At 41.9% G+C, this 57,671-nt stretch carries 49 protein-coding genes, 1 rRNA gene and 1 riboswitch (1 of these 51 running past the window's edge); of the genes, 17 read left to right on the top strand and 33 right to left on the bottom strand.

Annotation, left to right across the window (positions count from 1 at the left end; genetic code table 11):
• The 21 genes from BACPLE_RS04335 to BACPLE_RS04235 all read right to left on the bottom strand — a co-directional run.
• Positions 1-816, bottom strand: the 5' portion of a protein-coding gene (locus BACPLE_RS04335; RefSeq protein ID WP_007559290.1) for a glycosyltransferase family 4 protein. It extends 354 nt beyond the left edge of the window; 816 of the gene's 1,170 nt are visible here — the first part of the coding sequence; its start codon is at positions 814-816; the stop codon falls past the left edge of the window.
• Complete coding sequence (locus BACPLE_RS04330; protein ID WP_007559288.1) at positions 788-1,933, bottom strand: glycosyltransferase family 4 protein; 1,146 nt, start codon at positions 1,931-1,933, stop codon at positions 788-790. Before BACPLE_RS04330 ends, BACPLE_RS04335 begins: the two co-directional genes overlap by 29 nt.
• Positions 1,930-2,925: a glycosyltransferase family 2 protein gene (locus tag BACPLE_RS04325; RefSeq protein WP_007559285.1), complete on the bottom strand. Its 996-nt coding sequence runs from the start codon at positions 2,923-2,925 to the stop codon at positions 1,930-1,932. Before BACPLE_RS04325 ends, BACPLE_RS04330 begins: the two co-directional genes overlap by 4 nt.
• Positions 2,926-2,929: 4 nt before the next feature.
• Entirely contained in the window at positions 2,930-3,955 is a 1,026-nt protein-coding gene (locus BACPLE_RS04320) for a glycosyltransferase family 2 protein (protein ID WP_007559283.1), read from the bottom strand.
• Positions 3,956-3,958: 3 nt separating this feature from the next.
• On the bottom strand, positions 3,959-5,086 hold the full coding sequence (locus BACPLE_RS04315) for a glycosyltransferase (RefSeq protein WP_007559281.1): 1,128 nt from the start codon (positions 5,084-5,086) through the stop codon (positions 3,959-3,961).
• A complete protein-coding gene (locus BACPLE_RS04310) occupies positions 5,083-5,982 on the bottom strand; it encodes a glycosyltransferase family 2 protein (RefSeq protein ID WP_007559280.1) in 900 nt (299 codons plus the stop codon). Before BACPLE_RS04310 ends, BACPLE_RS04315 begins: the two co-directional genes overlap by 4 nt.
• Positions 5,983-5,998: 16 nt before the next feature.
• On the bottom strand, positions 5,999-7,072 hold the full coding sequence (locus BACPLE_RS04305) for an EpsG family protein (protein ID WP_007559279.1): 1,074 nt from the start codon (positions 7,070-7,072) through the stop codon (positions 5,999-6,001).
• Positions 7,073-7,083: 11 nt separating this feature from the next.
• Positions 7,084-7,776 carry a glycosyltransferase family 32 protein gene (locus tag BACPLE_RS04300; RefSeq protein WP_007559278.1) on the bottom strand — a complete coding sequence of 231 codons (693 nt, stop codon included), beginning with the start codon at positions 7,774-7,776 and terminating at the stop codon, positions 7,084-7,086.
• An 11-nt stretch (positions 7,777-7,787) separates the two neighbouring features.
• The gene (locus BACPLE_RS04295; protein WP_007559277.1) at positions 7,788-8,993 is read right to left on the bottom strand and encodes a glycosyltransferase; all 1,206 of its coding nucleotides are present in this window, start codon (positions 8,991-8,993) and stop codon (positions 7,788-7,790) included.
• Positions 8,994-8,999: 6 nt separating this feature from the next.
• Positions 9,000-10,055: a glycosyltransferase family 2 protein gene (locus BACPLE_RS04290; RefSeq protein ID WP_007559276.1), complete on the bottom strand. Its 1,056-nt coding sequence runs from the start codon at positions 10,053-10,055 to the stop codon at positions 9,000-9,002.
• Positions 10,056-10,065: 10 nt separating this feature from the next.
• Complete coding sequence (locus tag BACPLE_RS04285) at positions 10,066-11,223, bottom strand: polysaccharide pyruvyl transferase family protein (protein ID WP_007559275.1); 1,158 nt, start codon at positions 11,221-11,223, stop codon at positions 10,066-10,068.
• Positions 11,220-12,233, bottom strand: coding sequence for a glycosyltransferase family 2 protein (locus BACPLE_RS04280; RefSeq protein WP_007559274.1), 1,014 nt, complete (start codon positions 12,231-12,233; stop codon positions 11,220-11,222). Before BACPLE_RS04280 ends, BACPLE_RS04285 begins: the two co-directional genes overlap by 4 nt.
• Positions 12,230-13,207 carry a glycosyltransferase family 2 protein gene (locus BACPLE_RS04275; RefSeq protein ID WP_040312440.1) on the bottom strand — a complete coding sequence of 326 codons (978 nt, stop codon included), beginning with the start codon at positions 13,205-13,207 and terminating at the stop codon, positions 12,230-12,232. Before BACPLE_RS04275 ends, BACPLE_RS04280 begins: the two co-directional genes overlap by 4 nt.
• 234 nt (positions 13,208-13,441) lie before the next feature.
• The gene (locus BACPLE_RS04270; protein WP_007559269.1) at positions 13,442-14,977 is read right to left on the bottom strand and encodes a lipopolysaccharide biosynthesis protein; all 1,536 of its coding nucleotides are present in this window, start codon (positions 14,975-14,977) and stop codon (positions 13,442-13,444) included.
• Positions 14,978-15,004: 27 nt separating this feature from the next.
• Positions 15,005-16,915 (bottom strand): UDP-N-acetylglucosamine 4,6-dehydratase family protein, encoded by a 1,911-nt coding sequence (locus BACPLE_RS04265; RefSeq protein ID WP_007559268.1) that lies wholly within the window; start codon positions 16,913-16,915, stop codon positions 15,005-15,007.
• 27 nt (positions 16,916-16,942) lie between these two features.
• Positions 16,943-18,562, bottom strand: coding sequence for an ABC transporter ATP-binding protein (locus BACPLE_RS04260; RefSeq protein WP_007559267.1), 1,620 nt, complete (start codon positions 18,560-18,562; stop codon positions 16,943-16,945).
• Between the two features lie 7 nt (positions 18,563-18,569).
• Positions 18,570-19,682 (bottom strand): nucleotidyltransferase domain-containing protein, encoded by a 1,113-nt coding sequence (locus BACPLE_RS04255; RefSeq protein ID WP_081458099.1) that lies wholly within the window; start codon positions 19,680-19,682, stop codon positions 18,570-18,572.
• A 27-nt stretch (positions 19,683-19,709) separates the two neighbouring features.
• The gene (locus BACPLE_RS18535; RefSeq protein WP_007559265.1) at positions 19,710-20,177 is read right to left on the bottom strand and encodes a S24 family peptidase; all 468 of its coding nucleotides are present in this window, start codon (positions 20,175-20,177) and stop codon (positions 19,710-19,712) included.
• Between the two features lie 41 nt (positions 20,178-20,218).
• Complete coding sequence (locus BACPLE_RS04245) at positions 20,219-20,503, bottom strand: PqqD family protein (RefSeq protein WP_007559263.1); 285 nt, start codon at positions 20,501-20,503, stop codon at positions 20,219-20,221.
• A gap of 113 nt (positions 20,504-20,616) precedes the next feature.
• A complete protein-coding gene (locus tag BACPLE_RS04240; RefSeq protein WP_007559261.1) occupies positions 20,617-22,185 on the bottom strand; it encodes a hypothetical protein in 1,569 nt (522 codons plus the stop codon).
• A gap of 45 nt (positions 22,186-22,230) precedes the next feature.
• A complete protein-coding gene (locus tag BACPLE_RS04235; RefSeq protein ID WP_007559259.1) occupies positions 22,231-22,416 on the bottom strand; it encodes a hypothetical protein in 186 nt (61 codons plus the stop codon).
• Between the two features lie 832 nt (positions 22,417-23,248).
• A riboswitch (cobalamin riboswitch) is annotated at positions 23,249-23,450 on the top strand.
• A 56-nt stretch (positions 23,451-23,506) separates the two neighbouring features.
• Between BACPLE_RS04235 and BACPLE_RS04225 the strand changes: the two genes are divergently transcribed.
• The 5 genes from BACPLE_RS04225 to BACPLE_RS04205 are packed head-to-tail and all read left to right on the top strand — an operon-like array spanning position 23,507 to position 30,594.
• Complete coding sequence (locus tag BACPLE_RS04225) at positions 23,507-25,516, top strand: TonB-dependent receptor (RefSeq protein ID WP_007559254.1); 2,010 nt, start codon at positions 23,507-23,509, stop codon at positions 25,514-25,516.
• Between the two features lie 5 nt (positions 25,517-25,521).
• A complete protein-coding gene (locus BACPLE_RS04220) occupies positions 25,522-26,673 on the top strand; it encodes a YncE family protein (RefSeq protein ID WP_040312414.1) in 1,152 nt (383 codons plus the stop codon).
• Positions 26,674-26,716: 43 nt separating this feature from the next.
• Positions 26,717-27,763, top strand: a complete 1,047-nt coding sequence (locus tag BACPLE_RS04215; RefSeq protein WP_007559250.1) for a hypothetical protein — start codon at positions 26,717-26,719, stop codon at positions 27,761-27,763.
• 27 nt (positions 27,764-27,790) lie between these two features.
• Positions 27,791-29,266, top strand: a complete 1,476-nt coding sequence (locus BACPLE_RS04210; RefSeq protein WP_007559249.1) for a DUF5074 domain-containing protein — start codon at positions 27,791-27,793, stop codon at positions 29,264-29,266.
• Between the two features lie 20 nt (positions 29,267-29,286).
• Entirely contained in the window at positions 29,287-30,594 is a 1,308-nt protein-coding gene (locus tag BACPLE_RS04205) for a DUF5074 domain-containing protein (protein ID WP_007559248.1), read from the top strand.
• A gap of 74 nt (positions 30,595-30,668) precedes the next feature.
• Here the strand turns inward: BACPLE_RS04205 and BACPLE_RS04200 are convergent, their stop codons facing one another.
• Positions 30,669-31,613 (bottom strand): LysR substrate-binding domain-containing protein, encoded by a 945-nt coding sequence (locus BACPLE_RS04200; RefSeq protein ID WP_007559246.1) that lies wholly within the window; start codon positions 31,611-31,613, stop codon positions 30,669-30,671.
• A gap of 102 nt (positions 31,614-31,715) precedes the next feature.
• Between BACPLE_RS04200 and BACPLE_RS04195 the strand changes: the two genes are divergently transcribed.
• Both BACPLE_RS04195 and trxA read left to right on the top strand, forming a co-directional pair.
• On the top strand, positions 31,716-31,961 hold the full coding sequence (locus BACPLE_RS04195) for a hypothetical protein (protein ID WP_007559244.1): 246 nt from the start codon (positions 31,716-31,718) through the stop codon (positions 31,959-31,961).
• A gap of 20 nt (positions 31,962-31,981) precedes the next feature.
• Complete coding sequence (gene trxA / locus BACPLE_RS04190; protein ID WP_007559242.1) at positions 31,982-32,347, top strand: thioredoxin; 366 nt, start codon at positions 31,982-31,984, stop codon at positions 32,345-32,347.
• Positions 32,348-32,388: 41 nt separating this feature from the next.
• Here the strand turns inward: trxA and BACPLE_RS04185 are convergent, their stop codons facing one another.
• The 4 genes from BACPLE_RS04185 to priA are packed head-to-tail and all read right to left on the bottom strand — an operon-like array spanning position 32,389 to position 37,313.
• Positions 32,389-33,615: an anaerobic sulfatase-maturation protein gene (locus BACPLE_RS04185; protein ID WP_007559240.1), complete on the bottom strand. Its 1,227-nt coding sequence runs from the start codon at positions 33,613-33,615 to the stop codon at positions 32,389-32,391.
• A 28-nt stretch (positions 33,616-33,643) separates the two neighbouring features.
• Positions 33,644-34,126 (bottom strand): low molecular weight protein-tyrosine-phosphatase, encoded by a 483-nt coding sequence (locus tag BACPLE_RS04180; protein ID WP_007559238.1) that lies wholly within the window; start codon positions 34,124-34,126, stop codon positions 33,644-33,646.
• Entirely contained in the window at positions 34,123-34,839 is a 717-nt protein-coding gene (locus tag BACPLE_RS04175) for a phosphatase (RefSeq protein ID WP_007559236.1), read from the bottom strand. The genes BACPLE_RS04180 and BACPLE_RS04175 overlap by 4 nt, the downstream gene beginning before the upstream one ends.
• 11 nt (positions 34,840-34,850) lie before the next feature.
• Positions 34,851-37,313, bottom strand: coding sequence for a replication restart helicase PriA (priA, locus tag BACPLE_RS04170; RefSeq protein WP_007559234.1), 2,463 nt, complete (start codon positions 37,311-37,313; stop codon positions 34,851-34,853).
• 91 nt (positions 37,314-37,404) lie between these two features.
• Between priA and BACPLE_RS04165 the strand changes: the two genes are divergently transcribed.
• The gene (locus BACPLE_RS04165) at positions 37,405-38,388 is read left to right on the top strand and encodes a Gfo/Idh/MocA family protein (RefSeq protein ID WP_007559232.1); all 984 of its coding nucleotides are present in this window, start codon (positions 37,405-37,407) and stop codon (positions 38,386-38,388) included.
• 90 nt (positions 38,389-38,478) lie between these two features.
• On the opposite strand, the gene BACPLE_RS04160 is transcribed toward BACPLE_RS04165, so the two are convergent.
• Both BACPLE_RS04160 and BACPLE_RS04155 read right to left on the bottom strand, forming a co-directional pair.
• A complete protein-coding gene (locus tag BACPLE_RS04160; protein ID WP_007559230.1) occupies positions 38,479-39,072 on the bottom strand; it encodes a porin family protein in 594 nt (197 codons plus the stop codon).
• Between the two features lie 269 nt (positions 39,073-39,341).
• Positions 39,342-41,627, bottom strand: coding sequence for an outer membrane beta-barrel family protein (locus tag BACPLE_RS04155; protein WP_040312438.1), 2,286 nt, complete (start codon positions 41,625-41,627; stop codon positions 39,342-39,344).
• A 126-nt stretch (positions 41,628-41,753) separates the two neighbouring features.
• On the opposite strand from BACPLE_RS04155, the gene BACPLE_RS04150 reads away from it, so the two are divergent.
• Genes BACPLE_RS04150 through BACPLE_RS04140 form a run of 3 tightly spaced genes read left to right on the top strand, consistent with a single transcriptional unit; the run spans position 41,754 to position 44,917 of the window.
• Positions 41,754-43,151: a sensor histidine kinase gene (locus tag BACPLE_RS04150; RefSeq protein WP_007559227.1), complete on the top strand. Its 1,398-nt coding sequence runs from the start codon at positions 41,754-41,756 to the stop codon at positions 43,149-43,151.
• A 10-nt stretch (positions 43,152-43,161) separates the two neighbouring features.
• Positions 43,162-43,863, top strand: a complete 702-nt coding sequence (locus BACPLE_RS04145; protein WP_040312437.1) for a response regulator transcription factor — start codon at positions 43,162-43,164, stop codon at positions 43,861-43,863.
• A 19-nt stretch (positions 43,864-43,882) separates the two neighbouring features.
• A complete protein-coding gene (locus BACPLE_RS04140; protein ID WP_007559222.1) occupies positions 43,883-44,917 on the top strand; it encodes a threonine aldolase family protein in 1,035 nt (344 codons plus the stop codon).
• A 76-nt stretch (positions 44,918-44,993) separates the two neighbouring features.
• On the opposite strand, the gene BACPLE_RS04135 is transcribed toward BACPLE_RS04140, so the two are convergent.
• Complete coding sequence (locus BACPLE_RS04135; RefSeq protein ID WP_007559220.1) at positions 44,994-45,524, bottom strand: gamma carbonic anhydrase family protein; 531 nt, start codon at positions 45,522-45,524, stop codon at positions 44,994-44,996.
• 48 nt (positions 45,525-45,572) lie between these two features.
• Positions 45,573-46,463, bottom strand: a complete 891-nt coding sequence (locus tag BACPLE_RS04130; protein WP_007559218.1) for a hypothetical protein — start codon at positions 46,461-46,463, stop codon at positions 45,573-45,575.
• A 202-nt stretch (positions 46,464-46,665) separates the two neighbouring features.
• Here BACPLE_RS04130 and BACPLE_RS04125 point away from each other — a divergent pair, with 202 nt between their 5' ends.
• Genes BACPLE_RS04125 through BACPLE_RS04105 form a run of 5 tightly spaced genes read left to right on the top strand, consistent with a single transcriptional unit; the run spans position 46,666 to position 52,372 of the window.
• Positions 46,666-47,976, top strand: a complete 1,311-nt coding sequence (locus BACPLE_RS04125; RefSeq protein WP_007559216.1) for a DUF5690 family protein — start codon at positions 46,666-46,668, stop codon at positions 47,974-47,976.
• A gap of 1 nt (position 47,977) precedes the next feature.
• A complete protein-coding gene (locus BACPLE_RS04120; RefSeq protein WP_007559213.1) occupies positions 47,978-49,204 on the top strand; it encodes an NAD(P)/FAD-dependent oxidoreductase in 1,227 nt (408 codons plus the stop codon).
• 54 nt (positions 49,205-49,258) lie between these two features.
• Positions 49,259-50,041, top strand: a complete 783-nt coding sequence (locus BACPLE_RS04115; protein ID WP_007559211.1) for an electron transfer flavoprotein subunit beta/FixA family protein — start codon at positions 49,259-49,261, stop codon at positions 50,039-50,041.
• Positions 50,042-50,045: 4 nt separating this feature from the next.
• On the top strand, positions 50,046-51,245 hold the full coding sequence (locus BACPLE_RS04110) for an electron transfer flavoprotein subunit alpha/FixB family protein (protein ID WP_007559209.1): 1,200 nt from the start codon (positions 50,046-50,048) through the stop codon (positions 51,243-51,245).
• Positions 51,242-52,372: a porin gene (locus tag BACPLE_RS04105; protein ID WP_007559207.1), complete on the top strand. Its 1,131-nt coding sequence runs from the start codon at positions 51,242-51,244 to the stop codon at positions 52,370-52,372. The genes BACPLE_RS04110 and BACPLE_RS04105 overlap by 4 nt, the downstream gene beginning before the upstream one ends.
• Before the next feature lie 180 nt (positions 52,373-52,552).
• Here the strand turns inward: BACPLE_RS04105 and phnW are convergent, their stop codons facing one another.
• From phnW to BACPLE_RS04090, 3 genes are read right to left on the bottom strand one after another with little or no spacing between them, the layout of a single operon-like run.
• Positions 52,553-53,644, bottom strand: coding sequence for a 2-aminoethylphosphonate--pyruvate transaminase (phnW, locus tag BACPLE_RS04100; protein WP_007559206.1), 1,092 nt, complete (start codon positions 53,642-53,644; stop codon positions 52,553-52,555).
• Between the two features lie 33 nt (positions 53,645-53,677).
• Positions 53,678-54,472 carry a phosphonoacetaldehyde hydrolase gene (phnX, locus tag BACPLE_RS04095; RefSeq protein WP_007559204.1) on the bottom strand — a complete coding sequence of 265 codons (795 nt, stop codon included), beginning with the start codon at positions 54,470-54,472 and terminating at the stop codon, positions 53,678-53,680.
• Positions 54,469-55,836, bottom strand: a complete 1,368-nt coding sequence (locus tag BACPLE_RS04090; RefSeq protein WP_007559202.1) for a DUF5690 family protein — start codon at positions 55,834-55,836, stop codon at positions 54,469-54,471. Before BACPLE_RS04090 ends, phnX begins: the two co-directional genes overlap by 4 nt.
• Positions 55,837-56,939: 1,103 nt before the next feature.
• Here BACPLE_RS04090 and BACPLE_RS04080 point away from each other — a divergent pair.
• A 16S ribosomal RNA gene (locus tag BACPLE_RS04080) occupies positions 56,940-57,671 on the top strand; the annotation flags it as partial.

Here is a 57,671-nt window from a genome sequence, read left to right as displayed (position 1 = left end):
AAAGCGAATTGCCGGATGATGAAAAATCATATATTCTGCATCGGGAGTTATCGGATCAAGTTTTTGTTCGAAAGGACCTACTAAAAGTAGCTGAATATGAGGGTATTGTTGATATAAATGTTGAAAGGCATATATTAATTCATTGATACCTTTGTCGCGTACTATCCTTCCTATAAAGCAAAAAGTGAAGCACCCAGTTTGACGATATTTTTGGGCTTCCTGTAATATGTCTGGTGTTCGATTGTAGTAACTCATGTCAATGCCACTTACATTACCATTAGCAAGTATGTATAGAGGCTTGCGGGTAATATGATAATTTTGTAAATCTTGTTTTACACCTTCACCTTCTGGATTGATGTGGGTGGCACATGCGCAAGTGAGTTTATCCGTCAGTATTAATAATTTCTGCATTTTCCCACTTGCTGTAGGGAAGATGAGCCCGGTGAATGTATGCATACGTACAGGTATCCGAGTAATCCATGCAGCGAGCATGGAAAGCAAGCCTGCCTTGGGAGTAATGGAATGTACCATTTCAGGACGCTCACGTAGAAAAAGAATTATCAGTCTGATTAGAGAGAAAAGGTCTTTTAGTAAAGAAATACGTCGCTCCATGGGGATTGCAATCGTACGTACCCCTTCTCTTTGTCTGACTGTGTCTAAAGCTTTTCCTGGTGAAGATACTGCTATTACTTCATAATGTTCATTTAGCATCTTCAATTGTCCTTTTAGCAGACTTTCCAAGGAAATGGGAACAGTAGAGATGCGTATGATTTTCTTTTTTATCATGTTATTTTCTTCTTTTTTGTTGAGTTTCATTGTAAAATAGGGTCATCCATTTTTGGACAATTAATGAAATATCAAAATCATAGGTACGTTTTAATGCTGCTTGGCCCATACGATTACGCAGCTCTTCATTTTGGACTAGTTCTAGAATGCGAGCTGCTAGAGCCTGTTCGTCTTGATTAGGGACAAGGAATCCATTCTTGCCGTGGTCTATGATATCTTGTGGACCGTATGGGAAACGATAAGAGATGACTGGTAGTCCCATAGCCATTGCTTCTAAGATTACTAATGCAAAACCTTCATACAGTGAGGATATTATGCTGATAGAGGATTCTTTTAGTTCCTTATTAACTTCACTGGAAAAACCTTTTAGTGTAACAGAATCTTTTAAATGTAATTGATAAATTTCATTCTGTAACTTTTCTCTCTCTGGGCCTTCACCTACGATGTTTAAATGCCAATCTGGGATTTGTGTGGCAATTAAGGCCCATGCCCGGATGAGAGATGTAAAGTTCTTTTGGGGAGATAGTCTGCCTACTGCAATGACATTTTTATTCTGTCTCTTTTCATAATGTTCCAGTCTCCCTGTTGTTAAAGGATTATGTATGGCCGTAAATTTCTTGTTGTGAGCGAAATTAACATTTTTATCTTCTTCTGTTAGTAGGATGACTTTGTCATAACCGTGAGTGTTGATATGAAAATCTAGGAATTGTAAGAGTTTTCCTATCCATTTTGTTTGATAGGTAAACTCACGGTAGTTGGAGTTAAAATGTATTTCTCTAATTTTAATCGCTTTTGTATGTAGGAATGGTAGAATGTATTTTTCGCTTTGTCCTACGGATATAATCACATCTGGTTTTATTTGATTGATGGTCTTTTGTAATAGCTTCCAGTGCTTAAATATTTTCACATTAGAAATCAAGCTTTGAAATTTTGACTTATAATCATCTGCGTAATAGTTAATGGGCAGATGAATGAGTGTAATCTTATCAGAAATTTCATGTATTAATTTATGGTACGGCCAGTTATCTGTGACAATAAGATAAACTTGATTTCCTGCTACTTCAGCTAAAGCATTAGCTTTAACTAAAGTGACACGCTGTATGCCCCCTAGTCCTCGAATGCTGTTTATACAATATATGATTTTCATTTTTGTTTATTATTTAGTTGGTGTTTCAGTTCGAGTAGTCTTATAAAAATATGATATGTAAATGGAATATAGTAGAAAACAAGCAAACTTATTTTGTGAAATATATTAATATGTGTATTTGATATGAATTCGTTAATCGTTTTGACTCTGAGCTCTTCTGCGGTTTTTACAGCATAATTATAGATTTCTGTGTTTCTTGCTCTATATTGAACGTTGACGGCTGTTTTATATAGTTTTTCTAGGCAATAGGCTCTATATTCTTTATGGTTTTTAGGAATTTGATTTAGGCAAAATAAGTATGAGTATGCCCGGTCAATAAAATTTTTATTTACTGATTGATGGGTAATGGAAGATGGCCTTTGTACCCAATAATACAGACACTGATCTAGAAAAATTGCTTTTTGGGTTTTTAAGAAGATTTTATTGTTAAATTCAGTATCTTCAGTAGCTATAGTAATAAATCTTGATGAGCCGATAAGGTTTCTTCTGTATAATTTGTTCCAAACTGCTTGAAAGTTACATTCCGGTAAAGAAATCTTTTTAGATGATACATTATACAATCCTTGCATTAGGTCTGAAGTCTCAAATATTATGGAGTTTATCATTTTAGGTTCTTTTTCGATATGGTGATTCCATGTTTGTGTATGTGCAATCATTGAAAAATCATAGTCTTCTTGTTGTAATGCTTCATAGAGAGTTGCTAACATTTTGGGATGGATATAGTCATCTCCATCAATGAATGAGATGTATTCTCCTGTAGCACATTCTAATCCTGCATTTCTTGCTTCCGAGAGACCTTTGTTGGATTGGTGAATTACTATGCATCTTGTATCTCTTTTCACATAGTAGTCACATATTTCTCCAGACTTATCGGAGGAACCGTCATCTACTAATATGATTTCCAGGTTTTTATATGTTTGGTTGAGAATGCTTTCAATACATGCTGGTAAATACTCAGCGACATTGTAGATGGGAACTATAACACTAATCATTGTATTAAGATATTATTTTTTTTATACACAATAGTAATAAGATGAGTAAGTTGTTTATACGATGTTTGGTTGCGTAGAAAAACAACTTCCAGTGGAATGGAAAATATGAAAGACTAAGTATATGGTATGCTTCTGTATAATGTGGTTGTAGGATAATCTCATTAATTCTATGTTTTTTTTCTTGAAAGGAATGTGCAGAAAGACACTCGTTCAGCCCTAATCCAATGATGCTGAGCGCTATTCGATTAGATAAAGCTTGCTCTCCCTCCTTGTTTAGGATGGTGCTACCGATATAGTTAAACAATTGGTTCCATTGTTGAGGCAAGCTAGGCTTATATTGCTTGGTTTCTGCTTGGATGTTGAATTTTCGGTAATGGTAGAAAGGAGTGTTTAAATATACAGCTTTCTTTACATTCCGAAAAACCATACAGTTGTAGAGAGTATCTTCTGCTGTTCCAATAATTTTTAAATCAATAAATTTTATTTCATTGAGAACCTCTTTTCGATAAAGTTTTCCCCATATTGTACCTAATGAATCCAGCATTTCTGGGTGTGCTAGTTCTTTTCCTATTGGGCCAATCATTCTTCGTTGGAGTTCTTGACATTCTTCAGCATTAAAAGTGTAATTCTTGTCAAACAGCTGTTTCAGTAATGAGTGATTTAAAAATTCACGGATATAGGGAAAGAAACATACATCTGCATCTTTTATCGCATTTATACATTCTTCTAGAGTAGAGTTATCAAGCCAGTCATCTGCATCTACAAACATTACGTAGTCTCCCTTTGCTTGTGCTAGTGCAAAATTTCGAGTGTCTGATACCCCTGAGTTCTTTTTATTGAAGAACTTTAAACGTCTATCTTTTTGGGCGTATTCTTTTAGAATTTCTGCTGACTGATCTTGGCTACCATCGTTAACAGCTAATATTTCTAGGTAGGGATAGCTCTGTGCCAGCAAACTGTCAATACACATAGGTAAGAATTGCTCCACATTATATACTGGTACGATAATGGAGATAAGAGGATATTTCATAAGCTAGCTTTTTAAACGATTTATATAATATTGAGTTAACCACTCAGCATTTGCTTCAATGTCAAAACCGGCTTCGATAATTTCTTTTCTAGTATCTTTTCGTTCTAAAAGCAATGACTTTTCCATTTGCTCAACCCATATTTCTGGTTTGTCTTGCAAAGAGAGGGCAATATAGCTGGGCAAAATTCGGGCTTGCTTAGAAAATGTGTCAGATGTAATGCATGGTAATCCTGCAGCTTGTGCTTCTATTAAGGAGACAGGTAGCCCTTCGTAGAGGGAGGGAAATACGAATAAGTCGAGTGCCTTGTATAAGCTGCAAGTATCTGCTCTCATACCAAGGAACTGTACGGAATTGCTGATTCCTAGCCTATGGGTTTTAGCTTCTAATTTTTTTTTCTCCTCTCCGTCACCGATTAGGACTAAAATACTTTCAGGATATTTCTGATGGAAGAGCTGGAAAATATCTATCAGGAAAGATTGATTCTTAATCTGGATGAGTCGTCCGACGTGACCAATCACAATCTTTCCATTCCAGTTCATCTCTTGTTTTTTCTGTTCACTTTCGGTTTGGCTGTAAGCAAATGCAGCTGCATTAATGGCATTATTCATCATTACAAAACGATACTCGTTCTGTTTTCCGAATAACCATTCTCCGGCGGATTTACTGCAGACAAAGAAGTCAGTTGCGAGGTGGCGCATTTCTTTTGCCCAGACTTCACGAATCATTGATTTTCCTCTTTCCAGCCAATTCTCCATTTTAAAGTTAGGAGAACTATGTGCATGGCATATGCGTACAGGAATCTGATGTTTTATGGCTTCTTTGAATGCCCATACTCCCGATTCAGACATATGTGAATGTAATATTTGGAATTCTGTATGTGTGTGGAAAAACTCCTTTAATAGACGTTTATAAGTAAGTATATATTGAGGCTGAATAGGACACATTCGATAAATACGCCCTCCCATAGCTTCTATTTCGTCATCATATGCACCTTTTTCTTGACGGTGTACCATAAAGTCGAACTGTATCTTGCTTTTATCCAGCTGACGATAATAGTTCATCACCATTGTTTCTGCACCACCACGGTTCATGATGGTGAAAAGGTTTAAAACTCTAATAGGTTCACTCATATTTTAAACTTTTTATTCGTTTTTACTTTGTAGCGGGTTAGTCCATAAAGCAATAATCCTGGGAAGATAGCTAGTATGGTGAGAAAGGGGCTGGGAGATTCTTGAATAAACTTCCAGTTTTTAGTGCGGATAGAACTAGACACATAATGAATACAAGCTTCAAATTTTCGTTTCCAGGAAGGGGAAAGTTGCATGTCTACTTTTCGAATAAATGCAAATCCCCGTGGGTTATTCCAGTATTGTCTGTACATGTTCATGCTTGAACCGTCTTGCTGGTATTCTACTATAACTAATGGTTTGTTGATAGTTAATAAGGTATAGTCTTGGTCAATTAACTGGTATTTATATCCTAGACTGACATATTTTTCACCTTTGAAGATCGGATAATCTGGGTATTGGCGAATCACATCAGTTCGGTATACCATTTTTTTGTCTCCTTTTCCTCCTTGTGCATAAAATCCCCCTAAGGTGGTTTCTTTCATAGCTAGTGGAAATCTTGTTCCGATAATATCTCCTCCGTCAGCCTTATCAAGTCCGATGATACCAGCATATTTCTCAGAACCGTATTTTTTCCAGAAATTGACAATGATTTCAACTGCATTTTCAGGCATATAATCGTCGGAGTCAATGCAAGTGTTCAATTCTGTGTCAATGTGATGATATGCCGTGTTATGTGCTCCATGCATACCTTGGTTGGCTTGGTAAATGTATTGTATTGGAATTTTGTTTTCTTTTATCCAACCTTTAACTAATTCTTTTGTATTGTCAGAAGAACCGTCATCTATAATCAGCCAGCAAAAATCTTTGGAGGTTTGCTGGCAAAGACTTTTGTAAGTACGGCCAATTGTATGTGCTCGATTGTATGCTGGTGTAAATATTGTAAGTGTTGGTTTCATATTTGTATAGTTTCATTTAACATTTTCCCATTAACCACATGATGTAAGTAAACGTAACATTTCCGAAGAGTGCCATTCGTATTTTGTCGATACGTCCTGGTACATCCTCACATTTCAGAAAAGGATAGATTAATACAATACCATATAAGAACCAGGATAAGTAGGCAAATCGATTAGAATAATTCGCTCGAATCACCATTACCCAGAAACTATTTGCTAGAATGTAAGTATTCAGTATAAATTGATAGGTTTTATCTTCAAATCCTCGTTTAACAGTATAGTAGAAACCTACCAATATCGGTATACAGCTATACATCAGAAAATCCCATCGGAAACCCGTACTGGAAAATTGATCAGTTGTAGTTCCTGCAATATAACCGGTAAGGCGATCGTCTTCTACAATTCCCAATGATAAGAAGAAATTAGAAATAGGTCCACCGGCTATTACAGAAAGCACAATGGAGAATAGCCAAAAGTAGAAATAATTTTTACTGTTATTGTAAAACAAACAGACTATTGCAGAAAATAATGGGAGCATCATGGAGTTGTGTATATTTATGGAAATAAGAGCAATGAGGATTGCAATCCATTTTTTGTTTTCTAGAAAACTTAGAGCTAGCATCATAACTGCAGCAGCCATTCCATTACGTATTCCATTGGTTCCATATGAAAAGAATGAAAAAGCCCCTAATACTAAAAGAAATGCTAAATAACCTTGTTCCTTGAACATGCGTTGACAAGCCCATGCTGAGCATCCTACATAAACTGTTGCAACAAATGTAAAAAAATCTGTGACTGAAAGTCCAAATCTGGCAAAACCGTACATTAGGTAGTTGAATACATATTCTGTGCCAGGTTTGTAATATACATAGTTTTTCATTCTTGCAAAGTTTCTTGCATAGTTGGAGGTATCTCCGAAATAGGCTCCACTCAATTGTCTGTTTCCTAGAAACAGAATTAGGAAAATGGTGACTAGCAAGAATAAACCTTTGTCGGAACTGGACAGTCTGCCACATTTGATGCACACCAATAAGAGTATGAGGTGTAAAAAAAAAGGAAAATAAGATGCAGGTGCTATAAAGTCAAACATAGGCTAAATTATTATTTCATTTTAATCCCCAATAGGCGATGGTACCATTGCATAATTTTTTTCTTCCATGGATTTCTTGGAATCCATGTTTGTGAGAACCAATGGATTGTATATGTATTATAGGTTGAGTTAAGTTTTCCTGTTATATAATCATAGGGTGAAAAATGGTCTGTTGGGAATATTTCAAAGTCACCTGCTATTTGTCTCTTCCCATTTAATTTCAATGCATATTTTTGAGTAAGTAATGCAGTTAATTCTTCTACGTTAGTGGTTAAGTCTAAAGAACCATCTTGCTGCACAAAGCTTTTATGTTGATATGCTTTTAAGAATTGTGTTAATACAATATTCTCTTTCTCAGCTCCTATGATGTTGGTTGCAATCCATTGTGTTCCTTCAAAACCTAAAAAGCCTTTATAGGATAATAATTCATTTAAAGGGCGAATCACTTCTACATCTGTATCCATGTATATACCTCCTTCAGTACATAAAGCATGTACACGTGCAACGTCACTTACAAAAGCCCATTTTTTGTTTTGATAAGCTTCTTCTGTATAACGGCAAGAATGAATGTTGAAATTTGTTTCATTCCACTCTTTAATTTGATAATCAGGACAATATTTTTTCCATGAAGTGATGCAGCGTAAAACTTCTTTGGGTTTATCTTTTCCCCCAAACCAACAATAATGAATAATTTTTGGTATCATAAATTTTTCTTTTAAATAAGTTTGTAGAGTTTGTATACCTCTGATTCATTCCCATAATTAAATAATTGCATATTTTGTATCCATTGTGCTTGTTTTTCTTTATTTAATACAATATTGATCAATGCTTTTGCACATCCAGAAATGTCAAGTGGTACAATGGCTCCATCTATTCCATCTTTTAATTGACTGCGCGATGTGGCAAAGTTCGTAATAATAACTGGTTTATGCAAAATTTGAGCCTCTCTAACTGTCACTGCTTTTCCTTCATAGCGTGAAGGTTGGATATAAAAGTCACAATTTTTTATATATGGATAGGGGTTTGTCTTTTTTCCAAGCAGAATTACGTATTTTTCCATGTTAGCTTTTTGGATTTGGTTGCGTATGAGTGCTTCGTCACCTCCATATCCCACAATGAACCAGTAGGCATCTGTTCCTTGTGTACGTATTTCTTTTAGAATCCAAGGAACGTTGTCAAAGTTTTTGGCATCTGTAAATCTTCCTACTGAACAGAATTTGATGGCATTTGCAGGAACTTCCATTTCTTTGCTTACATTTTCCATATCGGCTTGCTGTCGAATGAAAGAAGGGGAAAGTATATTTTCAATCAATACAATCTTATTTTTCAGTGAAGGGAATACGCGCAGAAATGATTCTGTTACAGCCTCTGAGATGGAGGCAATGTAGTCATAACCCGACCAAACGGGAAGTTCGATGGCCGCATTTACCTGAATATAAGAATAATCTGTGTGAATCCATGCTATTTTTTTCTTAGCATTCACCTTCTTAAGTACAATGTTATGGGGAGTTAGGAAACTGATAGCCAAATCATACTCTCCATATTTTCTTAAGGATGGTAAAAAACGAGTTGTAGTATTAGCTACATATTGAAAAATGGATGCATCATTCTTTACAGGGTGATGTTTTCTATAGTGTGCGCATTTCCACTTGGCCCATAATCGTGCGCCTGCAATCAGCCAATGTCCTTCTTTTAGAATTTGTACAATTGGTTTCTCTAAAGATGCATATGTGGCAATTTCTGGGAGTAAATGTATTTTCTCAGGAATTAATGGCATAAACTCACCACGATGGCTATATAGAAATAAATCTACTTCGTAATGAGAGGTATCAAAGGCATTCAGCAATCCTAGAAGACTGCGTTCGGCACCCCCTATTTCCATATAATGAATTGCTATAAAGATTCTTTTTTTCTCTTCCATAATTAACTACTTCCTGAACATTTTTTGTTTTAATAACCTTAGTGTATTAAATAAATTCTTCCACAAAACAATTTGTCTATAGGACATTTGGGTGAATGCTCTCCAATATAAATATGTTTCAATTCCCATTGGTTGGTTCTCTTGGATATAGGAAAGACATTCACGCACTTCTTCTTTTTGCAATATTCGCAAAATATCCTTTTTCCGTTCAACATTAGAATAAGGGGCATTAGGATGAAATGCATTGTATAAAATGGAATTAGTTATTCCTGCATAGAAGCGTGAATAGGCGTATTGTTTGAAGCGTTCATCCTGAATTCCCCATTCTTTAGAAAATGTCATAAGATGTTGGAATATAGATAAGTAAATCTCATAACGGTCTGGGATAAATCGTGATCGAGTATTTCCTGTATCATAGATAAAGTAATGATATAAAATATCTGGTGAGAGATATACCCTTTGTAGTTTAGGGTAGAACTTCAGGTTAAACACCTCATCTTGCTGGATGCGCTGATTCTCAAAACGAAGATGGTGCGCTTCAATAAAAGAGCGGCGATAAAATTTATTCCATGCAAATCCATTTCCATAGCGTACTAACAAGAGCTTGTCCATGTAGATGCCTCGCAACTTCTCATTAGATTCGATTAGAGTTTCCTGAAATTGCAAAGAATCTGTGGTATGGAACTTTTCATCATATACATAGAACCCAAAAATAATCAAATCCAAGTTGTGTTTATCCATTAATTGTACGTTGCGTTCCACCAAGGTAAGTTCAATACGGTCATCTACATCGTAAAAGTAAATGAAATCTCCTGTAGCGTAATCAAGTCCCCAGTTGCGTGCACTGCCTAAACCTCCATTCTCTTTGCTGTAGATTTTTATCCTTGCATCATGGGCTGCGACTTTACGGCATTTCTCAACCGAGTCATCCGTAGAGCCATCATCGATGATAATAATTTCCAAGTTTGGATAAGTTTGGTTTAACAAGCAATCTAGTCCTGCAGGCAGAAAACGGCTGACATTGTATAGACAGGTAATGATACTTACTTTGTAGTTTTTCATCTTTTAAATTTTATTTTTTTAACAAGCTGTCCAGCTTACTTATCTCTGAAATGTAATTAGGTAAACGAACATCATAATAGTTTCGGATTTTATCTTCCATTTTCATTAGCCATTCGAAGTGTTTTGTCAAGGTATCGGGTTGGCTGAGCGATGAAACAGGTATTACATAGTTTTCATCGGTACCAAATAAATCCATTGCTATGCCTTTTGCTTTGACAGAATATCCGACAACCAGTGTAGGAACCTTCTCCGAGTATCCTGCAATAGATGCGTGTGTCCTTGCTGCAACCAAAAATCGGCATCGTGCAATGTAGCCTTTTAGTTCCATGGAATTATGGTCATCTAAAAGTATCACCCTATTTGTATCTTTATAGTGTTCGTATAGGCAGGTAAGAGGTTTTCGGTCATCATTGTGGCTCCATACGACATGAGGTATTAATGCTATCTGCATTTGTGTACGGGACAAAATAAAGTCGATTAGTTTTTCATAATTCTTTAGTGTAATACCTTGGTTGCTTTCGTGATTTAAAATAAGCGGGCTTACGTTAATACCTACCGTATTTCCTTCTTCAAATCCTTCGGGTAAAGGTTTCTCTATTTTGTCTAATACAAAAGCTGTATCTGGTACCCAATGTATATTAGGAATCTGTCGTTCTTTTAAAGCTTGGTATGTGATGCTTTCGCGAACTGTAATTAGATTGTATAATCGTAAGTCTTCTTCCATCTTACTGTTTATACGAAATGGGTCGATAGAGCATCCCCATAAGGCCGTATGTATGTGAGCGGCATGGAGTTTTTTGTTTAATAAGGCATATTGTTCTGGAAATCCTGTATAGCAGTAATTGTCTCCTCCAATAGCTAGCGCCCAATCTGTATTACCTATTTTATGAGTGAAATGTCGATATATGGCTTCATAATATACACTGTCATCTTTTCGTAACTTCATTAATATCAGATAGGGCAATTTGCTTATCCCATGTGGTAAATCATCCTTGGCATTATTAACCGTTGTTATTTGATTTATGCCATAGTATAAATCTTCTTGAGGCTGTTCTGACAGTAATGAGAATTCCGTTTCATTTTTCTTTAATACTTTAATAGTAGAACGTACTAGTGCTTCACATCCGTGATTAGCACTGCCTCCATGAGCATATAATGTTATTTTCATAATCTTCTTAGTTTTAAATAAATTCTCCAGCAATGTGTAAACCAGAATAATCCCCATTCATTTTTTTGAGTAATCATTTTTGCTAGCAGCTTTTCTTTTTGGGAATTAGTTTCGTTGAAAGATTTTAATACCTCTGGCCTAGATAATAGGTTTTTTAATGCTTCTTTTATTTCTTTTCTACATATAGGAGTCATCTCCCAAAAAACAGCAAATGCAATATTCTTGATGGCACTCAACAACATATTCTCATTTTGGCTTGTTAGTGCATTCTTATTTTTCAGTAAGTTCAGACACTTTCTATGAATATCTATGATAGAGATGAAGTCTGTTTTTTTGATACGTTTTCCTGAAGAAAATTCTGTTCCTGCGACATAGTGATAACCTATTTCATCAAAAAGTATAACATCTTTGCAATACTCGTAATAAGTAAGAAAGAAATCGTAGTCTTCCATTAATTTTAATGTTTCTTTAAAACGGATATTCCATTTCTCTACAATATCTCGTTTCAATAGCTTGTTGGAAATATAGCCGTATAATCCACGATGACTTTCATATTGTTCTTGAATAAAATTACGTAAGAAATCTATAACTGAATAATATCCACACATATAAGGTAGCCATACCCTATGGGTTCTGTCTTCGAAATCTTTTGTAATCCCCCAAATATATAAATCAGCAGATGATTTTTCTACTTTATTCATGATATTTTTTAAATACCCTTTATCTATCCAGTCATCTGCATCTATAAACATAATATAAGTTCCCTTTGCCAATGCAATGCCTCTATTCCTTGCTACAGAAACTCCTGCATTCTCAAATTTATAATAATGTATTCTTTTTTCATAACGAGCTATACCTTCTATAAGAGAACCGGAGAAGTCTTTGGAACCATCATTAATGACGATGATTTCAAAGTCTGAGTACGATTGTTCCAGAATAGAAGATAAACATCGTACAATATATTGCTCTTTATTATAAACTGGGATAATGATAGATAGGGTAGGAGTCATTTCTTCTGATTTTTTATATGTTCATATAAAGTAATGCAACGTTTGTAAATAGTAGGATGAATACGTGCTGCCAAAAGTAATATGCGTTGTTTGGTTAGAATTTTGTTATTCCAAATAGCCGTAGAAAAATATTTCTGTATTAGTTGATAGATTTTTTTCTCTTGTGCTGTGAAGTCTTTTTTTTTGTCCTCTTTATGTAGAGCATGCAGCAACCCTAAGCAAGAAGACATTAATATTGCTTCTGCGAATTTTTTAAATTCTGGATGTCTTTCTTTTATGTATATAAGTACTTCTTCTGCACTGATTAGTTGGTCAAATTTATGTATGTTCAGAGAAGATGTACAAATACTGTTTTCACGTATGCAGTAATTATAGAGCCGGTTGAAATTGATGGCAATTTGTTCGCATTGGTCATAAATGAGCATCATGACCGCATAATCTTCATTGGTTCGTCCTTCAGGAAACCGAATATTTTCCAATAAAGAACGGTGATAGAGTTTCGTCCATGCTGCCCACCAGATAGATTCTGATAAGCTGCGATACATGACATAGTTTTTTTCTTTACATACGGTGGGTTGGTTACATGTAACCTTGATAACTTCTCCATGGCACATGTTTGCCTGACAAAAGGCTAATTTTACATTGTGGAGGCAAATGTCTTCATATAGTCTTTTATACATTTCTGGATGAAGGCAGTCATCACTGTCTACAAATGCAATGTATTCACCTGTGGCGATATTCAGTCCGCTGTTTCGAGCTCCTGATAGTCCTTTGTTTTTTTGATGTATGACTTGTATGCGTTTATCAGTGCTGGCAAGTTCATCACAGATTTCTCCACATTTATCAGGAGAACCGTCATCAACCAATATTATTTCCAGATTTGTATAGGTTTGCTTCAATATGCTTTCTACACAACGATGTAAGTATGGTTCTACTTTATAGACAGGAACAATTACAGAAATTAAAGCTGACATAGGCATGAATACGTTTATATATTAAGATGTGTGAAAACGCTAATATATTTATTTTATAAAATGAATATATTTTATGACTGGGTATTTTTATTAAATTTTGAATTTGTATTGTTGTTCTTTTTTCCTTAAGGTTATTTTTATTTATGTTAATACATTGTCTGAAACAAGAGCCTATTTAGGGCTATGATACATATAATTGTAAGCAGTCATGAACGCTATTTGATTATATATATTTTATTTACCTTTAAATTTTATGAGTTTGTTTTTTATGACATCTTTTATTTGGTTTCTTATAGTAATGGTAAAGCCACAATAAAAAGCGATGGAGGATATGCTGATAATAGATGTGGCTGTTACAGCCACTAAGCGTATAAATCCGCTGGACATTGATTCATGAACGGCATAAACAGGGAGTAAAGATAATACGGCTACTAGAAAAGAGCGTCCGTACACGTTCGCTAAGTAATTCACTAGAGAAAAATCTAAATATTTACGTAATACCAGGCAAGCGACCATTTCGGCTGAGAAAGTCATGATAACTGTGATAATGAAAACAGATAAAGGAGGATATCCCCAGGTTAAGAATACATATGATATGGGAAATGTCATACACAACATAACTCCTACTGTTAAATTAGATAATTTGATTTTCCCCGTAGCATGCATAGCTGTAATGCGCGATGATTTTAAACTCCATAACAAACTGTTCAGTAAAATCCAAATAGTAAACTGAACTGTATTTTCCGGATATTCTCCTAACCATAGTGTCAGTACATAGTCTAATTCCAGGCAAAGAGGAAGAGCAAAGATGTATAATAAATAGAACGCAAGGCAACTTGACGCATAAACGAGAGACATCATTTCTTTGATGTTACCTTCTGCATAAAGTTTAATAATCTGGGGTTTAGATGCAATAACAAAGTTACTAGAGAATTGTACGACGGCACCTTGTACTGTCATGGCAATTCCTCGGGCGGCGTTTACGGCTGGCCCGAAAAATATATTCAATAGCATGTTTAGTCCTTGTCCTTGCGCAAGAGTGGACATATTTCCTAAAAAATCCCAAAAGGAATAGGAGAACATTTGTTTATATAGAATAATATCTTTATGGAAACGGTAATGTGATTCTTCAAAATGCCGGAGACAATAAATATAATTAAAAATAGTATAGAGAAAACTAATACATGTTCCTCCCAGGCTCCAGAAGATGAGTTTGTCCATTGGTATGATGGGAAGTGTGAAAACAAGTAATAACTTTAATGTTACCTCCACAATTGATAAGTAGGCGTATACTCCCATTTTTTCGTGTGCCATAATTAATGCGCCAAATGGTACCTGCATGATTCCAAGTATAGTGGAAAATACAGAGAATTGGTATAGCCAATGGGCTGCAAACATGCGTTCGGCAGGGATGACCAATTTATAGGCAAGAAACCATAAACCGATAGTTTCACATAGTAAGAGTATAATTAGTGCTAGGATAAAATGGTTAACTATTGCTGCGCTAAATGTTTTATTGAGCTGATTCATGTTTCCTGTTCCTAGCTCATAAGTTAAGAAGCGGGAAGTGGCTCCACTAAGACTGCCATTAATAAAGGTAAACATGGCTGTAATACCTCCCACTACGCTATATATACCATAATCATTTACTCCAAGTACTTGTAATACAATTCGTGAAGTATAGAGAGATATTAGCATGGTAATCCCCATGCGTACATATAGTAGTAGAGTGTTCTTTGCTATCCTTTTATTACTTCCTGTAGAACTCATTTTTACTAATCTTCGTTTAATTTACTCTCAGTCTAATTCTTCGTAAATGGAATTGCGGCTTTTGAATTCGGGGACAATTTTTTTCATCATTTGTACAGTATCCATTTTACGTACCTGAAGAGCGTAGTCAGTCAGTATATCATATTCCTTACAAATAGTTTGGTAATCATATTCACGTACTTGCGCACGGAAAATTTTCTTATTTTCTGTGGGAAGCGTATTTTCTTTAGTAGCCAGCAACTCCTCATATAACTTTTCTCCTGGGCGCAGTCCTGTATAGATGATGTCTATGTCTTTGTCAGGAATCATACCGGATAATTCTATCATTCTGCGTGCCAAGTCGGCTATTTTTACGGGAGTACCCATATCAAACACAAAGATTTCATCACCTTGTCCCAAATAAGCAGCTTCCAGTACAAGGCGGCAGGCTTCGGGAATAGTCATGAAGTAGCGTATGATGTCTGGGTGGGTTACCGTTAAAGGGCCTCCTTTTTCCAGCTGCTTCCTGAATCGGGGAATGACAGAACCATTACTGCCCAATACATTACCAAAACGGGTTGTAATGAACCGTGTTTTCCCCTCAATAACTCCTTTGCTGATAGAGATGCTTAAGCTCTGTACATAAATTTCGGCTAAACGTTTGGAAGCTCCCATTACGTTAGTTGGATTTACTGCTTTATCCGTAGAAATCATAATGAATTTTTCTACATCATATTTTACAGCCATTTCTGCTACATTGCGGGTGCCATATACATTTGTATAAACTGCCTCACATGGATTTTCCTCCATTAATGGGACATGTTTGTAAGCGGCAGCATGGAATATATATTGCGGTTTATAACGTTTGAATAACATTTCCAGACGATTAATCATACGTACGTCTCCTATGACTGGTATCAAGTCCATATTGGGAAATGTTTCTTCCAGTTCTAATCGGATATTATGCATGGGGGTCTCTGCATTGTCAAATAAGATTAGTCGTTTTAATCCGAATGTGCAGAGCTGGCGACAAAGTTCACTGCCAATAGAACCTGCAGCTCCTGTTACCAGTACCACCTTGCCTTTAAGCTGGTTGATAATTTCTACTAGGTTAATTTTTATTTCGTCACGTCCTAATAAGTCCTCGATACGTACTTCTGGCAAGGCAGAGATAACTGATTTCCCTTTTTTGATTTCATCTGCAGCTGGGAGTAACAATGAACGAACCATAGCTCGGTTGGCAAAGCGTAATAAACGTTCACTTTCTGTTTGTAACATTTCTTGGCTAGGGAACAAAACAGCCTGAATTCCACGTGATTTAATAAGAGTATTAAATTCCTCTTGGGATTCTACTGAATAGACTTGTAAATCGCTCATGCGCATTTTTCCAGGCTCTCCATAGCGTACATAACCAGTAACGTGATAGCCACTGAAACTTACCGCATTTAAGAATCCAAATCGTTCCATCGACTGTTCATCGATACAAATCAACATTTCACGTCCTATATTACTGGATTGATGAACTGCTCTCCAATATACTGCTACAACAACAGAACGGAATGAGGTTTGAAGAAAAAATACCATGCCCAAATCTAGTAAACTTATTAGTATTGCCATCCAATATGGACAATCTTCTAATAAAAAAATGTATAAAAATAAGGATAGTATAAAACGCAGTATGTTGGCTGAAGCAAGTCTGCCTGCTTCTGTTAAAGAGGAATGACGTATAAGCCCTTTGTATGTTTTGAAGGATAGAATGCCTATAGTGCTAGATAATATGCTGAAGGCTATCAATTTGCTAAATAGTTCATTGTAATTTTCTATTTTCCACAAATGAACAATCAACAATGCCGTTAGAAATGTAGATAATAACGCAAGGAAAAAATCACATGCAAATACGAGCCATTGGCTAGCATATTGCATCTGTGAAATTTTAGCAAAGAATTTACTTTGGTTCATTTTATTTGATTTTTTTATTTGATAATTTTACATTTTATATACGTAATCACATGCAGCTGCTACTTGAATTTTATGGGTGACAAAGATAATGATTTTTTCAGGAGCAAGTTGTTTAAGTGACTGAACAATATCTTTTTCTGTTTCTTCATCTAAAGAAGAGGTTATTTCATCTAGTAAAAGTACAGGAGAAGGATGTAATAGAGCTCGGGCAATGGCTAGTCGTTGTATTTGTCCGCCTGATAGGCCTCGCCCACCTTCTTTCAACATCGTATTTATTCCGTCTGGTAATTGGAAAACAAAATTAGCTGCAGCTTTCTGTAAAGCATTGGTGATTTCTTCGTCAGTTGCATTTGCTTTTCCCATTCGTAAATTGTCCCGAATTGTTCCTGAAAATAGGCAACTTTGCTGGGGTACATAAGAAAAATTTACCCGAGTATCTACAGATGCTTGATATTCATCTGTTTCGGTGCGTAATATTATTTCTCCTTTTTCTACTGGCATGAGTGCCAATATTAGGCGGATAAGGGTTGTTTTTCCACAGCCCGTTTCTCCTACTAGGGCGGTCATAGTTCCTCTATGGAAGGAAACGGAACAGTCTTTTAATATTTGTTTGCTGTTTACATAAGAATATGATACATTGCAGATATCTATTTGCTTTAAATCTGGAAGTAGTATACCTTTTCCGCTTCTTTTTTCTTCTGGAAGATTTTGGAGCTCTATTATGCGTTCTGTAGAAGTATAGGCTGATATAAAGGTTGGTACAGTGTAAAGCAATGCTAGTGCTGGTGCTTGGATTGTGTTAACTAATTGTAAAAAGGCAGTCATTGTGCCAAATGTAATCTCTCCTTGTTGAAGTCGATAAGCGCTCCATCCAAAGACGAGTAAATATCCAAATGAGAAACCAATTGACAGTATGCCTCTTGAGAATAGTGATAATATATTCTGTTTTTTTATTTTTTCTCTGTAGTCAGTTTGTCGTTCATTTAATATTTTCTTGAACATTCCTTCTAGACGGAGAGCTTTTGCCATTCCGTAATTTTGTATCGATTCCTGAAAAAAAAGGTGAACTTTGCTGTTGGATTCTTTTATCAGGCGAGAGTAATGACGCATTTTTTTGAAATAAATCTTACTGATAATGATGGCTCCTGGAATCAATACAAGTAGGATCAATGCAAGTTGCGCATCCATTGTGTAAAGCATAATATAACCTCCTCCTAATTTAAGAAGTATGGCAACTAAATCTGGCATCGTACCTGATAGTAGAGATTTTATTTCATTTATATCAGAGCTTATACGTGTCATGATATCGCCACTGTGGAAATTTTGTAGTTTCTGCCACTCAGCTCTCATCAAATGCGTAAAAATATCTGAGCGTAAACTGTTGACCAACTTAGTATTGAATCGTACCTTAAAAGCGGAAATAATGGCATCGAGTAAAATAGATGTTAGAATGATTACACTAAATATGGCCAATACTGTTAAAAGGCTTCCGCTTTGTACTCCAGTGGCCGTATCTATTAAACGTTTAGACAAAGTAATGGTACTTAGTGATAAAGCTACATCTACTGCACCTATCACTGAGATAAATAATATAGATGCATAATATTTCTTTATTAATTGGTACCAATACTTTGTTATTCTATGCATAAAGTTGCTATTTATGAGAAAATTTATATTTGATAAAGTTAAAACTGTTTGAAAAAGATTCAAGCATTTTGGTTCGGGCCATTTGAGGATACCAACGATATCCTCCCCATAAACGTATTAAACCGCGATAATAATAAGTGGCTATGTCTACAAGTGATGAAAAGAAAGAGCGTTTGTTGCTGAAGATATGTTTTGAAGTTTGCCATTGCCCTTTACTGAAATCGCCAATACATATGATTTGACGGAGCAAAAAATCAGCCTCTTTGGAGAGTTTAGAGTTATTCTGAAAAAACACATATTGAGTGGGCATCTCAAGGAAAGAAACAGCTAAATGGGTGAAGACTTTTGTAAAACGGGCAAATCCTTTTTGGTGCGCCTGAGTTATTACATAGTCAAAATTGGTTTTCTCTGAATTTTGAGCTAAAAATAATGCCCAATCACATAAATGGCGTAATCCGAGCCCTACATAAAAGTAATGTTTGGCTGCATGCTGTAGTAATAAAACAGCATTATGTTCATTGTTGGGTATGGTATAGTATCCGTACTCATCTTCTATACTGATAACATCTTTGCCATTCAAACCATAAACTCCGTTTCGGTGAAGCTCTACTGTTACTCCATGAAAAGAAAATACGTCATGCTCGTCGCCGTAGTGTGCTAATTGGGCTTTCAGCATCATGACTTCTATAGCTTTGTCATAATTGTAAGGAATATATACATCTAAATCGCCCTGGCGCCGTAATAAAGGATCTGGATACCAAGTTGAAGCTCCAAGCCCTTTCATTAATACAGGTTCCAATTCGTTCAGGCGTAGTACGTCACATAATTCAGCCCATGTTTTACGCAGATGACGGTTATACGATTTTATTTGTTGAACTTGGGCAAACCATTGTAGGTAAAGAGATTTGTTAGGACGTAATTCTTCAGGAAGTAGATCTACAGCAGAAAAGACGATTCCATTTACTGCTTGGTCTATGGAAAGTCTCATAATTAACTGCCAATGAGTTTGATTTAGCTTATGAAATAAAACTTCTTTTGGAGATCGATTCCATAATCCACAGCATAATAATTCGCGAAAAGCATTAAATACTAAAGGGTCTGGTAATTGCAAATAACTCATATTAAGTGTTGATTTGTTTTTTTGTTATTATTTGAATAATGTTATTCCTTGTTTATATTTGTGATGTAAATGAGATAAGCAAGTAAAACAAATTATCCAAATTTTTGAGCACCATTTCCATAAATGTCTGTCACATTTTATATAATGTCCGTTTCTATTCACCGAATGCACAAGACCTATTACATCTTGTGCTGTGATAATCTCATATTCTTTTGTCCATCGATTATCCCCACGTACATAAAGTTTTTCTCCTTCTTGATGAATGATGCGATGAAGTAGATATTTACCATTGTAGTGAAATAAAATGATATCACCATTTGCAAAACAATGGTTTTCTTCCACTTTCTTGAGGGTTACACAATCTTTATTATCTCGCAAGAAAGGAAGCATGCTGTTTCCTCTTACCCTTATGGTGACAAACTTTCCGACTGCTAAATTGTCACAGACATACTTCATCAATATTTCGTTTGATACTTTCAATATTTCTTGCGCCATAAAATGAATGAATCCTAAAATTAAATGATTGCTCGTATTATTTAATCTTGTAATACTCTTAATTCATCTAGTTGGTTCAATAATTGTTCTACATCTGCTTGGGCTTGAGCTCTTGTGACATTATATTGTGATGTCAAACATTCTATTAGTTGATTTAATGTTACAGCTTTTTTACTTAATAAATCTATTAATACAGTTGCGGTTTCATTTAAAATAATCATTTTTGATAGGTTAATATGGTTCCCCATGCCTACCATCAGAACTTTTTCATTGGCCACATCTTGTATTTGATAACCAGATTTTAGTTTGTATGTAATTTCCATCATATGTTCTATATTTTTACGATAAAAAATCGAATGTGAAAGGCTTTCAAAAATGAAAAGTAGATTTCACATTCGATTTTAAATATATTGGACTTTCCTTTTTTATTTCCGATATGTTATTTAATGATACCCGGAACTTTCATTGTATATATCTTTTTCGCGCTACTGCGTGTAATAGTCTGATTTTTGACAGCTTCTTCCAATACTTCTTTAAGACCTCTATCTACCTGAATGCCATCATAATTTCCAGCTTCTGACGGAACCAGTGCTACTAACTGGGTGTTGGCATTTTGATCCAATCCCATGTCTTTGGGAAATTCTGCATCGATACGAATCCATGCATTGTATTTTTCCGGTAAGTTTACCCAGAATGATAATACATAACCACTCAAATCTTTAGTTGGGAATACGAAAGCATGTGCATTTCCTAAAATTCCTACTCCGATAGCTGAACCTTGTCCATTATTTAACGAGTAGGATACATTTGCAGGTTTACAGTTACAGCTCGTTCTCCACTCTTTATTTTCTGAGTCATAATCCCATAATAAAACGCGGCCTGCATTTTCAGATGTTTCTCCTGTGTTTGGATTGTAGTAGAGAGATAATCCATCAATTGTTGCATATGGACAATCCATCCCCTCCAAATCAAAACCTATAGATGCTTCTAATTCGTCAAACAACTCTTCTACAGATGTTTGAGAAGTAGCATTCTTTGCATAGTCACCTGTAAATGTGAAAGATGCATTTACTGTTGCAGTTAGGCGTTTCATGCTAATTTCAGTTTTATGCAATTCATCTCCACTACTAAATGCATATTGTAGGTTATAACCACTATGAATTCCGTTGGCTGTTACCTCATAAACGTAAATCTGACCATCTTTTGCAAAAGCCATTAATTCATTTCCTACAAATAGTTTGTCGCCAAATTCCACATTCATTTTAGGAGTTTTTACAGGATCTGTAAATCCTATGCTATAACTTTCGCGCATGTCAAGCCATAAGTCATAAGCCGTTTCGTTATCGGAAAAGTCATAAGTTAACCAGCTAGATTTAGTTTCTGATGTGAATTCTGGAAGATTTACATCATATGATGTATAATATATAGAAGAACCTCTTGGTGCTTCCATATAATCAAATGCTAAATTATTTAATGGAATCTGTTCATTTCCTACTAAGTCTTTATTTGTCACACTTAGATTAACAGGTACAAAGTTTCCATTAGGAAGCTTTATCCAAATTTTTCCTTGGTCAGAATAAATTCCATTTTTATCTTTTATGTTTCCTTGGTCTTCTGCAAATTGTAAGGAGAATTCACCATTTACTGCGAACTGGGTACAACTTGCCAGTTCTGGTTCCAAATCGGCAATTGAACCTCCTTGTGTAGGTTGTTTTGTTGGGTTAGTAACTACAAAATATAGATAATCCAACGGATATACTCCTTTAGGACGTCCATTTTCTGTTACATTTTCTGGGGCACGGCTACCAATACCTTGGCTAGAGTTCTGGCTATTAGAAGTACCTTCTTCTGTACTGGCTTCCATTGTGATTAAATCATGGAATTCTAGATCTTTTACATAATCTGGTACTGTATTGTCTGTTCCAGGTTGTTCAGACATAATATCTTCGTTATTGCATGCCGCAAAAGATATTGCGCAGCATGCTACTATAAGCCATTGTAATTTCATTTTATTTTCACTTTTTTATTGATTATAGATACTTAATTTTTATTATCAGAGTCTTCCTTTTCCTCCAAGTACAATGTTTACGTTGTCTTCACGTATCTCTTTAATCTGAGATGTACCTTCTTTAATAGCTATTGCACTTCCTGCAATGCAATCACATAATTGTACAGGAATTTCTCTCATAGATGGTGCTTCATAAACTCTTTTTTCTTTTGTCGTTTCTGCCTTTTTCATAGTCGTAATTTTCTTTTAGTGACACATTCTATTTAATTATATTTAATCCATATCGATGTTGCGAAGATAGACTGAAAATAGCTCCGTTTATTTGTCGGAAACAATAAAATAAATTAGTGATTTTGCAGAATTCTATATCAAGGTTTTTTGCCTTATATTATGAGATTTTCTTTCAAGGTTATAAAATCAGTTGCTTGTATAGAACGGGTGAATATATCCTTTTGTTTGCCTTTAAAGGGCGTTTTAGTATGTTTATTCTGTTTTTATTGACCTTTATCAACTATATTTTTAAAATTGAACTTACCTTGAAATTTAACTATCTAAAAGGCTAATAAAGTCATGGGGAATATGCGTAAAAATTATGAAATTCTCATTCTGTTTTTCTTCTAAATTTTTCTTATTTGTCGTTCTATAAATATGAGAAAATTAAATCGACAAATACTTTATGATAATATACAATTATTAATTTGTAATTAGATAAATGGTAAGGCTTTTTTGAAGGAGAAATAGACAAGGATATGGTTTTTTTGCTATAGAAAGGACTTTCTAATTGAATATTTTTTGATGTTTTTATATGGAATATATTTCTGTATTTATAGAATGCCTGATGGCTTAGGATAAGATTTATGTTTTTATCTCATAAACCTTAATATTTTATATTAGTTTATGGAGCGAGTTTTAATGTTTCCTCTTTGGAAAACTTACGTTTCCCGTCTGAGAAACCTATGTTTTTCGATGGGAAACTATATGTTTCTTGGGCAGGAGATATAGAAAGCTTCTTGGGGTATGAAAAATATTTTAATCGTGGTGTAAGAAATTTGTCTGATTGTATTACCTTTGCCCTCAGAATGGTTTCGGAAGCCTGTTCAGACTTTCGGATTAAAAGGGAATCAGGTGCAAATCCTGAACAGTCCCGCTGCTGTAAGCTCCATTCAACCTGCTGGAAAAGACTCATGCCACTGATGACTGAACACTATCGGGAAGGCTCCAGCTGGGGAGTAAGTCAGAAGACCTGCCATCATACATGTAAACCGTGCTCGTGGGATTAGGCGGTTGAAACGATTTTAATTCAATTACTACGGAAAAAATTATGTGTGGACAGAAGTTTTTGTCTGTCACACTGGGGGGTATTCTTTGGCTAGGGAATACTGTGGCCATACATTCGCAGAGCAGGCTCGACAGCTTGCAGCACCTGGACGAGGTGGTGGTGACGGTACGTTCTTTGCCCAAGGAGGTAATACCTGTGCAGCAACTGGCGGGAGAGCAACTCGGCAGATTGTCTTCTCATAGTGTGGCAGATGCCCTGAGGTATTTCTCGGGGTTACAGATAAAGGATTATGGCGGTGTAGGCGGACTAAAGACTGTCAACATCCGGAGTATGGGCACAAACCATGTAGGGGTGTTTTATGACGGAGTGGAGCTGGGCAACGCACAGAATGGTACGGTCGATTTGGGACGTTTTTCTCTCGACAACATGGAGTCGGTCACCTTATATAATGGGCAGAAGAGTGCCATTTTTCAGCCGGCTAAAGATTTTGGGTCGGCAGGTTCCATTTATTTGCAGTCCAGAGTACCTGTTTTTTCGGAAAAGGAGAATCAGCATGTCAAGGCTACTTTTAAGACGGGTTCGTTTGGGGTGGTGAATCCTTCCTTGCTGTGGGAACGGAAACTGACGGAGAAGGTGAATGCTTCACTGAGCGCAGAATATATGTATACCACGGGTAAATACAAGTTCTCTTATCGTAAGCAAGATGGATATGACACGACTGCGGTCCGACAGAACGGCGATGTGAACGCGCTTCGGCTAGAGGGAGGACTTTACGGAAAGATACCACGTGGCTACTGGCGGGCAAAGTCTTACTTGTATCATTCGGAGAGAGGCTATCCGGGGGCAATTGTCCGCAATAAGTTCTCACATGAAGACCGGCAGTGGGATACGAATTTCTTTACTCAAGGGGCTTTCAAGAAGGATGTGACAGACTGGTATAGCCTGATGGCAAATGTGAAATATGCCTATGATTATCTGCATTATCTGGCCGATCCGAACAAAGATGAGTCACTCATGTACACCAATAATCATTATTATCAGCAGGAAGTGTATGCTTCTCTGGCTAATCGCTGGGCTGTGACTCCTTTTTGGGATGTAAGTCTTTCGATAGATTATCAGTTTAATCTGTTGAATGCAGATTTGACGGATTTTGCTTATCCCCGCCGGCATACGGAGATGGTAGCTGTGGCTACGTCACTTGAAATCGGTGGCCTTAAGTTGCAGGGAAGTGTGTTGGGTACATTTGTTCAAGAACGCGTCAAGGGGGCTGGACAGGCAGCACCGGGTAGGGATGAATGGACTCCGGCTTTGATCTGTGCTTATAAGCCATGGGACGAGACGGACTTGAATTTTCGGGCGTTCTACAAGCGGATTTTCCGTATGCCAACACTGAATGATCTGTATTATACTTTCATTGGAAATGTGGAGTTGGAACCGGAGTTTACAAACCAGTTCAACGTGGGACTGACTTATGGCAAAACTTTTTCTGATTGTTGGTTAAGGCATCTGGAACTACAGGTTGATGCATATTATAATGAGGTAGAGAATAAAATTGTAGCCACACCTACTTCCAATTTTTTCAGGTGGACAATGGTTAATCTCGGTCAGGTAGAAATTCGAGGAGTGGATGCAGCCGTGCAGAGTGTGTGGCAATATGGAAAATACACGTTGCTGACGGCACGGGTGAATTACACTTACCAGAAAGCGCAAGATTTTACAGATCCGTCGGCTGAATTTTATGGTGGTCAGATTCCGTATATACCGTGGCATAGCGGTTCGGCCGTGATGAATCTTAACTGGAAGAAATGGGAGGCTAACTATAGCTTTATTTATACCGGTGAGCGATATACTTCGCAGGCTAACATTCCGGTCAACTACCAGCAGCCGTGGTACACGAGTGATTTCTCCCTGTCTCATCGGCTGAACTGGGGGCCTGGAGAACTGAAGGCGACCCTGGAAGTGAATAACCTGTTCAATCAGCAATATGAGGTCGTGGCTTGTTATCCCATGCCGGGAATTAATTTTAAATGCATAGTTCAATATACCTTTTAAAACTTATGAAAAGAATCATTCAAAAGCCCTTGCTGGTGGTTTGTCTTCTTTTTTCCTTTTCTGCTTGTAGGGAAGATCTTCCCGTGCTCCGTTCGGAAAGTGAGGTCGTCACTCGTCCGGGTAGCCCGCATGAGATAAAAGGCATGTTTGTGCTGAACGAGGGAAATATGGGCAGTAACAAATGCAGCATCGATTTTCTGGATTTCAGAAGCGGATTCTATACTCGTAACATTTATCCGGAGCGAAATCCGGAGGTAGTGAAGGAACTGGGTGATGTGGGAAACGATTTACAAGTGTATGGAAACAGGCTGTATGCAGTAGTCAATTGTTCGCATTACGTAGAGGTAATGGATGTGCGTACGGCACAGCATATCGGTAGTGTGAACATCACGAATTGCCGGTATATCGCGTTTTCTGGCGACAAAGCGTATGTTAGCTCGTATGCCGGTCCTGTACAGATTGACCCCGATGCGCGTCCGGGTAAGATTGTGGAGTTTGATGTGAATACCTTGGAGATAACGAGGGAAGTAGTGGTGGGCTATCAGCCGGAAGAGATGGTAATAAGGGATGGTTTGCTGTATGTGGCCAATTCGGGCGGATATCGTTTCCCTGATTATGACCGTACGGTATCGGTCGTAGACCTGGGAACATTTGAGGTAGTGAATACTATTGATGTGGCCATTAATCTGCACCGTATGGAATTGGCTCCCGATGGACTTATTTATGTCAGTTCCCGAGGAGATTATTACGGTACGGGATCGGATGTGTTTGTGGTCAATCCGGAGACGCAGAAGGTAGTCGGACACTTGGGCGTGGCTGCCAGTGAAATGTGCATGGATGGTGACTATTTGTATCTGATAAGTGTGGAGTGGAGTTATGTGTCAGGGAAAAATGAAGTCCGGTATACGCTCTATGATACCCGGAAGAAAGAAATCCTGCCACACAGTTTCATTACGGACGGAACGGAAAAGGAGATAAAGATACCTTACGGTCTGGGAGTGAATTCTGAAACCAAAGAAATTTTTGTGTCGGATGCCACTGACTATGTGACTCCCGGCTATCTCTATTGTTTCTCTGCAGAAGGTAGAATGCAATGGAAGGTGCGTGCCGGTGATATTCCGGCCCATTTCGCCTTTACCTCTGTTGATTTTTATTGAGGTACCTTGAAATAAACTTGTGACTATACTAATATTGGAATGTATGAAAAAAAGAACAATGAATGAAGCAGGCCGTTTTCTGGGAACGGTATTGTTGTGTGGAGGGGTAGTGTCATCGTGTAGCAACGATATAGATGAGCCTGCAAGTAAAGGGCCGGAAGTTCTGGCTACTCCTTACATTACGAAAGTATTGGAATTTGTGCCTTGTCCCGGGCAGTTTGTCAATGTTTTGCCGGAATTTGAAGAGGGTGATACGCAGGAAGTAATGAATGAGAAAGTGCTCCAGCTTATCGGAAACAATAAGCGAGGATTGATTTCACTCGGTGGTTTTGGAGGATACGTGGTGGTAGGTTTCGACCATACTATTGAAAATAAGCCTGGCAGCAGGGATTTCCGAGTGCTGGGCAATGCTTTCAATGGTAACTCCTCGGCGGCAGTCAGTGGAGCAACAAAGGGAGGAAGTTATGAACCGGGTATCATTTTAGTGGCTTACGACAAGAATGGCAATGGAAAGCCAGATGCTGATGAGTGGTATGAGATTCAGGGTAGTGCACAGCAAAAAGGTTACAGGGAACCTTGGTATGTTGAGGCTGAGTGTGCAGGAAACGATGTGAACTGTTATGCTGATTATGAGATTACTTATTATAAGCCTCAGTCTGAACCGTCTACACCGGAAGAAGATGAAAAATACATTCGCTGGACAGACAATAAAGGAGGTGAAGGGTATATTCCTAAAAATGAGTACCACCGTCAGCCGTACTTCCCGCAATGGATTCAATCAGATAAACTGACGTTTAAAGGAACACGTCTGCCACAAAATGCCATCAATCGTGGCACGGAAGCGGCTCCTTATTTTGTGCTTTTCAGTTTTGCATACGGTTATGCCGATAATGCCCTGAATGATTCTGAAGGAGCAGCCATTGACATTGATTGGGCGGTCGATGTGAATGGGGCGGCAGTACATCTTCCAGGAGTGGATTTTGTGAAAATCTATACAGGAGTAAACCAGGTGAACGGCTGGCTTGGAGAGTGTTCCACGGAACTTATGGGGGTAGAAGACTTGCATTTACTTGAGAACCGAAAACTCTAATCTATATTTATTAAAATCTAAAATAACATGAAACTAAAGGACTTTTTTAGCGTGAAGAATGCCTTGCCCGTAGTGTTGCTTACCATGACATGGCTGGCCAGTGGTTGTAGTAAAGAAAATAACTTTACAGGTGAGGAACCTGCGGCTCCCCCTGTATCGATTTCTTTTGAATTGAAAACGGAACTGGATAGTGTGAGTCCGGTGATGCTTCTTCCGGATTCTGTTTTCCGGTTGGAGTATACAGCGGAACATGTCAAGTCGGTTGAGGCAGTAGATGCCCCTGAGGGATGGACAGCTAAGGTGGATGAAACTGCTGGAAATGTGGAGGTGAAAGCAGGTGCAGAAGCTGTGCAAAAAGCCAGAATCACCTTGAAAGCTGTAGGTGAAGATGGGAAAGAAGTACGGAAAGAAATCGATTTTTATTGTTTGAACTCATTTACTGATTCTAAAGGTGTCTTTGTCTTGAACGAAGGTAACATGACTACTGAAAATGGCTCGCTTACTTACATTACTCCCGAAGGCTATGTGATAGGGGACGCGTATAAGAAAGTGAATGGCACGGAACTTGGAAACGTTGCACAAGATATGGCTTTTTGCAATGGCAAGATTTATGTCATCACTCAGAATGGAGATGAAAATCCGGTCGGTACAAAGTTTGAGAATGACGGTATGCTGATTGTGATGAATGCCAAGACATTGAAAAAGGAAATGGCTTTGAGTAAGAATGATTTACCTAGTATTGACTGGCCTACGCATATAGCCGTATTGGATGAGGCGCATGTGTATGTCCGTGATAACAAAGGGATTTATCGTTTGAATCTTCAGACAAAGGAAATGAAGTTTGTGGCAGGAACGGAAAAAGCTCCTAAGAGTCAGTTTGTGGTGATGAATGGAAAAGTGTATACGTATAAGCCTGGTTTAATAGGTGGAATTCTTGAAATCTCTCCTGAGAAAGATGAGGCACGCAAGATAAAGTTCCCTTATACGCTTAAGCTTCAGATTAATGAAACGCTGGGAATCAGGGCGGCAGATAACGACGAATTCTGGGTAATGGGATTTGGGGCTGGTAAATCTTCTGTCAGTCGTTTTAATATTTCTACAGGGAAAACAATTCAACGTCAAATTAGTATAAAGCCGTCTGTGGGTTCTTCGGGTGTGGCTTTTGCCGCAAAAGGGAATGAATTGTATTATGCGGATAATACTACGGTTTATCGGATGAAGTTTGATACCAATGAAGAGTTGGCTCCGTCTTCAGGACTGGAAGCCGAGGAACAGCTTTGTGACCTTAATGCCATGGATAGTCACGCGGGTTTGATGTACAATGGAATGGCGGTACATCCGGTTACTGGATATGTGTATATCAATACCATTAAAGGTTATGCGCAGTTTACAGAGAATCAGATCTGGTCTTTTGATTTTTCAGCGAGTACGGATACTCCGGTGGCTAAATATGAGAACTATACTCATTTCCCGGCTGGCTTCTTCTTTGCACCTAATAATTAATCTTTAAAAGGAATGAAACAATGAGAAAGAATCTGTTGCGTGCAATGTGTATTGCATTGTTGGGGGTTGTTTTGCTGACAGCCTGTTCGAAAGAAAATAAACTGGAACAACCACCTGCAGAAACACCTTCTGGCGGAACGGAAGAAAATCCTTCCGGTTCGGATAACTCTGGGGAAGTGACATACCTGGATGGTTATGCTCGTCCGGAAGGAGTGATGATATTAAACCAGGGAGCACGAAGGCTGGAAAACAGTTCACTCACTTATCTGGCTCCTGATGGTACAGTAGAAGAACATGTATATCGAGGCGTGAACGGTACGGCTTTTGGAAACGAAGCACAGGGCTTGTGGATGTACAATGGGAAGTTGTATATTATTAGCAATGGCATTTATGCTCCCAAGGGAGAGGAGGCCGACGGTATTCTGGTGATTGCAGATGCGGTGACACTGAAGCGTGAAAAGGTATTCAGAATGGATGATTTGAAGTTCAAGCGTCCGCCGGGATGCCTTGATCCGGAAGAATGGATGCCTATGCATACGCCTTTTGATAACGTAGCGGTGCTTGATGAGCAAAATATTTTCTTTTCTGAAGGGCAGGCTTTGTTTCGCTTTGACAGCACTACTGGAGAAGTAAATATCGTGGAAGGTGCTTATCATTTCGGAAATCAGGGAAATACCATTGAAAATGTGGCGAGTACTACTGGAGTTATACGGGTAGGCGACTGTTTGTATTGTGCTGGAGGTGGATTTTGGGAATCTACCCGCTTGATTGAATTATCAAAAGGAATGAACAAGGTTAGCCGTGTATTGCCCGATTTGAAAGGGCAGTTCATTAGCGGGATTTGCCAGACAGGAGAACGTGAAATTATGCTGGCTACTTGTGGCAGAGGAGGTGAAAAGAACAGTTATTTGCTGTTTGTGAACCTGGATGAATGGAAGATTGTGAAGGAAAAAAAGATTTCAGAGGATATTTCCGCGGAGTTTTTTAATAATTCAGGTGTTTCGTTGGCTGGCGATTATTTGTATTATGCAGCAGGGAGTACCACGGTGCGGCGGCTTTCGTTGAAAACCTGGAAAAGTGAGGTGTTTATAGATGCGTCTAAAGATGCACCTGATGCTCCGCATTTGAACTGTAATGTAGTAGCTGATCCTTCCACCCAATATGTGTATGTAGCTGTTTCGAATGCATACAGCGAGATGGAAACGCCGGATAAAAACTATTTATTGGTGTATGACTGCAGCGGAACTAGTCCGGTACTAGTGAAAAAACTGGTGAACCAGACTTGTTATCCGGTGGGTATCTTTTTTATGAGAGAGTTCTATAAATAACACTTTTCTTGGTTTTTTATAAATGGGACTGCAGACTTCTGAAGAAATTCGGGTCTGCAGTTTTGCTTATGGATTTATTGTTTTTGGGTATGTCTTAGCTTGACGGAATGTGAAGACAGCCGTTTTTCTAACATAGAAGCGGGAATGATAGATTTAAGAGTATCTATAACCGCATTGACCATTCTTTCGCGGATAAAGTCTTCTTTGATAAGAATAGATACGTGGCGTTGTGCCGGAGGGTTTGCCTGAAGAGGCAGGACATGGGCTTTCTGTTTCTCGGTTAGTGACGCAATATGAAGTTCGGGGATGATGGTATATCCACCGTTTCGGTCCACGATTTTTATGAGAGTCTCGATGCTTCCGGCCTCGTAGATGTGATTGCCGATGTCCTTGTTCTTGCAGAAATTCATTCCGCCGTTGGGTACACAATGACCTTCTTTCAGTATCCACATTTGTTCAGGAGGGAGGGTGCCGTTGGCGATACAGCTTTTGGCCTGGTCGCATGCTTCAGAAAAGTAGGCCACGAACTTCTCGGTATAGACCGGAATCTCTAACAGGCCGTTCAAGTCTTCTGGCGTGGTGGTCAGGATAATGTCCAGGTTGCCATAGTGCAGTTCCTGTAGCAATGATTTGTTTTCTTTCTCATCAATGAACAGGCTTACGTGCGGGTAGGTTTTCCGGAAATGATGGATAAAGTCGGGTACGAGGTAGGGAGCAATGGTGGGCAGAATACCGATACGCAGGTTACCGTTCATGCTGTCCGTTTCGTCGGCTACTACCTCCTTTATGCATTGGGTTTCATTCAGTACAATCTGTGCCTGACGGATGATTTTTTCACCGATGCGGGTAGGGGTGATATTTTTCCGGTCGCGGTTGAATATCTTGACATCAAGTTCTTCTTCCAGCTTTTGAATCATCGCACTGAGGGTAGGTTGTGTTACTCCACACGCCTCGGCTGCAAGTACAAAGTGGCGGTACTTGTCCAGTGCCACGATATATTCCATCTGTTGTAACGTCATGGTTCAATAGATTTTATCAATACAAAGATAAATAAAATCTGTTGTGTTCCTGCGTATTTCCCTCTACATTTGCATCAGAAACAAACAAAAAAGGTGTTGACAATGAAAAGATTATTTCGTAATTGGGATGTTCTCCGGGTGATACGCCTCCTTTCGGGAGCTATGTTTGCCGCTTATGGTATCTATGCCTCAGACTCCCTGATGATAGTATTAGGTGGGTTGTTGATGCTGATGGCTATGGTGAACTGGTCCTGCTGTGCGGCAGGAGGATGTGACACCTCGTCCGGGAACAAAGCGTTGTATAAGGATTTTGTGAAACCTTATCAGGCTACAAAAGAAAGTAAGTAAAAATTTAAAAACAGAAGAATATGAGTGCAGTACATTTAACCAAAGCAGATTTTTTGACAAGAGTAGCAAACTATGAAGCAAATCCGAACGAATGGAAATTTCTGGGTGAGCGTCCGGCCTTGATTGATTTCTATGCCACCTGGTGTGGTCCGTGCAAGATGTTGGCTCCGGTATTGGATGAGTTGGCCGATGAATATGCCGGACAGGTAGACATCTATAAGGTGAATGTAGACGAAGAAGAAGAACTGGCAGCCTTGTTTGGCATCCGCAGCGTGCCTTCCCTGCTGTTTGTACCGATGAACGGTACTCCGCAGATGGCACAGGGAGCCTTGCCTAAGAAAAACCTGAAGGATGCGATTCAGAATGTGTTGTTGAAAAACGATTGAGGTGTGATATATATTCAGACAGCTATAAAAAAAGGAGGGCCTTACAGCTCTCCTTTTTTTATAGCTTCCATGATGTTGGCTGGAGCACGTTCGGCCAGTAGTTCTTTTTTCATATAATCCATGTAAGGGGCTACGTGCTGGAAGAACTGATGATATCCCTTGCACAGGTAGTTCAGTCCAGGTTCACCATCGGCTGTGCGGGAGAATCGGTTTTTCGGGCATTCACCGTTGCAGGCAAAGAGGAATTCACATTCCTTGCACTGGCGGGGGAGGGATTCTTGTTTCATTTGCCCGAACTTCATCTGGCGTTCGCTGTACATCATTTCCACCAGTGTTTTTTCATGAATGTTGCCTAGCTTGTATTCCGGAAATACAAAGTGATCGCAGGAATATACGTCGCCGTTGAATTCCATAACGCCGGCATGTCCGCAAGTCTTGGCCATGGTGCAGACCCCCGGCTGCGCACCTACCCAGTTGGCCAGGGTGGAGTCGAACAACTGGATGAAGAAATTGCCTACATCCTGGCGTACCCATTCGTCAAACAAGGTGCAGAGGAAGGTGCCCCATTGTTCCGGTGATACGGAGAAATCGGCTAATTTCTCGTCTTTCTGTAACGGACTGGCCAGATGACGGCCGTCAGCATGGGGACTGATACGCTCTACAATTGGTGTAAACTGGATGTAGTGGCAGTCAATTTCCTTGAAGAAATGATAGAAGTCCAGCGGATAGTCTGCGTTGAAGTCATTCACTACGGCCAGGGCGTTCCATTCTACCCCGTGTTTCTTCAGCAAGTGAATGCCTTGCATTACCTTGGTGAATGATGGGCGTCCCTGACGGTTCTTGCGGTATTCATCATGGAACTCCTGTGGCCCGTCGATGGACACGCCTACCAGCCAGTTATTCTTTTTGAAGAATTCGCACCACTCATCCGTCAGCAAGGTACCGTTGGTCTGGATACAGTTGTCGATGGTACGTCCTCCGGCATATTTCTGTTGCAGTTCCATTACTCGCTTGTAGAAGCTGAGCGGACGCATCAGAGTCTCTCCGCCGTGCCAGGTAAAGAGCACCTGCGGCATGGTCTGTGAGCCGATGTATTCGCGGATAAATTTCTCCAGCAGTTCGTCGCTCATTACGTGCTTGGAGATGTTTTTATATAAGTTGGCCTTTTCCAGGTAGTAACAATAGTCGCAAGCTAAGTTGCAGACTGCCCCTACGGGTTTTGTCATTACATATAGCGGACGGGCAAAAGGCGCAATGGTTTGATTCATGGTATCGTGGTTTAAGTAAGTATTCAAGTTATTTTTCGTTTTTTTCGGAAAGATGTGCTAATAGTCCTTCGCAGGCATCTTCCAGTATGTCGAGCACATTCTCGAAGCCTTGAGCGCCTCCATAATAGGGGTCAGGCACATAGTCAATTACCTTGGTACGGCAGAAATCGGTCATGCGGTGAATCTTCTGTTCACTTTCCACGTCCGGCGCTTTGTCGCGCAGGGCATCGATGTTGCGGTCGTCCATACCTAAAATCCAGTCGAAGTGATAGAAATCTTCCGTGCGTACCGGACGCGAGCGGTGGGTCAGCTGGTAGCCTCTGCGGCTGGCGTGAGCCCGCATACGTTCATCGGGCAGTTCTCCTTCGTGAAAACCGCTGATGCCTGCGGAATCAATTTCAAACTCTTTTTCTCTTCCTGCCCGGCGCACCAGCGTACGCATGATTTCTTCGGCAGAGGAGGAGCGGCAGATGTTGCCAAGACAGACGAATAATATTCTTTGTTTCATCATTTATCAAGGTGTAAATACTGTTTAAAACGTGCTACATCCGTATTCAGGATGAGGCTTTCGGGAAACTCGGTTTCCTTGACCAGCTCTAAGGCATGGTCGTAGGTCGCAATGTCGAATGAGATATGTGCATCACTTCCCAGGATGACGGGCACCTCATATTGCTTGCAGAGACGGAGTATTTCTAAGTTGTTGGGCCTTGCCTCTACTTTGTTGCGGCAAGGCTTCAAGGAACTGTTGTTGATTTCCAGCAAGGTGTGATGGGCTTTTGCGGCCTGCACAATCGGTTCAAAAAGCAACTTGGCCGTACCATCCCCCGGATGGCTGATGATGTGCGTGTAAGGATTCTCAATGGCCTTAATCATTCCTTGCGTATTTTCTTCGGGAGTTCCCGGCGTATAGCACAAGGAATGAATACCTGCGATTCGCAAATCCAGCAAGTTCATGTGGAATTCATCCAGGTCGAGTGTACCTTGTGTGTCGAGGATATTGATTTCCGCCCCAAGCAGGAGCTCGATGCCGTACATCTGCCGCGGTACCACGTGCAGGTTGCGAAAGTAAATCAGGTGACAGCTTCCGGGAATTCCCGGTGTATGTTCCGTGATACCGAGCAACTTCAGGCCTTTGTCGGCGGCTGCCCGTGCCATTTCCTGCAGACTGCTGAAAGCATGTCCGCTGGCAATGGTGTGCGTATGTACATCTAATTCTATCTTCATGTGTATAGGGTTTAGGTAGGGTCTACATCATAATATACCATCAGTGAGCGGAAACGCTCATCCTCTATGAGGGTGCGTTGTACCTGCGTCAGGTAGCGGCGTACCTTGCTCATGGAAGCTTCCTGCTCTATCTTGATAACAATCTTCCGGATGAAAAGCGATTGTATCCGTGCTACGGGTGGTTTGTCCGGACCTAATATCCGTTCGCCCATGCCTTGTCGCAGGTGAGCGGCCATCAGGTCGGCTGCCTGATTCAGGATGTCCTCCTTACGGTGCTTCAAATATACATAAATCAGCCGGTAGAAGGGAGGGTATTTGAACAGGCTGCGTTCTTCCATCTGTTCCTGATACAAACGGGTGTAATCGTTGGCCATAATCTGATGAATAAGCGGATTTTCCGGCGACTTCGTCTGAAGCACCACCAGTCCCTGCTTGTTCTTTCGTCCGGCTCTTCCGGCTACCTGTGCCATGAGCTGGAACGCCCGTTCGTACGATCGGAAATCGGGATAATTCATCATCGAATCGGCGTTCAGAATACCGACCACACTTACCCGGTCGAAGTCCAGTCCTTTGGAAATCATCTGCGTGCCAATCAGAATATCCGTTTTCCCCTCTTCAAAGTCGTTGATGATACGCTCGTAGGCCGTGCGGGTGCGGGTGGTATCCAGATCCATTCGGGCCACTTTGGCTTCCGGAAAAATCTGCTTGATGTCGTCTTCAATCTTTTCCGTGCCAAATCCGCGGTTCATAAGTTCCACTCCTCCACAAGCCGGGCAGACTGTAGGCACGGCGTAGGTATAGCCGCAATAGTGACACGTCAGCTGGTGAAGTCCCTTGTGATAGGTCAGACTTACGTCGCAGTTTTTGCAACGTGGTACCCATCCGCAGGTGCGGCATTCAATCATCGGGGCAAAACCCCGTCGGTTTTGGAACAAGATGACTTGTTCTTTCTGCTCCAAAGCTTCCCGTATTTTCTGTAACAAAAGCGGAGAGAACTGTGCCGTCATCCGTTTCTTACGGGCCAGTTCCTTGATGTCCACTAACTCAATGTGTGGCAACTGAATCTGCTGATGGCGTTCGGTCAGTTCTACCAGACCGTATTTCCCGTTGCGGGCGTGGTAATAACTCTCCAGGCTGGGCGTGGCCGTACCTAACAGGGTTTTGGCACCGTACATGGAAGCCAGCATGATGGCGGCATTCCGTGCATGATAGCGTGGGGCAGGGTCCTGCTGCTTGTAGCTCGTTTCATGTTCCTCGTCCACGATGACCAGTCCCAGTCGCCGGAACGGAAGGAATACCGAGGAACGGACTCCCAATATTACGTCATAACCTTGCTCGGTCAGTTGCTTTTGCCAGATTTCCACCCGTTCTGCATCCGGAAACTTAGAGTGATATACTCCTAAGCGTTTGCCGAATACCCGTCGTAACCGTTCGGTAATCTGGGTTGTCAGGGCAATTTCCGGAAGAAGGTAAAGTACCTGCTTTCCGGCTTTCAGCACTTCTTCTATCAGATGGATATAGATTTCTGTCTTTCCGCTGGCCGTTACGCCATGGAGTAGGCATACGTTCTTGGTCTGGAAGGAAGTCAGGATTTCATAAAACGCCCGTTGCTGTGCGGGGCTCAGGGTGTGTAGTGGAACCGTCTCGGCGTGGTTTCCCGTAAGTCGGCCAATCTCATGCAGGTACGTCTCCAGTATCTGTTTGTCTACTAAGTTCTTGAAGACGGATTGCGTCTGTCCGGAAGCATCGAGCAACTCCTTCTTGCTGACTTCCCGGATATTTTTCCCTTCGGAGTTCCATCCCGACAATTCAAGGTATTTCATCAGAATGGCCTGCTGCTTGGGGGCCCGTGCCAGTAAATCAAACTGAATGTGCAGGTGATGTTCGTTCTGCAATGCTTCTGTCAGTCGTACCCGTACTTCTGTGCGTGGTTTGTAGCTTCGCTTGATTTCTTCTTTGATGCAGATGGCCTCTTTCTCCAGCAGCGATTTGATGACCGGCAACAAATTCTTCATGCCGCTGGCCTTTTCCAGTTGGGTGACGCATTGCTCCGGGTCGGCACTGAGCAAGTCCAGAATTCGCTGTTCCCGAGGAGGGAGTGGTTCCGAAGCCACAAAGTCCGGATTGTATTCCACTAATGTTTCGCTTTCCAGTTTCATACCCGAAGGAAGGGCTGCTTTGTACACGTCTCCCAACGTGCAGAGGTAATAGTCGGCCAGCCATTTCCAGAAAGAAAACTGCTGTCCTAACAAAACCGGGCGTGAGTCGAGCACTTCCGAGATGTCTTTGGTTTCATACGCCTCTGGGGCCGTTTCGTGTACCTTGGTAACAATGGCCGTATAAAACTTTTTAGGGCCGAATGGCACGATGACCCGGCAGCCAGGCTGTATGCTGGCTTCCATACCTTCCGGAAGCGAATACGTGTACTGGCTGGCAATAGGCAGGGGTACTATGACATCCACGAATTTTTTCATATTGCAAAGTTACAAAAAGCCCCTCACATAGCTGGTTCCCTCCTGAAACTTTTATAGATTTGTACCTGCTGTTTTTAATCTTTAATTCAAAATGAAAATTTACAATATTGGAATCATCGGATGTGGTAGCATTGCGGCAAAGATGGCAGCCACGCTTGGAGGAATGAAAGGAGTGAAACGCTATGCCGTGGCTTCGCGCACGGTAGAAAAGGCAAAGGCTTTTGCCGAGAAATGGCAGTTTGCGAAGGCTTACGGGAGTTATGAAGAACTGGCTTCCGATGCGGAAGTGGATTTGATTTATATTGCTACTCCTCATGCCATGCACTATGACAATGCCCGCTTGTGTATTGAGAAAGGAAAGCCGGTGCTGTGTGAGAAGGCTTTTACAGCCAATGCCCGCCAGGCAGCCGACCTGCTGAATCTGGCTGAAGAGAAGAAAGTTTTCCTGACCGAAGCCATCTGGACCCGTTACATGCCACTTTCGTTGAAGATTCGTGAGCTATTAGAAGAAGGAGTGATAGGCACGCCCCATATTTTATCGGCCAATTTAGGGTATGTAATTGACCGGAAGGAACGTATTTTGCGTCCGGAACTGGCGGGCGGTGCCTTACTCGATTTGGGTGTGTACCTGCTCAACTTTGCTGCCATGTATTTCGGAAAGGAAGTAGCTTCCGTGCATTCCGTCTGCCAGAAAACGGATACAGGAGTGGATGCACAGGAAAATATTACGTTGCTGTATAAGGATGGCAAGATGGCTGCCTTGCAGGTAAGCATTCATGCCGCTACCGATCGCATGGGTATCATTTCGGGAGATAAAGGTCATTTGATAGTAGAAAACATCAACAATCCGCAGTCGGTCAAAGTGCTGGATACGAATTATCAGACTGTAGCCGTATACAATGTCCCGCAACAGATTACAGGCTATGAGTATCAGGTGTACGCTTCATTGGAAGCAATTGAAAAAGGCTGGCTGGAATCGCCTTACATGCCGCATGCCGAGACACTCCGCATCATGCAGCAGATGGATGCACTTCGCCGGGAATGGGGAGTAGTGTATCCTTGCGATAACGAATAAACGGTCTGTATGATAAAAAAGGAAACCTCCTTTCAAAGTGAATATTCTATATCACCTGAAAGGAGGTTTTTTATGGTTTTCTATGTGTTTTTAGAATAGATAAGCAACAGAAACTTGCCAAGTATTTTGTTTGAAACCGATAGTGGCCAAATCTTCTATGTCACCATCATGTATTTTTCCATTGTCTTTTAGAGCGAAGTTGTAGTTGGCACCTACCTGCAAATGGCCAAGGAGTTTCAAACCTGCACCGACATTGAAGCTAGTCGTATTTTTCTTGAATTCGCATACATTGTCGATAGAATTAAACCAGCGGTCACCTATATTGAATCCAAACTGAGGACCTACAGCTACGTATGCACCTACCAGGCTACTGAATCCGACAGTCCATCTCAGGTTGATAGGAATTTCAATGCTCTTCTTTGTAGAAGTTCCTTCTTCTGAGTCTACGCCGAACTGGTTGTATAATACAGAACCGTCAATACCTAATCCCAAAAGTGGCAATGTGAATTCTGCAGTCGGACCCACAAAGAATCCAGCTCTGTTGTCTTTACTAACTATATTCTCAGAAAGATGCAGTTTGGAAACGTTCAAACCTGCTTTTACTCCAAATTTTATTTGGGCTTGTGCCGGAATGGCAAGTGCCAGACAGGCAATTACCATCAGTGTAGATAATAACTTCTTCATATCTTGTTTCGTTTAGAGTTTCTGCAAAGGTAGATATTAATTGGAAATAAAAAAGAGGGTATTAGCAGAAAAGTGTAATTTATCTCGGAATATTTATTATTAGACAAAAAGACCTTTTAAGTTTTCTGTGTCAGAACTGTATGTTTTTCATGGCAGAGCCCTATGTTTCCCATAAGAAAAACATAGGGCTTCGCGGTGAGAAACGTAAAAGATAAGGATTTCTTTGTTGATTAATTCTTTGTCCTTATTATTGGAGAGAGTCTGTTTTTTTAATTCCCAAATCGTGAGGTATCTACTTCCTTCATTTCTTTTTTCTTGTAGCCGCCAAAGCGATAGCTGAACGAAAGGGTAATGCTCTGCATGTAGCTTTTGGTATTCATGTCGAGATGTTGCGCGCCGTTCCGGACTTCTGTCTTGGGGTTCATCGTATTGAATAAATCACGTCCTTTCAGTTGAAGCATAGCTTTGTCCTTTGCAAAGGTATAGCGCAGGGCTGCATCTACGAAGGCCACAGGTTGAATGTCGTAACTGCCTTGTATGGATTGGGTTTGTCCGAAAGCGGTAACCTCCATTTTCAGGTTAGGCTGGCGGCATAGCTGGAAGGTATGTGTCCAGTGTCCTACGCCGACCCATTGCTTCTGATTGAAAGGTGCATCGTAATATACACTGGCTTTGTCGTGTTTCAAGGTAGCCTGCAGGGTAAGACGGCTGTCCCACCAGCTTCCTGCCTTGAAAGGGAGAATAGCGGTGAAAGAAAGGTCCTGAGTGTAATCCCAGTTCTGCCAGTTGTAGATGGCTTTCAGACGGTTGGAATCCAGGTAGACGGTCTGCATGAAGTAGTCGGGTGTATAGCTGTAACTTGCCTGGAAGATGTATTTACTTTTCAGGATGTAAGTCAGATCGACGTTGTAATCGGTGTAGGGACGAAGGAATGGGTTGCCCAGACTTTCGTTGTAACCGTTCAGGTAGCTGGTGGCGCCACTCAGTGTCCAGTAATCGGGATAAGTCTTGTCAGAGCTGAAAGACAACTGGAGAATGTGTGAGGCAGACGGCATGTAGTTCAACTGGAGAGTGGGGTAGACAGCCCATTTCCGGTAATCTTGCATCTGGTAGTATTCCAATGTGGCAGAGGCACTCAGGGTCCATTGGGAGTTGAACGGCTTGTCGAATCCGGCGTAGACGTTATAGGTGTATTCACGGATACGGCTGTGCAGGTTGTTGCCTTGCATTTCCGGCAAATCATAGTTTTGGGTGTTCCGGTTGTTGACGTAGGTAAAAGAAGTCCCGTAGTTCAGGGTCCAGTTTTGTGGCAGTGTGTGGTGCTGGTCGGCATAGATTTTCCAGCGGTCGATGTGCTGGCCGGAACAGCTTATGAAGCGGGTTTCTACCTCTTCCGAACTTCGGTCGAAGAAGTTTTGCGTATCGGTCGAGGTAAAATACGTGTAGTCGGCTCCTACCTGAAATCCGAATCCGGAGGTATAATACAATGCGGCATTGTGCATCTGATGGTGAGCCTGGGAATGATTGAATGATTCGGAAATATTCCCGTTGGAATGGCTGTCGCCGGTTTTGTCCGGACTGAACTGGGTGGTATAGGACAAGTTCAGCGAGTTGTCTTTATCAAATTTATACGTCCCTCCGGCGCGCAGGGTGTGCGTCAGGCTACGTCCTTCATTGTCCGTCACCTGATTCACATCATATACCTGCTCCTTCACCGTATGACGGGCGATGAAATCAATGTAGCCACGGGTATAGTTGCTCTGAAGATTGTACATGAAATCGAAGTCAATTTTAGGAGAGGTATAGGCCAGTGTGACGCCTCCGTTGCCCCCGGCTTCCTTCTGCTGTTTATATTCACCGTTGACTTCTCCTTGCAAGCCTCCTTCGCCGGGTTTATATCCTTTCAGTACGAGGTTGATAGCCGCACCGCGCACGTGGTATTGCGGAGGAGCGCTGTACATCACTTCCGCTTTTTCCACGCGCGAGGCCGGCATACCCTTTAAGAGAGTGATGAGTTGTTCGTAGGTCATTGACGAGGGACGTCCGTTCAGCAGCAGGCTGACTCCGCCTGCTCCGGCCAGTGTCAGTACATCGTTCTGTTCGATAACGCCCGGAAGCTGTTTTAGGGCTTCGTACGCGTTGGTGACCAGCCGTTGGGAGGTCAGTTGCGGCATGTCATAGGTCAGTCGGCTGCCTTCCACAGTGACCAGCGGGCGTTCGCCTTGTACCACGACTTCCTGAAGTGCGTAGTCTTTCGGTTGCAGTGTAAACGTGCCGGCATCGGTCCCTGTGCCTTCTTTCTCCTGCGGTTCATATAGCAGGTGTTGGAACAGCAGACGATAGTGTGCCGGCTGGTGATTCAGCAGGAAAGTACCGTCAGCATTTGTAATGGTAGCTTCTACAAATATGGAATCGGGTGTCTGGAGCACGACCGTAGCCCCGTCAATAGGTTGACGGGAAGGGTCGGTAACTTTGCCTGAAATGGTTTGTGCGGTGGCTGTTCCGAGCATCGTACCGAGCAGTAACAAGATGCTCACTAAAAAATACTTTTTCATATCGTTCGTGTCTTTATCTTTCATTATCTTTGACACTGCAAAACTAAAAAGCCCGTTTCGCTTTTTGGGTTAAGGCAAGGTTAACGCTACGTTAACGTCTTTCGTTTACGTGAAGAATATACGCTTATGAAGATGAAACACATTCGCTGGATTGCGGTAGTGGGACTGATTGCAATTGTCGAACTACAGTATGTCTGGCTGGTCAACACTTACAAGCTGACCCGTGAGAACGTCATGCGGCAGAGCCATGAGCTTTTTAAGGATGCGGCACTTAAGGAGGCTTTTGATCGGATAGGCCTTTGGAAAGAGTTGCATGGGAAGAAGGATTCCACGTACACGTATCGGTTTGACCTGAATGAGGACGTGGAGGATGACGAAACACAGACTCCAACTCCGGAAACACGTCAGTTTATTGAATCGGCTGTGTTCATCGCCATACAGGAAGGGGTATCGAATACGTTCAAGATAGATGTGTCCTTGCATAATCTGGATTCTATTTATGCCCACATGCTGGATTCGGTCGGTATCCCGGCCAAGGTGTCGACTTGTGTGACGGATTCGTTAGGTAATGTGTTGCGGGCATCCTCTCCACAGGCAAAACTGGAAGGACAAAAATACTTGAGAACAAGGATGGTACCTATAAATAAGGCATATACCCGCTATCTGCAAGGGGTGATTCTGAATCCTTACTGGGTGATTTTCCAGCGTATGACCCTCTTGTTGATTGCCACGGTGCTGATTATGGTACTGGTTATTATCTGTATTGTGTATCAGATTCGTGTCATTATCCGGCAGGACAAGATAGCCAAGGTGAGAGAGGACTTTTCGTATGCCATGATTCACGACATGAAGACTCCGTTAAGTTCTATTCTGATGGGAACAGAGATTCTGGAAAGCGGACGTTTGGACGGACAGCCGGAAAAGAAGGAACGGTATTTCCGGATTGTGAAAGAGGAAGGAGAGCATCTGCTGGCGTTGACCAACAAGGTACTGACGCTTTCCAAACTGGAGAATCATGCATTGAAATTGCAACAGACGGATTGTCTGCTACGCCCGATTCTGGAGGATTTGGCGGAGAAGTATAAGGCAAAAACTGCTAAGCAGGTTGCGTTTGTATGGAACTTGCAGGAAGATGTGGTTTGGGCAGATGAGGAATTTCTGAGGGAAGCGCTCAGTAATTTGATAGACAATGCATTGAAATATTCGGACGAAGCCGTGGAAATTACATTTCTTTCGGAACGGAAAGCGGATGGAACGGTCTGTGTAACGGTGGCCGACAATGGTTTCGGTATTCCGTTGAAAGACCAGCGGAAGATTTTTGAGAAATACGAACGGGCGGCAGCCAGTGAACGCAGTCGTTCCGGTGGAGTATCTGGTTTCGGACTGGGACTGAATTATGTGCTTCGGATTATGGAAGCGCACGGCGGACGGGTTACGTTGGAAAGCATGGAGGGGGAATACAGTCGGTTTACCTTGGTTTTTCCTCCGGAGAGTGCCCTGGAGAATAAAAAAGAGGAACAGTGAAATGGAAGAGATAATCAAATTGTTGTTGGTGGAAGATGACGCGAATCTGTGTTATATCATTCAGGGTGGTTTGGAGGATATGATTGGAGGGTATCAGGTGCTGACGGCATCCAATGGCGAGGAAGGACTGGCCGTATGGAAGGCACAGCAGCCGGATGTCATCGTAGCCGACATTGAGATGCCGGTAATGGACGGATATGAGATGGTACGGCTTATCCGGGAACAGGATGAGCATGTACCCATCTTGTTTACTTCCGGGCGTGTGTCACCGAAAGATGTGGTGAAAGGTTATGAACTGGGTGTGAATAACTATGTCAAAAAGCCATTTTTGGCCGAGGAACTGCATGCACATATCACGGCATTGCTGAAACTGACGCGAGGGGTATCGGCGCAGAAAGAGGTCCGGGAGGTACCCATCGGGAAACTGTTCTCCTTTGATACGGTGCGTGGCGTATGGAAACAGAAAGGCGGAGAAGAACGTATACTGACGGTGCGGGAAGCCGATTTGCTTCGTATGTTGTGTGAACACAAGGGACAGGTCGTGCGGCGGGAAGTCATCTTGTCGCGTCTATGGAATACGGAGGAAGATTATTTTGCTTCGCGCAGTTTGGATGTATTCGTGTCTCGCTTGCGCAAACTGTTAGTGGCCGATGATACGGTGGAACTGAAGACTGTGAAGGGAGTGGGTTTGATGTTGGAAGAAAAAGTCTAATTTAAAATACAAAACGAATATGCAATATTTTAAAAGTGATTACATGGAAGGAGCGCATCCGCTGATTTTGGAGCGCTTGTGCCAGACGAACATGGAGAAAACTTCGGGCTATGGCACGGATGAGTATTGTGCATCGGCTCGCCGGAAAATTGCAGAAGCTTGCGGATGCCCGCAGGCAGAAGTACATTTTATGGTGGGAGGTACACAGACCAATTCCACGGTCATTACGGCCTTGCTTCGTCCGTATGAGGGAGTGATTGCAGCAGAAACGGGTCATATCAACCAGCATGAAGCCGGGGCGGTGGAAGCAGGAGGACATAAAGTGCTGGCTTTGCCTCACCATGAAGGAAAGTTGGATGCGGAAGAAGTAGACCGTTATGTGACGGCTTTCTACCAGGACCCGAGCTGGGATCACATGGTGGCTCCGGGAATGGTATATATATCGCATCCTACGGAATACGGTACACTTTACACGCTGGATGAACTGAAGGCTTTGTCTGCCGTGTGCCGTAAGCATAAGATTCCGTTGTTCCTCGACGGGGCTCGTCTGGGTTACGGACTGGCGGCACGGGATACGGATGTGACTTTGAAAGATATCGCTTCTTTGTGTGATATTTTCTATATTGGCGGAACCAAGGTCGGAGCCTTGTTTGGCGAGGCGGTCGTAATTCCGCAGCCCGGACTGATTCGTCAGTTTGATACGATTATCAAGCAACGGGGCGTGTTGTTGGCCAAGGGGCGTCTGTTAGGTTTGCAGTTTGATACCTTGTTTACAGATGGCTTGTACCTGAAAATTGCCCGTCATGCCATTGATATGGCTGACCGGATTGTGGAAGGATTGAAAGCAAACGGTTATACATTTTACATTCGTCCGCAGAGCAATCAGTTGTTTGTAAAGCTTGAAAATAGCTTGTACGAGAAACTGGCACAGCGTATAGGCTTTGAGGTATGGGAAAAACGTGCTGACGGTACGACAGTGGTACGTATCGCGACCAGTTGGGCTACACGTGAAGAAGATGTGGCTGAATTGCTGGAAGAGTTGAAAAACAAGTAATCTTAGGTAAAGATAAAAAGGAACAGCCTCGCAATACTTACGGAATCGAATGCCGTAAACCTTGCGAGGCTGTTTTTTATTTCTCGGTTTCTTCCTCTTTGAACCAGGAAGCATACATCAGATATCCGTTGGCAATTTTCTGATTCAGTTCCTTGCTCTGTGCAGGGTCAACTTTCTTGATAAACTTGGCAGGTACGCCGCCCCAAAGCGTGTGCGGTTCAATGACGGTATTGGCAAGTACCAGTGCGCCGGCAGCTACGATGGCTCCTTCACCTACTACGGCATGGTCGAGCAGGGTAGACCCCATTCCAATCAGGGCATTGTCGTGCACACAAGCTCCGTGAAGTGTCACGTTGTGGCCGATGGATACATCATTGCCTATTTCTACGGTTGATTTCTCATATAACGTATGAAGCACGGTACCGTCCTGAATGTTCACACGGTCGCCGATACGGATAGAGTTTACATCTCCGCGGAGAACTGCATTGAACCAAACACTGCAATCCTTTCCCATTATTACATCGCCGATGATGGTGGCATTGTCGGCCAGATAACAATTCTCACCGATTTGAGGAGTAAACCCTCTTACTGATTTGATAAGTGCCATAGGTAAATCATTTTTAAGAGGGGCTAAGTTAGCGGATTTTTCTGAATATCAAAGAAGCTCCAGAATTCTTTTTTCCCGTTTCAGGTCCTCTATGTTTTTATCGGGGGAGACCAGCATCATGCTTTTGATTACGTCTCCAGTGTGACAGGTATAGTCATAGTAGTCAGCTTCTTCCGGAGTCAGCTTTTCTCTGGGAATGACTTTGGTGCGCAGGTTGGCAAATTCTTCCAGAGGAATTTCATCTCCTTGTCTGACAAACAGAATGCGGCGTGCTATCGGATTCCGGTTGTAGTCGTGAGTCAGGTAAATGCCCTTTACCAGGTTGGGATATTCGATGATAGGCAGTTGCAGATAGATAACCTTCAGCGCCAGTTGCAGGCGTTTCTGTTCATTGAACATCAGGTATCCTATTTGAAATGGCGAAAACAGTCCGATGCCGGCATAATAATCGCCCGACATACTCTGGCTGTAAACTTTAGGCAGGGTTTCACCGTCGGTGATGGAAGTAATCATGTAAGGCTCTACTTTCAGGCCGTCTGAGAAAGAAGAGGAACTATAGGCCAGGTACAATCCTGTATAGACTCCGGCATTGGGCAGGTACTTGATGGCTTCCCGTTCGATGTCATCCAGGAAAGGACGTCCGCTGTTCTTGGAAGAAACAAGACGCGGTTCGATGTGGCAGACTTTTTCATACAGTTCATCCAGGCATCCTAACAATTTACGTTTGGAAACATTATTGACTTGTTGCAAAGCCTTGTCCAGTGCCGTTTCGGGGTCATCTCCTCCGGAAAGCAGGTTTACATACATAGGAAGGACAGAAGAATACAGCGAGGACAATACACTTGAAGCAATATCAGTTTCTTCTGAAATGTCTTTCATTCTGACGCCCGATTCCCGGAGCTTTTTCATTCTTTCATAAAGTAATACCAGTCTGTTCATAGATGATGAGGTTTGCAGCAAAGATACGTCATAGTTGTTACAACGGTATGTCATTCTTTACAAAAATATGTCATAATCATCATATTAATATGACATTATACAGCCCTCAAACAGCCCCTCTATTATACATGATAAATTAATTCTTTCAGATTTTGGTCTGTGATAGCTTTGCCGCAGAAAATGAAACGAATGTGATACGAATATGAAACAGACAACCAATCAAAAACATTTATCTGATGCACTGCTGATACTTTGGGCCGGTGGTGCGGCATTGCTCTCTTATTCCCTGGTGTATGCGTTACGTAAACCGTACACGGCTGCTTCGTTCGAGGGGCTGACTTTTATGGGAAGTGACTATAAGGTAGCGGTGACTACTATCCAGATTTTAGGATATGTCATTGCCAAGTTCTTTGGAATAAAAATTATATCGGAACTGAAGAAGGAAAATCGCTTTCGGTTCTTCGTTGGTTCTGCGATTTTGGCAGAACTGGCTTTGGTAGGCTTCGGGCTTTTGGAAGCACCTTATAATGTGGCTGCCATGTTTGTCAACGGACTTTCATTAGGTTGTATGTGGGGAGTGATTTTCAGTTTTATCGAAGGACGGAAGGTGACGGACATCTTGGCCAGTCTACTCGGGGTGAGCATGGTGTTCAGCTCGGGAGTTGCAAAAAGCTTTGGCTTGTTTGCCATGAATGAAATGCAGATAGACCAATTCTGGATGCCGGCAGTAATCGGAGGTTTTGCCTTGCCTTTGCTGGTCTTTATGGGATATATGCTGAAACGTTTGCCCCAGCCTACGGCAGAAGATATTGCGTTGCGTAACGAGCGGGTAGTGCTTGATGGAAAAGGACGTGTGGCTTTGTTCCGGAAATATGCTCCGATTCTTACGCTGCTTTTCATCGGTAACTTCATGTTGCTGGTCTTACGTGATATTAAAGAAGATTTCCTGGTGAACATTTTGGATATGAGCAATCAGTCTTCCTGGTTGTTTGCCCGCATTGATACCATTGTCACATTGATTATTTTGGGAATATTTGCCTTGTTTGCATTTTTCCGTAGTAATATCAGAGCGCTGTTGTGGCTGATGACGCTGGTAATAGCCGGATGTCTGACCATGACATACGTGTCTTTCCATTATGAAACGCTGGACTTGAAACCGGTCACCTGGCTGTTTATCCAAAGTTTGTCGCTTTACATAGCTTATCTGACTTTCCAGACCATTTTCTTCGACCGTTTTATTGCTTGTTTTCGCATTAAGGGAAATGTGGGATTCTTTATTGCACTAATTGATTTTATCGGGTATCTGGGTACGGTAACCTTACTTTCTACCAAGGAATTCCTGAACATCGAGTTGGAATGGTTTGCCTTGTTCAACCATATAGCCGGTTTTGTAGGAGCCACTTGTTCGATTCTGTTTATTGTGGCCAGCATCCTGATTCACCGGAAGTATATGCAAGGCTTGAAACTCAAGAATACAGATTTTTATATAAACCCTCAATATAATACGATTTAAGATGAAACAAGATTATGACATTATTATTATAGGAGGCGGACTGCTGGGATGTGCTACCGCATATCAGCTGGCGAAACGTCATGCAGGGAATATCCTGTTGCTGGACGGAAATGAAATTGCCTCTCAGGCATCGGCCCGTGCGGCTTGTCTCCTGACGCGTGCTCGTACTAAACCGGCATTGATGGAGCTGGTACAGGAAACATACGATTGTATCGAGGAGATAGAATCTCTTTTAGATGAGTCGCTGGAACTCCAGATGTGCGGAAGTATTACAATTGCTTCATCAGAAGCTTCTTTGAAAGGCTTGGAGGCGTTGGAAGAAGCGGCCTGCCGTTTTGGAATACCCAATGAACGGATTGGAAAGGAACGGGTAAAGGAATTACTTCCTTGGATTGAGGAGGAAGCGGTAGATGTGGCACTTTATATGCCGACGGATGCGTTCATTGATTCAGCACTTCTTTGTTCGGGTTATGCCAAAGCTGCCCGTAAGCTGGGAGTAACTTTACGTTCAAATTGTAAGGTAAAGGAAATTCTGGTGGAAGATGCTGAGGTGAAAGGTGTCAGACTGGCAACCGGAGAAACGGTAACGGCTCCGGTGGTAGTAAATGCAGCTGGTTCATGGGCTAATTTGCTAATGCGTCCGTTGAAAGTCGGTTTACCGTTTACTCCTGTAAGAAGCCATTTCTGGATTACTTCCATTGATGCTACACGCTTCCCTGCCAATCATCCGTTTACGGTCATTCCGGATGCACGTGCCTTTACCCGTTCCGATGTGGGGGCCTTGATTATCGGTCTGCGCGAAAGCCAGTGCCAGGCTTTTGACCCTTCTACATTGACTGAAAAGCTGGAGGATTTCGATTTTAATAAGGCGGCAAAGTGGACTGTGCTGGATGAATGTGCCCCGCTGTTGAAAAAGTATTTGAAAGATATTGACGACCTCCCGATTGCACACTATATGTCTGGACCTTCCTGCTATGTGCCGGATGCAAAATTCATTATTGGTCCGGTAGCACGTTACAAAGGATTGCATACGGTGACCGGATGCTGCGGAGGTGGAGTCGCTGCCGGAGGTGGCATGGGCCGTCTGGCTGCCGAACTGATTTTAGGAGAAACGCCGTTTGTGAATCCGGAATTGTTCTCTCCAGAACGCTTTGGAGAGGTCGATCCTTTTTCTGCTGAATTCCAGCAGCGCTGTGCCGACGCACGTTCCAATAAAAAAGGAGGATAAGACAGGGTGTGTGTATTCCTCGTCAATTTATAAATATGATTTAATCGCATAGAAATGAAACGATATATAGTTTTTTTGAAGCAAGTACCTCAGTCTACGCGGGTGGAGATAGACCCGGTGACGAATACATTAAAACGTTCTTCAGCTCTTTGCCAGACAAATCCGGATGATTTGTGTGCATTGCAGGCTGCATTGAATCTGAAAAAAGAAACTCAGGCCGAAGTGGTAGCGGTAAGTATGGGACCCGGTTCTGCGGAGACCGTGTTACGCGAAGCTTTGCAGCATGGAGCCGACCGTGCTGTCTTACTTTCATCGCCGGCTTTTGCAGGAAGTGATACCTGGTGTACCAGTAAAGTATTGGCTGCAGCCGTTCAAAAAATAGGAACGTTCGATTTGCTGTTTTTCGGTCGTATGGCTATTGATGGAGATACGGCACAAGTAGGACCGGAAGTGGCCGGACAGCTGGGGATTCCTCAGGTTACACAACTGATACGCATAGAGGGTATCACTCCGTCTTCCATCTGGCTTGCCAAAAGAGCGGGCAACGTATGTCAGCAAATGGAAATTGCTTTCCCTTGTGCCGTGATGGTAAGTAAGGAAAACGGAGAAGTGGCTCCTCCTACGCTGGCGGGATGGAGAGAGGCCCAGAAAAAAGTGATAACATGTTGGAATGAGAAAGACCTGAACTTGGATGCTGGAAGTGTCGGTTTGCATGCTTCTCCCACCAAGGTGGTGTCTACGGAGGTTCCTCAAAATAAAAAGTCGTTGCAATGGCTGGTCGATGGAGCAGCAGTCATGCAGGTAATCTATCAGAATATTCACTCTCAGAAGAAATAAAATTATGGCAATCAAAGATACGTTTGCTCTTCAGTTGCGAAGAGATGCATGTACGCAGTGTGGTATTTGTGCGGATAGCTGTCCGTTCGGCGCCATACAATTTAATGAATACCCTGAAGTCGATCCATACAGCTGTCGTTTGTGCGGCACATGTGTGCAGGCTTGTCCGGCTGAGGCTTGGGACATGCAGGAAGCGGTCAGTCCAGTAGCTCAGCCTGCTGTCTCTGCAAAAGGAATATGGGTTCTGGCCGAAACGGAAGGAGATGAACTGGCACCGGTCACCCGTGAATTGTTGGGAAAGGCAACTGAATTAGGTGAAAAGTTGGGCCAGATGCCGGAGGTAGTGCTGGCAGGAAATAAACTGCAGCGTTTCGTTCCGGAATTGGAACGTTATGGAGCTTGCAGGATTCATTTACTGGAATCGGAAAAGCTGGAAGCATTTGTAGAAGAAAATTATGCAGAGGTCGTGGCACAGCTTGTCCGAGAGTTACAGCCGGAAATCTTGTTGGTAGGAGCTACTCCCAAAGGACGTGGACTTTCTGCCCGTCTGGCGGCCTTGTTGCAAACGGGGTTGACGGCCGATTGTACGCAACTGGATATTGATGCGGATACATTGTTACTGCACCAGATACGTCCGGCCTTTGGTGGAAATCTGATGGCGACCATTACCACTCCCAACCACCGTCCGCAGATGGCATCGGTGCGTCCGGGTATCATGAAAGCGTTACAACCGGATTGCGCTAAAAAGGCTGAAGTCATAGCACACGACTTGTCGTCATTTGTGCCCGACGGACGTGTACGTTTGCTGAGTGAGATGGAAGAAACCATCGGAGGAGAATCTCTGAGTGACAGCAAGGTGATTGTGGGAATAGGACGAGGAGTAAAGAAGCATGAAACCGTGGCGCAGATACGCCAATGGGCGGAACGCATAGGAGCGGTCGTGGCCGGTTCTCGTGCGGCCGTAGAAGCCGGATTGATTGATGCTAAAATGCAGATAGGCCAGACTGGCCATACCGTTTTGCCGGATGTATACATTGCCATAGGTATCAGCGGGCAGATTCAGCATACGGCGGGCATTACCGGAGCCAAGAAGATTATCGCCATTAATCCGGATGCGGCAGCACCTATTTTTAATGTGGCAGATTACGGCTGGGTTATGTCTGCGGAGGAGGCTATTGTGCAATTAATGCAGGGTGATAAATGAAAAAGACGGTTTCTGCCTGTCTGGCTCTGTGCCTTTGTGTCGGGATGAATGTGACGGCTCAGGAAACATTGAAAGTGAAGTTCCGCTCCCGGGCATTGCTGGATACTTCTGTTTCCGGTTATGGAAAAGAAAGTACGCAAGGATATTATCGGGTGGAAGATTTCCGGGTGGGTTTCAAAGCCACTTACGGTCAATACGAGGTAAAAGCGGATGTGGGATTAGGGGGTGGAAAAGTAGCAATAAAGGATTTGCTGCTGAACTATCACTGGGGAAATCACACCGTCTCCTTCGGTAACGGGTACGAGCCGTTTTCAATGGATATGCTCATCAGTACAGCCGATTTACGTTTTAATCAGTCCGCAGCCTCCGTTCTGGCTTATACCAACAGCCGGAAACTGGGGGCTACCTATTATTATCATGCACCTCATTATTTGTTTTGTATGGGAGTTTATACACATAATGACATCAATAAATTAGGGGATACACAGAAAAATGCATTTGTGTCTACTTCTCGTGCGGTATGGCGTTGCTCGGATTCACAACAGGAGAGACTGTGGCATGTGGGAGGAGCTTTCTCTTTCCGCACTAAGGAAGTAAATACTTCTGCTTCTCCTGAAGGTAGCGTAAGTAGTGACGGGGTGACTTCATTATTCTCGGAACCGCTGCTGGAAGCTTCTTTCCCCGATATGGGTACGGAGGTGAAAGGACTAGTGGAAGCCTTGTATCTGGCTCCTCGCTTTATGGTGCAAGCGGAGTATTTTTTCGACCGTATGAATCGCACTTCAGGCGAGAAGGCTTACCGTCCGCATGGAGGATATATACAGGGTGGTTTTCTGTTGAAGGGAAGGGGCTTTGAATACGATGCGAAGTATGGTGTTCCTGGGCGTCCGTCTACTGCCAAGGCCATAGAGTTGGTAGCCCGTTTCAATTATACGGATATGAACGATGATCGGGCTGAAATTTATGGGGGAGAAGAAAAGGATTTGTCATTGGGAGTAAATTTTTATTTGAACCAGTATATTGGGGTCAAGATAAACGGTAGTTATGTGTGGGTTGGCTCGCATTGCAATGCATTCTACCAGAAAAACTTTTTCTTGGCTCAGGCTCGTCTTCAATATATTTTCTAATTAATTCGTTTGTTTGTAAATGCCTTTGTGTTCCAACCAAAACACAAAGGCATTTTTTATAGGGTATTTTTAGTACTGATTTTAAAGAGGAAAGACAATAAAAATCCCTGTATTTTCCGCTTCGGAAAGGGAAGAATACAGGGATAAAGACAGCAACAATACGTTGCTCATTATACACAATTACTGCAATTGTATTTCTTTGATTGCTTCAATCAGCTGGCGGAAATCATCGGGGTGTACATCTCCAATGTTACCGATACGGAAGGTATCCGCTTGTGAGATTTTACCCGGATAAATCACAAATCCTTTTGCTTTCAGCTTGGTATAGAAGTCTTTGAAGTTGAATTCCGCATTCGGATAATAGAAGGAAGTAATAACGGGCGACTGTTCTTCATCGGGAAGCAGAGTCTTGAATCCTAAGCTTCTCATTCCTTCTACCAGCACGCGGTGATTTTCGCTGTAACGGGCATGACGTGCGGCAACTCCTCCTTCTTCTTTCAGTTCGTTCATGGCTTGCATGAAAGCGCGTACCACATGCGTAGGTGAGGTAAAACGCCATTTGCCATGTCCTTTCTCCATGGTTTCCCATTGGTCGTATAAGTCGAGAGACAAGGAACGTGCTACGCCTTTGCACTGCTCAAGTAAGGAGCGACGGGCAATGATAAATCCGAATCCTGGTACTCCCTGGATACATTTGTTGGCGCTGCTGATCATGAAGTCAATTCCTAATGCAGCCATGTCGATGGGTACTCCGCCGAAACTGCTCATTGCGTCTACAATCAGTACCTTATGATGTTTTTTTACGATGCGGGCAATTTCTTCGATGGGATTCAGTACGCCGGTGGTAGTTTCGCAATGTACCACTGACACGTGGGTTACCTCCGGATGTGCCTGCAGATAAGCTTCAATCTGTGCCGGATCGACTGCCTGAGTTTCTTCAAACTTCATTACATGGCAGTTCAGGTGATAATATTCGGCAATGACTCCCATACGTTTTCCGTAGGCTCCGTTGGCTGCTACCAGCAGATGATCCTCAGGACGTATCACTGAGCCAAGTGTAGCTTCTACGCAGAAACTTCCGCTTCCTTGCATCAGAACGGCGGTATATTCTTCAGGACGGCTGCAGGCCAGTTCTACCAGTTCTTTGCGGATAACTTCTACTATTCCTACGTTGTAATCTTCATCCCATGTGCACCAGTCACTCATCATGGCTTGTTTTACGGTTTCACTTGTGGTCAGAGGGCCGGGAGTCAGTAATAAATAAGGTCTCATATCTTGTTGTTTTTTTATGTTTACGTGATAAATTTATTCGTTTGCCATACGGGCGTTGATACATTCAATCAGGGCGGGAAGTTCTTTGATGCTGTCCACTACATAGTGAGCACCGGCTGCATACATGCGGTTTCTTACTTCACTCATGCGGCTTTTCAGTTCTTTTTCCGGAAGTGCCTGTACTTCTTCTTCGGTAAGTCCCATTTCGTTACTTCCTAAAATTACGCCCACTGTCCATACTCCGGCGTTGAGTCCTTCCTTGATGTCGGAAATGGTATCTCCGTATTTCAGTACCGAAAAACGTGAAGGCACGGCAAGGTCGCACATGTTCTTGTAAATCATGTAAGGATATGGGCGTCCTGCTGGAAGTCCGTCGGAAGTTACGCAGTTGTCCGGGCTATAGCCTTTGGCAGCAGCTTCGGGAATGACCACATCCATCATTTCTTTGGTGTAGCCTGTGGTGGAGCCAATCTTGATTCCTTTCTGGCGAAGTGTGTCAATAGTTTCAATAACATAAGAGATAGGTCCGGTGTATTCTTTCAGCGTGGCAAAAAGCAACCGCTGGAATTCAGCGTATCGTCCCTGTACGTCATTCTCGTTGTACGGACGGCCATACTTTTCCTGGAATTTTTCTCCGATGCGTGTCATCTGAAAGAGCGCGCGTACGTGATCAATCTTGGTCAGTCCCATTGGGCGGCGTGCTTCTTCTGCTGTGATTTCAATACCTATTGCACGGAAGCTTTCAATGAAAGCAGATACAGGTGCAAAACATCCATAGTCGACGGCAGTTCCTGCCCAGTCCATAATTACACATTCAATCTTTTTCATATTGCAGTAGTTGTTAAACAAATTTTCGTATTGGTTATTTCTTGATTTTCGAGGTTGGAGGTTTCCAGCGCTTTATGGTGGCTGGAAGGAGTTTGCGGGGTATTGCGTTTCCGGTTCTTTTCTACAAGGATGTAGATAAACGAGCCGACAAAGGCAATACAGCAAGCGGTGCCTATATAGACGCTCATCTGGTTGTAGAAATCTGCCCAGTGGATATGTGAGGCATAGAATTCCTTGAAGAACAGGAGAGCAAGTGTACCCATGTAGCCAATGAAGTCGATGGTGATGATGAAGAAGCCCACATTACCTTTGATTTTAAAGCACGCGATGAAGCGTTCAAAGAATATGGTCTGGAAACTCAGGTAGGCAATGTCCAGGCAGAGACTTTGCAGGAAAAGCCAGATGGTGGTGGGCAAGGCTACTTCGTGGAAGTTGGCTCCTAAGAAGGCAAGTGTACCCATTCCCATGATGGAAAGTATCAGCAGTATGCACAGCACCCGCAGGTGGTTATACGTTGTGGCAAGCAAGGCAAAGGCTGCCAACATGACGAAAGTAGCGATGCTGTCAATTTGTGCGAATGCCCATGAGGATACGGTGCTCACATCGATGATACAGACAATGAAATCTTCTTTGATGTCGCGCTGCACGGTTAAAAGCAGGTTGGCTCCGAATAGCAGTATGAGCAGCGGCATGAATTTGCGGAACAGTTCCCATCGTTGCTGACCGTTAAGGGTGACACGTACGGAGCGTGAAGCGATGTCTTCTGCCGTTGGTGCCGGAAATTTGGTCATCATCCATCCGGTGAAGCATAATAGAGGGAATGCGAGGGCGCCGATGAGTGCAGGCATCCAAAACTCACTGACATGGAGTGAATTCAGGGCGTATAGTCCGAGCGATTTGGCAACTCCCGAACTAAGTGCCATGCTGACTCCCATGATGCTGGCTAGAAAATCGGTGGTGCGTCTTCCTTCTAAAAAGCTGAAAATCACGCCCCACATACATCCTAATGAAAGTCCGTTGAAAAATAAGGCAACAATATTGAAAGGAATTGGCAGTAATCCAAAAGCTAATAAGGAAATTTCAGAAAGTGCAGCCGATCCGATAATGAACTTTAATCTCCCTTCTGGCTTTAATTCTGAAATGTATTTGATTCCTAAAAGCTTGGCAAATACATAGCCTATTAGTTGTACGATACTTACTGCTATCTTATAATCCATTCCCATTATTTGCAGACCTTCAAATTCTGCTGCGGTAAATGGTTTACGAAGTGCGTATACTAGTGAATAAGATAAAAGGGCAGTTGTTCCGGCCCATAAGACAAATGCAATATCCGATAATTTTTTATGTTTGCTTCTTTGCTCCATTTTTTAGTGAGATTCATTAAATTCGATGGCAAAGCTACGGGGAGAAGGAATCTGAAAAAATTAATTTATGATGTATAATAGCGGATTTTTATAATGCTTTATAATGTCATATTAATATTATATTTATGAAACAGCTTTGTAAAATTCGTTACACGAATGTAATTTGAGGAGTAGAAAAAAGTCTTTATTCCTTTTCCTGTTTGTTGTTTTATGTATATGGGAGCCAATTTTTTTGCAAACCTCGGGTAGAAAATCTCGTAACGTTTCCATTGTTTTTATGTTTTCCTTCGGCGAAACGTATGTTTCCGCCGTGCGAACCGTACGTTTTGCGTTGCGGAACCGTAGGTTTTTCGTAACGGAAACGTAAAAAGTTCCTTTTTGTCCGTGTAAAAATCCCGTTCCTTTTTCCGTATTCCGTGCGCAGCTTCAGGCTTTGCAGCTGTTTTTTTCAGCCTTTCGTGAAACTTTCCCTGCATCTGTTCGCGCACGCATGCACGCGCACGCACGAATTATATAATGTAGGGTATTTCACACGGATTTCCACATAGCAATAAAAAGTATGCTTTATAGCATAAAGTAAATCAGTGAGTTAGATAAACCCCTGAAAAAATATTTCAAAAAAATGTGCCATAAGAGTTGCAGAAAAGGAAAAAGTCTGTACCTTTGCAACCGCTTTCGAGAGGGAGAGCCGCTGAAGATGACAGACTGAGTAAAGCTGGGGCTACGGAAGAGAGTGCCGGATGCTGCACCGAGTATCTTACCTTGCGGATGAGCAAGGGAGCGAGAAAGGGTAAGCCGCACGCCTTCTTGAAACCTTCTGAAAAATTTTTTCAAAAAAAACTTTGAAAAAATTTGGAGGTTACGAAAAAACGCCTTACCTTTGCAAACGCTTTCCCGCTGAAACGGGAGCTTGAGAAAAGATAGTTCTTTGAAAGACTTTAGATAAACAGACTAGGATGTAGTACAAGAAGTAGTCCTTTATATAATGTATATATGGGATGAACGGAAGATAACCGTCAATAACCCTTGGAAACAAGGAAAATGAAAAAAAATCGGTTTCCTGAACAGAGACAACAATACTCGAAAGAGTAAGAAAATATTTTACAATGAAGAGTTTGATCCTGGCTCAGGATGAACGCTAGCTACAGGCTTAACACATGCAAGTCGAGGGGCAGCGGGATTGAAGCTTGCTTCAATTGCCGGCGACCGGCGCACGGGTGAGTAACGCGTATCCAACCTTCCGTACACTCAGGGATAGCCTTTCGAAAGAAAGATTAATACCTGATGGTATGATGAGATTGCATGATAGCATCATTAAAGATTTATCGGTGTACGATGGGGATGCGTTCCATTAGGTAGTAGGCGGGGTAACGGCCCACCTAGCCTACGATGGATAGGGGTTCTGAGAGGAAGGTCCCCCACATTGGAACTGAGACACGGTCCAAACTCCTACGGGAGGCAGCAGTGAGGAATATTGGTCAATGGACGAGAGTCTGAACCAGCCAAGTAGCGTGAAGGATGAAGGTCCTACGGATTGTAAACTTCTTTTATAAGGGAATAAAACCTCCCACGTGTGGGAGCTTGTATGTACCTTATGAATAAGCATCGGCTAACTCCGTGCCAGCAGCCGCGGTAATACGGAGGATGCGAGCGTTATCCGGATTTATTGGTTTAAAGGGAGCGCAGACGGGTCGTTAAGTCAGCTGTGAAAGTTTGGGGCTCAACCTTAAAATTGCAGTTGATACTGCGTCCTTGAGTGCGGTTGAGTGTGCGATTCGTGGTGTAGCGTGAATGCTTAGAATATCACGAAGAACTCCGATGCGAAGGCAGCACAC

The sequence above is a fragment of the Phocaeicola plebeius DSM 17135 genome (genome assembly GCF_000187895.1).
GTDB lineage: Bacteria > Bacteroidota > Bacteroidia > Bacteroidales > Bacteroidaceae > Phocaeicola > Phocaeicola plebeius.
Note: the sequence above shows the minus strand (reverse complement) of the source record. Positions and strands in the feature narration are given on the sequence as shown.

Excerpts from the sequence above, each read along its gene's own strand:
- BACPLE_RS04210 (WP_007559249.1), top strand. The coding sequence starts at position 27,791 with ATGAAACTAAAGGACTTTTTTAGCGTGAAGAATGCCTTGCCCGTAGTG.
- BACPLE_RS04185 (WP_007559240.1), bottom strand. The coding sequence starts at position 33,615 with ATGAATCAAACCATTGCGCCTTTTGCCCGTCCGCTATATGTAATGACA.
- BACPLE_RS04325 (WP_007559285.1), bottom strand. The coding sequence starts at position 2,925 with ATGATTAGTGTTATAGTTCCCATCTACAATGTCGCTGAGTATTTACCA.
- BACPLE_RS04150 (WP_007559227.1), top strand. The coding sequence starts at position 41,754 with ATGAAGATGAAACACATTCGCTGGATTGCGGTAGTGGGACTGATTGCA.
- BACPLE_RS04300 (WP_007559278.1), bottom strand. The coding sequence starts at position 7,776 with ATGATACCAAAAATTATTCATTATTGTTGGTTTGGGGGAAAAGATAAA.
- BACPLE_RS04165 (WP_007559232.1), top strand. The coding sequence starts at position 37,405 with ATGAAAATTTACAATATTGGAATCATCGGATGTGGTAGCATTGCGGCA.
- BACPLE_RS04260 (WP_007559267.1), bottom strand. The coding sequence starts at position 18,562 with ATGCATAGAATAACAAAGTATTGGTACCAATTAATAAAGAAATATTAT.
- BACPLE_RS04295 (WP_007559277.1), bottom strand. The coding sequence starts at position 8,993 with ATGGAAGAGAAAAAAAGAATCTTTATAGCAATTCATTATATGGAAATA.
- BACPLE_RS04290 (WP_007559276.1), bottom strand. The coding sequence starts at position 10,055 with ATGAAAAACTACAAAGTAAGTATCATTACCTGTCTATACAATGTCAGC.
- BACPLE_RS04220 (WP_040312414.1), top strand. The coding sequence starts at position 25,522 with ATGAAAAGAATCATTCAAAAGCCCTTGCTGGTGGTTTGTCTTCTTTTT.
- BACPLE_RS04235 (WP_007559259.1), bottom strand. The coding sequence starts at position 22,416 with ATGAAAAAGGCAGAAACGACAAAAGAAAAAAGAGTTTATGAAGCACCA.
- BACPLE_RS18535 (WP_007559265.1), bottom strand. The coding sequence starts at position 20,177 with ATGGCGCAAGAAATATTGAAAGTATCAAACGAAATATTGATGAAGTAT.
- BACPLE_RS04205 (WP_007559248.1), top strand. The coding sequence starts at position 29,287 with ATGAGAAAGAATCTGTTGCGTGCAATGTGTATTGCATTGTTGGGGGTT.
- BACPLE_RS04240 (WP_007559261.1), bottom strand. The coding sequence starts at position 22,185 with ATGAAATTACAATGGCTTATAGTAGCATGCTGCGCAATATCTTTTGCG.
- BACPLE_RS04265 (WP_007559268.1), bottom strand. The coding sequence starts at position 16,915 with ATGAACCAAAGTAAATTCTTTGCTAAAATTTCACAGATGCAATATGCT.
- BACPLE_RS04135 (WP_007559220.1), bottom strand. The coding sequence starts at position 45,524 with ATGGCACTTATCAAATCAGTAAGAGGGTTTACTCCTCAAATCGGTGAG.
- BACPLE_RS04090 (WP_007559202.1), bottom strand. The coding sequence starts at position 55,836 with ATGGAGCAAAGAAGCAAACATAAAAAATTATCGGATATTGCATTTGTC.
- BACPLE_RS04320 (WP_007559283.1), bottom strand. The coding sequence starts at position 3,955 with ATGAAATATCCTCTTATCTCCATTATCGTACCAGTATATAATGTGGAG.
- BACPLE_RS04140 (WP_007559222.1), top strand. The coding sequence starts at position 43,883 with ATGCAATATTTTAAAAGTGATTACATGGAAGGAGCGCATCCGCTGATT.
- BACPLE_RS04155 (WP_040312438.1), bottom strand. The coding sequence starts at position 41,627 with ATGAAAAAGTATTTTTTAGTGAGCATCTTGTTACTGCTCGGTACGATG.
- BACPLE_RS04275 (WP_040312440.1), bottom strand. The coding sequence starts at position 13,207 with ATGTCAGCTTTAATTTCTGTAATTGTTCCTGTCTATAAAGTAGAACCA.
- BACPLE_RS04110 (WP_007559209.1), top strand. The coding sequence starts at position 50,046 with ATGGCAATCAAAGATACGTTTGCTCTTCAGTTGCGAAGAGATGCATGT.
- BACPLE_RS04130 (WP_007559218.1), bottom strand. The coding sequence starts at position 46,463 with ATGAACAGACTGGTATTACTTTATGAAAGAATGAAAAAGCTCCGGGAA.
- BACPLE_RS04225 (WP_007559254.1), top strand. The coding sequence starts at position 23,507 with ATGTGTGGACAGAAGTTTTTGTCTGTCACACTGGGGGGTATTCTTTGG.
- priA (WP_007559234.1), bottom strand. The coding sequence starts at position 37,313 with ATGAAAAAATTCGTGGATGTCATAGTACCCCTGCCTATTGCCAGCCAG.
- BACPLE_RS04105 (WP_007559207.1), top strand. The coding sequence starts at position 51,242 with ATGAAAAAGACGGTTTCTGCCTGTCTGGCTCTGTGCCTTTGTGTCGGG.
- BACPLE_RS04310 (WP_007559280.1), bottom strand. The coding sequence starts at position 5,982 with ATGAAACCAACACTTACAATATTTACACCAGCATACAATCGAGCACAT.
- BACPLE_RS04180 (WP_007559238.1), bottom strand. The coding sequence starts at position 34,126 with ATGATGAAACAAAGAATATTATTCGTCTGTCTTGGCAACATCTGCCGC.
- BACPLE_RS04215 (WP_007559250.1), top strand. The coding sequence starts at position 26,717 with ATGAAAAAAAGAACAATGAATGAAGCAGGCCGTTTTCTGGGAACGGTA.
- BACPLE_RS04115 (WP_007559211.1), top strand. The coding sequence starts at position 49,259 with ATGAAACGATATATAGTTTTTTTGAAGCAAGTACCTCAGTCTACGCGG.
- BACPLE_RS04315 (WP_007559281.1), bottom strand. The coding sequence starts at position 5,086 with ATGAGTGAACCTATTAGAGTTTTAAACCTTTTCACCATCATGAACCGT.
- BACPLE_RS04125 (WP_007559216.1), top strand. The coding sequence starts at position 46,666 with ATGAAACAGACAACCAATCAAAAACATTTATCTGATGCACTGCTGATA.
- trxA (WP_007559242.1), top strand. The coding sequence starts at position 31,982 with ATGAGTGCAGTACATTTAACCAAAGCAGATTTTTTGACAAGAGTAGCA.
- BACPLE_RS04305 (WP_007559279.1), bottom strand. The coding sequence starts at position 7,072 with ATGTTTGACTTTATAGCACCTGCATCTTATTTTCCTTTTTTTTTACAC.
- BACPLE_RS04255 (WP_081458099.1), bottom strand. The coding sequence starts at position 19,682 with ATGAGTTATTTGCAATTACCAGACCCTTTAGTATTTAATGCTTTTCGC.
- BACPLE_RS04330 (WP_007559288.1), bottom strand. The coding sequence starts at position 1,933 with ATGAAAATCATATATTGTATAAACAGCATTCGAGGACTAGGGGGCATA.
- BACPLE_RS04245 (WP_007559263.1), bottom strand. The coding sequence starts at position 20,503 with ATGATGGAAATTACATACAAACTAAAATCTGGTTATCAAATACAAGAT.
- BACPLE_RS04200 (WP_007559246.1), bottom strand. The coding sequence starts at position 31,613 with ATGACGTTACAACAGATGGAATATATCGTGGCACTGGACAAGTACCGC.
- BACPLE_RS04270 (WP_007559269.1), bottom strand. The coding sequence starts at position 14,977 with ATGAGTTCTACAGGAAGTAATAAAAGGATAGCAAAGAACACTCTACTA.
- BACPLE_RS04195 (WP_007559244.1), top strand. The coding sequence starts at position 31,716 with ATGAAAAGATTATTTCGTAATTGGGATGTTCTCCGGGTGATACGCCTC.
- phnX (WP_007559204.1), bottom strand. The coding sequence starts at position 54,472 with ATGAAAAAGATTGAATGTGTAATTATGGACTGGGCAGGAACTGCCGTC.
- BACPLE_RS04120 (WP_007559213.1), top strand. The coding sequence starts at position 47,978 with ATGAAACAAGATTATGACATTATTATTATAGGAGGCGGACTGCTGGGA.
- BACPLE_RS04160 (WP_007559230.1), bottom strand. The coding sequence starts at position 39,072 with ATGAAGAAGTTATTATCTACACTGATGGTAATTGCCTGTCTGGCACTT.
- BACPLE_RS04175 (WP_007559236.1), bottom strand. The coding sequence starts at position 34,839 with ATGAAGATAGAATTAGATGTACATACGCACACCATTGCCAGCGGACAT.
- BACPLE_RS04285 (WP_007559275.1), bottom strand. The coding sequence starts at position 11,223 with ATGAAAATAACATTATATGCTCATGGAGGCAGTGCTAATCACGGATGT.
- BACPLE_RS04280 (WP_007559274.1), bottom strand. The coding sequence starts at position 12,233 with ATGACTCCTACCCTATCTATCATTATCCCAGTTTATAATAAAGAGCAA.
- phnW (WP_007559206.1), bottom strand. The coding sequence starts at position 53,644 with ATGAGACCTTATTTATTACTGACTCCCGGCCCTCTGACCACAAGTGAA.